Source organism: Streptomyces sp. NPDC048506, assembly GCF_040651315.1.
In the GTDB taxonomy this organism is placed as follows: Bacteria; Actinomycetota; Actinomycetes; order Streptomycetales; family Streptomycetaceae; genus Streptomyces.
Genome location: NZ_JBEZIX010000010.1, coordinates 55,687 through 113,357, shown reverse-complemented (window position 1 = coordinate 113,357; position 57,671 = coordinate 55,687). Strand labels below are relative to the sequence as shown.

The following is a 57,671-nucleotide window of genomic DNA, read 5'->3' as shown; positions in this document are numbered from 1 at the left end:
CCTCCGCCTCGGCCGCCAGCGCCGCGTCGTCCGCCGCCGGGACGTCCGCCGCCAGCGGCCGGAACGCCTGCCGCAGATCGGGTTCGGCCTGCTCACCGGCCACCCACGCCAACGGCGCGAAGTGCACCGCGATACCGGACGGGTGCTCCAGCAGCGGACGGCGCGCGGCGTCCGTCGGCCACTCCACGCCGCCGGTGGCCGTGCGCGCCGGGACCAGCCAGTGGTCGCCGGTGCGGTAGTCGCCGTCGGGCGCGAAGTACACCTCGACGCCATCCTCCAGCGGCAGCCACTCGCCCTCCCGCACCGGCAGCGCGCCGTGCTTGAGCCGCCCGGCGGTCCCACGGGCGCGCGACTCGGCTGGAGCGGGGAGGTGCCCCGATCCGCGCCGGACCGTCTTGTGGCTGCCCTGGTGGTGGTCCCAGCGGCGCAGGAACGGGTGCAGCTCGGGCCGCCGCCCGACGCCCGGCGCCGGCTCGTCGGACAGCCGCACGCGGCGGCCCGGCAGGTCCAGCTCCTCGACCCGCAGCAGCGGGGCCGGCTCTCCCCGGCTGGTGTAGGCGGTGTCCACGAACTCCACCCGGTCCCCGACGTTCAGATCCAGCTTGTCGTCGCCGCCGAGGGTCGCCAACTCCACCCAGGTACCGTCCAGTTCGTCGACCGGGAAGGTGACCGAGCCGTTCTCCCTGGACCACTTGAAGGTGGCGTCCTGCGCGCTGCCCGGGTCGTGCACCTCGATCCGGTAGAGCTGGTTCTCCGGCCCGCGGTAACGGGCGTCCGGGGCGACCAGGCAGGGCTCGTCGTCCGCGTGGTCCGGGCGCTCGCTGCGCGCCGCGAGCCGGGAGCCGGGCGCGGCCGCCTTCCGCGCCCACGCGGTGAAGGCCTTGCGGATCTCCGCGACCGGCGGGGTGTGCTCGGTCAGCCCCAGTGCGGAGGCGGGCAGCGGCAGCACCTGCCACACCACCTTGGTGCGGGCCGCGGTGTCCGGCAGCGCCGATCCGAGCGCCACCTCGCGCAGCGCCGGGTCCTCGGCCGCGGTCACCAGCCGCTCCCACACCTTCAAGTAGACCAGGTACGGAAAGGCGCTGGGCAGCCGGTCGCCGGGCCGCTCCGGGTCCCGGAACCCGTCCGGCTGGTCCCAGTACGTCCATGTGGTGGGGGTCGCGTCCGGCTCGCCCGCGCCCTCGCCACCGGCCCGGCCCGCGGCGCCCGCGGCGCCCTCCGTGCTGCCCTGTCCGTCGGTGGCGTGGTCGTCGGCCGCACCGTGCGACGGCACCGGCACGCCGGGCTGCGGACGGGTCGCCTCGCACAGGATGCCGTCCACGTAGTAGCGGCCGCCCCCGATGGTCAGGTCGTCCAGCTCACGGCCGCGGCCCTGCATGGTGATCTTGAAGCCGGTGGCGCCCTGCGGCCCGCCGTGCTGCCCGATCAGATCGGCGGCGAGGGTGCGGGCCTGGAACAGCTGGATCGCGATCTGCTCGTTGGCGTCGGCGTCCAGCTGCACCCGGCCCTGCTGGGCGACGACCGCGGAGTAGTGACGCTCCGGCCGGTGGGTGATGCGCGAGAGATCAGCGTGCATGGAAGGGGTCCCCCTCGTACGGGATGCTCGGAAGGCTCAGTGGCCCGGCGGTCGAATCACGGCGGCGGCGCGGGGTGCGCGGGCGGTTCACGTCACGAACACCACCCCCGCATCGCTCCCCGCCGGTGTGTACTCCGCCAGCCGGGCCCGCAGGCTGTCCTCGCGCTGCGGCTGGTACAGGTCGTGGTACGCGCCCATCTCGGCGCCGTCCTCCGCGCCCCGCCGGATCTCCTCCGCGCAACCCGCCGCCAACTGCCCGTACCACGGGGTGCCGTAGCGCTCGCCGCGCAGCAGCGGCCGCACCCGCGCGGCTCCCCCACTCTCGGCTCCGCTTGAGCGGGAGGTACCCCCATCGGGACCGGCCAGGTCCGGCTGGCAGCGGTAGCGGCGCGGGGTGCGCGACCCCGGCGGCACATAGCTGAACCGCAGACAGCCGATCCCGCGCCGGGCGACCTGCATCCGGCCGGTGAACAGAGAGTTCTCGGCGAGCTCCACGGCATGCGTGTGCACCTCGCCGATCACCGTCGTCCGATGGGCGTACAGCACCGCATGCGCATGCCGGCAGTCCGGCGCCGCCAGCGCCTCGCGGTCGGACCCGGTGGCGTCCAGCACGGAGTCGCGCAGGTGGATCGGCAGCGGGTCGGTGCCCACCTCGTCGCCGATCACCTCGATGGTGCCCAGGACCGTCCGGTCGATCTCCACGCACGCCGTCGTGCGGTCCAGGACCAGGCTCGGCTCCTCGGGGGAGTGCGGTGCGCACTCCGGCTCCAGGGACCAGCCCGGCACCAGGGTGCAGTGCCGCAGCACCAACGCGCCCATCGGCCCGCTGACATGGAGCCCGCGACCGGTGACCAGCAGCCCGTCCAGCACCATCCGCGGCCGCTCGCCGACCGCGCAATCGGCCTCCCGGGCCCGGATGTTGAGGGCGTCCGGCCGGTTGCTGTACCAGTCGAGCAGCCGGATGACGGGCCGGGTGCCCTCCGCGGCGCGCAGCTCCAGCCGGTCGCCGGGGTCCAGGTCGAAGTCCAGCTGCTCCTGGTAGGCGCCGCTGTGGGTGATCTCGATGACCCCCGCGGGGCCGCACCGCCCGGCCCGCCGGTCGTGCTGCCACGCCCCGTAGGCGTCCATGATCCGCTGGAAGGCCTGGCCCGGCCCGACGCGGTAGACGGCCGCGTCCGGGTCGGTCTCCCGCTCCCGCGGGTACTCGCCGCCCCCCAGCTCGTCCCCGAACCCGTAGTGGTAGTCCACCCATACGCCCTGCCGGGGCGCCGACCGCGCGCCGAACGCCATCCGGCCCAGCTCCGGGTCGACGGCGACCTGCCCGCGCCTGGGCCGGTAGCGCCAGTCGCTCAGGTCCGCGACGACGATGTCGGACAGCGACACCGGGGTGTCATGGCCGTCCCGCCGGATGACGAAGCTCTTCCCCGGCCCGTAGTAGTCCGCCAGCCGGTCGTGCAGCTGCCGGCGCCGGATCGCGGCCGGCACGTTGTCGAGGGTGGCGAGGTGCGCCGCCGACGGCTCCGGCTCCGGCCGGGTCACCAGCGCCGTGTCATTGCCCAGGATCGAGAAGGTGTACAGGTTGCGGGCCCGGTCGATGCAGTACGCGGGCGCCCGCGTCACCGTGTACGGCTTCAGCCGCCAGACGAACAACCCCACCCCGGCCGGGGTGTAGCCCCCCTGCGTCCGAGGGGAGTCGACCCGCCGCACGTCCACCGAGCGGGCCACCGTGCCGAACGGCCCGCCGGCCAGGTCCAGCGCCGCCCCGTCCCGTACGTCCACCAGCCGCCCGCGCCCGCGCCGGCGGGCGTTGACGGCCTCGGTGCCCGACCCGTACAGCCTCACCGGCTGCTGGTGCGCGACCAGCCGGGAGAACTCCACCGCCCGCGCCGGCCAGCCCGCCACCGACGCCGACAGCTCCTCCAGCAGCGCCAACGTGCCCTTGCGCCGCCGGTTGCCGACCGTCGCCGCCACGTCCCGGCGCGGTGCCAGCGCCTCGGCCAGCCGCCGGCGCGAGGAGTCCGGCAGCCCGCCGTCCCGCAGCCCGGTCGCCAGCACCCGCTCGTACCCGGGCAGCGGGCGGTAGCCCACCAGGTCCCCGAGGTACGGCAGCACCCACTCCGCCGCGGTCTCCACGAACCAGTCGTCGTACTGCTGGGCCACCCCGTCGCGCACCCGGTCCACCTGCTCGGCGAGCACCGCCAGCAGCGCACGGAGCGGCTCGCCCTGCTCGGGATCTTCCGAGTCCCGCAGCCGGTGCCATTGCGGAAGCAGCTCCGCGAGCCCGTCCGGCTCCCTGCTCGTGGTCATCGGGTCACCTCCGTGAGGATCAGGGTGTCCGCCACCTGCGGCGAGAACAGCGCGAGCTGCGCCGGGCGGACACCGCGGAACACGCAGACCGCGCGGCCCTTCGGCAGCGGCCGGGTGTCGGTGATGTCGGGGTTGAGGCGCAGCAGTTCGGCCAGCGGGATGCCGTGGTGGGCGGCGATGCCGGTGAGCGTCTCACCGCCGTCCGACACCACCTCGTGGATCTGCTCGTGGTACCGGGCGAGCCGGGCCGGTACCGACGCGGGCGGCGGTGCCTCCCCGCCTGCGGGCGGGCCGGCGAACCGGTCGGACAGCGCGGCGAGTTCGTCCGGGGTGGCGGAGGCCGGGACCCCGGTGAAGGCGTCCACGTCGACGAAGTCCACGCCCGGTACGGACTGGGCCGCGGCCAGCACCTCGGACAGCTGCGCCGGCTGCCCCAACTCCCGCCCGTCATAGCCCAGTCGGGCCAGCAGCGCCTGTCGCACCCGCGGCTCCACCAGTGGCCAGGAGTGGTCCGGCGCCACCTTCACCTTCGCCAGGCACAGCAGCAGCACCGGCTCGCGCACGTCCACCCGGACCGGCAGCCGGCTGTCGCCGTACTCGGCCAGGGCGGACCGCAGCGCCCGAAGCACCTCCGCATCCGGTGCCAGAGGGATGTCGTCGACCCCCGCCACCGTCACATGCAGCACCTTCCGCCGCCCGTCGAAGAGTTCCCGGGCCGACGCCCGGCCGATGCCGGCCCGGGAGCGCGCGAAGTCCTCGTAGTCGGTGAGCGAGACCAGCCGGTCCAGCGCGGACACGGACAGCGGGACGGTCCGCCGGGTCAGGCCCGGCCCGTCGGCGTCCGCCCCGCCGCTCGCCGGCTGCGGATTGGTCACACCGGTCACCCCGAGCGGCCGGGTGACCGCCTGGGTGATCCGGTTCGCCGCGACGTTCGCGGCCCGACCGGTGCCGAAGCGGTACCTGGCCCGTACGTTGTCGTGCCCGCTCGGCAGCCGCGCGCCGTGCACGCCGTCGCCGAACGTCACCGTCGTCCGGCCGTCGCCGCCCGTGCCCGTCACGTACACCCGCTCCCGGGGGCCGCGGCCGGCCAGGCTGTCCACCGCGTGCCACAACAGCCCGTCGACGCGGATCTCCAGCTCCGGCGTGGCGCCCAGAGGATTGTCCGCGGGCAGCCAGGTCAGCGGCGACTGCCAGAGCGCGAACGTCTGGTTGGCGCGGGCGGCGTCGCCGCTGCCGATCGGCTCGTCCCGGCTCTCGCCGTGCGTGGCCGGCACGACGTTGCCCTGAACGCGGACGGTGTCCCGCCGGTACCGGTGGGCGAGGTCCGCGGTCAGCGTGAGCACCGTGTGGACGTGGTCGCCCGGCAGGTCCGGATCCAGCCGCTGGTCGACCGAGGCGATCACCGCCAGCTCGGTGGCGCGGAGCGTGGCCGGGCCGGGGAGGTCGGTGCGCTCGCCGGAGACCATCAGGCGGCGCCCCGGCAAGAGCCCGTCGTAGAGCTCCTCCAGCTCCAGCTCGTTGCCGTGCACGTCCTCGCCCAGCGGCTCGTCCGCCATCCGCAGCACCTGGCCGCCGGCGTGCACGGTCGTGTCCCGGATGGCCGAGAGCACCACGTCGTGCTCGTCCAACCAGGGGTCGGCCAGGGTCAGTTCGGTGCCCCGCCCGGTGATGCCGAAGTCGGTGTACGCCGCGGTACGCACCCCGGTCACCCGGGTCGTCACGGACGCCAGCTTCTTGTCGCCCGGGATGCCGTCGTCGCCGCCGGCGCCCTTGCGGGGCCGTTGGACGACGACCCAGCTGCCGACCGTGATGCCGTCCTGCACCGAATCCAGCGGCAGCACAAGGCGGTTGGCCGGTGCCGGGACGGTGGCGATGCCGATCTCCACGGCGGCCGGCTCGCTCCCCGGCGTACGGCGCACGGTCACCTCGTACTCGCCGTGCCGGACCTGGTGCTGCTCGCCCGGCTTGAGGTGCCAGGTCTGGGTCCGGCCGTTGTTGAGCGCGACCTCGATCCGGTCCTCGTCGTCCGGGCGGGCCACGAACAGCGTGCGCTCGGGCAGCCCCGGCAGCAGCCGGGCGGTGATCCCGGACTCCTGCGAGTCGGTCGGCCGGCGCCCCAGCCAGCCCAGATCGTGGTCCTGCCCGGTCCGGGTGGACAGCTCCACGCGCCCGGGGCCGAGCGGGAAGGTCTCGTCCGCCGGCAGACCCACCGTGTGCTGCGCCGTCGCGCCGGTCTCGATGTGCTCGAACTCCGCCCGCACCGGAACCTTCCCGGCCGTGTCGTAGACGATCCGCATGCTGGTGAGCACACCGCCGGTCAGCGGCCAGTCGGCCTGCCGGATCACCCGGCCCCGGTCGTCCTGGACGGGCTTGAGCGGCGCGGTCGCCCCGAAGGGCGCGGCGGTCACCCGCATCGCCAGCAGCTCCCGCAGCGCGGCGGGGGCGGTCGGTGCGGTCTGCCGCCACGCCGCGTACATCCCGTCCGCGAGCCGCGGGTCCAAGGCGGACAGCAGCCGCGCGGACAGGTCGGAGCCGGGCGCGAAGGGACGGCCGGAGCCGCCCCGGGCACCGGACGGCGGGCGGACGACCCGGGTGCGCAGGGCGGGCAGCAGGGCGCCGAGGGCCCGGAGTGCCGGCGCCCCCTGACCGCCGGCGGCCGTCGGCTTCGGCGTGGCCGGCACCGCACGGGCCGGATCCAACTCCCCGGCCCGTTCCCGCAGTTCACCGACCACCGCCGCCAGCTCCTCGAACCAGGCCGCGACCTCCTCGTACGGCGCGGCCAGCGCCTGCGCCTCGACCAGCCGCTCGTGCGGTCCGGCCAGCCGCGCGGCGAACGCGGCCGGCGACTTCCCGGCCTCGCCCTCCAGGTCCTTGCGCAGCGGCGCCAGCACCTGGACGTCGAAGGTCTCGATCAGCCGGCTGACGGGCCGCGGGTTGGGGGTCTGCGGGGTGGGCGGGCCGGGCCAGTCGGGATCGTCCGGGCCGCCGCCGTCCTCCGGCTCGGTGATCCACTGCCGTACCTCGTCCACCAGCTCCTGCACCGTGGGCGGCGCGGACCGCGGCAGACCGATCGCGGTGACACCGGTGCCGCCGGCGCCGTCAGTGCCGCCGGTGCCGCCGGTGCCGTCCATGCTTCGGTCGATGCGCACCCGCGCCACCGGCAACAGCAGCTGCTGCGTCCCGCCGAAGTCGAAGAGCAGCTGGTCACCGGTCTGAAGCGAGGTGTTCGTGCCCGCCACGAACAGCTCCGACCGCTTGGCCAGGTCCTCGGGGGCCAGCAGGCCCGGGCGGCGCCGGCGCACCGCCAGCTCGTTCCACGCCCAGCGCGCCGTCAGGTCCTCGTCGGTCTCGAAGGTCTGCGACTCCTCGCCGGTCGCGGCCGGCACGCTGTGGCTGCGCGCGCCGCGCGGAACGACCACCGGCAGGTCCTCGGCGCGCGGATCCTTGTCGAGGGTGTAGGCGAGGTGGGTGTCCGCCGCGACCCCCGGCCGCGGCCGGTGCCCCACCAACCGGCCGAGGAGGGCGAGCGACCGGTGCTCGTTCGCCGTCCGCAGGTACCCCTCGTCCGCGATCCGCTCGCCGTGGAAGGTCAGCACGTCACCGAGCACCGCCCAGGCGTCCAGCAGCCCGATCGCCGGGTCGTCCGGAGCCCGCACGGTCAGGCCGCGCAGCGCCGGGTAGGCGGGCGAGGCGAGCCGGTCGAGCATCCCGGCGAGGAAGCTGCCGTAGTCTCCGACGCGGTAGTCCAGGGCCGTCCGGCCCGGCGGGTTGTAGAGGGCGTCGGGGGCGCGGCGTTCGTCGTGGCCGCCGCTTCCCCCGCTTCCGCCGTCGCAGCCACATCCGCAGCCGCCGCTCCAGGTGTTCATCGGGCGCCCCCCAGCTCAATCGCCAGCCGGCCGTTCTCCGGCCGCTCCGGGTCGTTGTCACACACGGCGATCTCCAGCGGGCCGAGCCGCAGCACACCGTCCTCCCGTTCTCCCTCGTCCTGATGGAACAGCCGTTGCAGCCGGGTCACCCGTACGCCCCGCACGCCCGGCACGGCCGCGGCCACCGCGACCAGACGGCTCAGCCGGACCGGCTCGCCGAAGGTCAGCGCGTCCGGGTGGAAGAAGCCGAGCCGGCCGCCGGACAGCCGACGACTGCCCAGCACCCGGTACAACTCGGCCAGGATCTGCCCGTGTTGGTGCCCCGGCGCGGCACACACCTCGATCGCCAGGTCCACCGGCACCGTCCGGGCCGGCTCCACGACCAGGTCGTGCCCGATCCGCCGGTAGCCCTCCAGCGCGTACGCGACCGACTCCAGCAGGCGGGGACTCGGCCGGCCGGTGCCCGCCGCATCGATCGCCACGTGCGCCTCCTGGAAGCTGCCCGTCCAGCGGATCTCCGCGGCCGCCCGCTGCACGCCCGGCAGCGCCGACGCCAGCTCCGCGTAGTCCGCCGCGGTGACGGCCCGGTGGCGGGTGCGCTTGAGGTCGAGCGGCGCGAGCTGCCGCACCTGGTCGACGGGTTCGGGCTCGGTGCCGCCGGTGGCGGGGAGCGGGTTGCGTACGCCGGCGACCGGCATCGGCTCGGCGGCCTCGGACTCCGCGCCCTCGCGGCTGAGGACGAGGTGGTTGATGGCCTCGGCCCCGACGTTCCCGGCCCGGCCGCCGCCGAGGCGGTAGTGGAGCGTGAGGCGACTGCCGGGGGTGGGCCGGGCGCCGTACCGGCCGTCCCCGAAGCGCAGCGCGATCCGCCCGTCGTCCTCCATCTCCCCCACGAAGTGCCGCTCGCGCGGGCCGCTGGACAGCAGATCGCGGCGCGGCTCCCAGGTCCGTTCCCCGCCGCCCGCGCTGCCCTCGCCGTCCTTGCCGACCTTGCGGGTAGCGCCGGCCTCGCCGGCCTCCCCGCCCTTGCTCTTCTCGCTCTTCTCGCTCTCCTCGCTCTCCTCGCTCTTCTCGCCGTTCTCGCAGTTCTCGCAGTTCTCGCCGTTCTCCGTGAGGCGTACGGCGGGCAGTGCCGCCCGCGGATCGGGCACCAGGGAGGCCGCCGGCCCGTGCAGCACCGGCTCGTCCGGATGCAGCCCCACCGCATACGCCGGGCTCCAGCTCTGCGCGATCTCCCAGGCGATCCGGCCGTCCAGCACAGCTCCGGCACGGGCCCGCGCCGTCAGGACCTCCAGCCGGCGCAGCTTGGCGTCCAGCAGCCGGTCCGCGCGGTGCAGCAGTTCGCGGAGGGCCCGTACGGGGTGCCGGCGCAGCTCCAGCCGTTCCAGGACCTTCAGGCCGAAGACCACGGCCAGTTCGGCGATCTCCTCCTCCGACAGCCCGTCGCAGTCCCGGGCGCTCCGCCACAGCTCGACCAGGCGGTCCCGCACGCGCTCCGGTATCCCCGCCAGCCGGTCGGCCTGCCCGGCAGCCACCTGCGCCGGATCCGGGAACGGCACCGTCTGGGCGACGGGGGAGCGGTGCAGCACGGGCCGGAAGCGCGGCGCGATCCCCGGGTAGACGGACTGGGCGAGCAGGGTGCGCAGCGCCCCGGCCTGCTCGTGCACCGTGCCCGGCACGACGTGTTCGCGCCGCCGGCCCGACAGCTCCAGGCCGAGCCCGGCCCGTACGGTCGCCTCCTCGCCCACGACCCGGAACAGCTCCCGGACGTCGTCCGGAGTCAGCGCCTCATGACAACTCGTCTTCCTGATGAGGTGGTTGACGGCCCGAGCGGTGGTGTTCCCGCCGCCCTGGCGGTCGCCGCAGCCGAACGCGGGCGGACCGCAGGAGTCCAGGACGGCCGGGACGGGGGGAACGGTGACTGCTTCGGGCACGTTGTCGTCGGCGTTTCCGAAGCCGATCGACCGCCCGTGATCCACCAGCACGACATTGCCGCGCGCCACACTCACGTCCGCCACCGGCGCACAGTCCGGACCGCCCCGGGTGGACAGGCACAGCCCGAAGGCCAGTGCGTCCTGTGGTGCCCAGGTCACCTCCAGCACCGGCTGCTCGTCGAGCCGATCGACGGCCGGGGTGACGGAGGTGAGCCGGACCACCTGCCGATGCGCCGGGTCCTGGTCGCCGGGCGTGCCCGTACGGGGCCCCTTGACCTCCTCGAAGAGCAGCAGATCACCGGGGGAGAGGCCGAGGACACGGGCGTCGCAGGAGTCGTCCGCCCACTCGTCCCGCAGCGTCGCGGCCGTCGCCCCCTTCGGCAGGGAGCACACCTCCCCGCCCCAGGTCCACAGTCGGATCGCATTGTGCTGGGGCCGCAGGGCGAGCGGCGCATCGGCCGCCACCGGCTCGAACACCTCGACCACGCCCCGCTCGTCCAGCACGGCCAGATCCCGGTCGTCGATGACCGTGCCGATCTCCGGCCGGTCCCGCGGCCCGTAGGTGCGGCTGTCGACGGCCGCGAAGCGGAACTCGCCGGGCAGCAGGGTGAGTTCCGCGGCCACGTCCACGGACACGAAGGCCCGCGCACTGCACCCGTCGTGCATCGGGTAGTCGATGAGCCGTACGTGCCGCCGCACCGACACCCGCCGCCGCGCGGTGTCGAGGTACGCCTCGGTCGCCACCGCGTCCTGCTGGTAGCTGATCTGGTCCGCCGTGTAGGCGAGCAGCTCGACCAGCGTCACCCCCAGGTCCGCCGGATTGCGTTCGACCCAGTCGGGGGTGGTCAGCCGCAGCCGGTCCAGGGCGAGTTGGCGCAGGGTCTCGTAGTCGCGGGCGGTGTAGTCGATGACCGGGGCCGGCCCGAGGGTGTCCGGACTGTCGCCCTCGCCGGTGTCCTCGGCGCAGTCGAAGGGGCTCGGGCAATCGGGCCGGAAGGAGAACTCCCGGCTGAAGTACCGCTGGTCGAAGCCCTCGTACGGTTCGGTGCCGGGCCGCCCGTAAGGGTCGGTCCCGACCAGGGACAGCCGATACCGCGAGGTGTCACCGGCCCGGTCCAACGTCACGAACAACCGGTCGTCGAGCTCGGGATCCTCCTCCCGCTCGACGGAGACCTCCAGGGCCGCCAGCCCCGTGATCCGGCGCCCGCCGTCAATACGGACGTTCTCCGGACACAGCCCGTGCGGCGCCTTCCCCAGAAAGGTGACCGTCAACGTCACCCCGTCGTCGGCGACCTCCACCGCATCGATGCCGTTGAGGCGCGCGGCCCTGACCCGCCCGCGACGCCCGTCCGCAGGGCATGTCGACGTATCCGTCGTGCCGCCCCGTCGCTGCCGGCTCATCCCTCGCCCCGCCCCTCGCCCCAGCCCGCGCCCCGGCCTTCGAACACCTCGTCACGCCGGCTCGCGGTGGAGCGCACCACGTACCGCAGATACACCCGCACCACGTTCTCCTCGCTCACCACGTCCAGCGCTTCGACCTCGATCAGATCCCCCAGCCACCGCTGTAACGAGGCCTGGACGGACAACTCCACGGCCGACGCCAACTCCGGACTGTTCGGGGTGAAGACGAGGTCCAGCAGACCGCATCCGAAGTCCGGCCGCATCACCCGCTCACCGGGACTGGTGAACAACAACTGCTCGATCAGATCCCGCACATGCGCGTCGTGGTCCGCGTGCGCGGTCCGCCCCCGCCGGTCGATCCGAAAGGGAAACGCAATCTCCGTACGCACCGGCTGTCGTATCGCCCGTATCGCCCGCATCGCGCTCATCGACTGAAAACCCCCTGCCGCGCCCCGCTTACCTGGTTGTCGGCGACCACGACCGGTGGCCCCTGCGGCACCAGCCCGGCGCTGAAACACATCGCCGCCGTGGTGTCCAGCAGCACCGGCACCCCGTCGACGCACACGTCCTGACCACCGCTGCCCGGCGTCCACCGCACGCTCGTACACGGCTGGGGACGCCCCGCCTCGGTATGGGTGCACCCGCTGACGGCGAACAGATCCGCCGCGGTCGCCACCGGCGCACCGTCGATCCGCACCGTCGCCGCACCGCCGTGCGTGGTCGACACCACCCGCCCGCCGTGCGGACAAGCGATGGCCGACCCACCATGGACGACATTCCCACTCGCCATCTGCCCTGCCTCCCCCGTCTCCCGTCAGCGCTTCTTGGGCACCGTCAACCGGCCGTCATTCATGACGACGTGATCACCCGTCAAGGAAATCGACGCCCCGAGTCCATTACTGAAATGAACCCCCGTGGCATCGATCCGCACATACGCCCCGCCCGGTGCCTCCAGCAGAATCCCCTCGGTGGGCACATCACTCATCACGATCTTGTGCTTTCCCGGCGTCTGGATCACCACCGGATGTGAGATCGCCGGATCCCGCTGCGCGTCCTCCGGCAATTCGTCCCGCCGCCCGTACCAACACCCCGTCCACACCGGGAAACTGGGATCCCCCTGCTCGAATTCGACCCACACCCCGGCCCCGACCGACGGCACCACCACCTGGCCGGCCTTCTCGCCCGTGAACGGAAAACACGGCAGGGCCCAGGTCGACACCTCGTCCCCCAGCACGTCCGGGACCTGCACCTTGAGCCGCCCGATTCCCGACGGGTCGTCATTCGCCGCCACCCGCCCCCGGAACTTCCCGAGAAAGCGGTTGTTCGCTGCGCCGGCCATCCCTATCCCTCTGTCTCCCGGTCATCCCGATCGTCCTGGTCGCGCTGATCGTCCTGGTCTTCCCGGTCTTCCCGGTCTTCCTGGTCGTGCTGGTCTTCCCGGTCTTCCCGGTCTGCCGAGTGGTGTTACGGACGCACGGTGTCGCTGCGCGCAATGAGCCCCTCGCGCGACAGCGTGAAGTTCTGCTGGTAGGAACCGGGCCGAATATTCGTCGTCACGCTCTTCACGTAGTAGTCACCGTCATAGGTCACCCCGGCGCCACGCACCCCGACCAGCTCCCGCGGCAGCAGCACATATCCGTGCCTGTTCACGTCCAACTGCCCGGACCCCGAAATCGCATCGGCAGACATGGCGGCCCGCCCCAAGGCCTCCGCCTTCGCCAACGCCTCATCCATCTTCGCCGTCCCGGCGAGCGTCTTCCGCTTCAGCGCCGGCGACGCCCGCAGCCCCAACGGCGGCCGCAACGGACTGATATCCGGCTGCGCGAGCAACGGCGCCCGCCGCGTCACAGGATCCTGCACCCGGGCCTGCGGCTCCTCGCGAGCGGTCCCGTCGTAGGCGAACGTCAACTGATCCACAGTCGAGTTCACATCCATATTCACGTTCAACGCGTGCTGCCGCTGCCCCAGCCGCTGCTCGGGTCCCCAGAACGCCGTCGACCGCCCCGGGACGGGCCCAGGGTCGAGGTAGAACGTATAGCCGTTCGCCCTGGCCAGCTCATTCACATACTGGAGATCCGTCCCCACCTGGAAATCCACCCGGACCTGCTCCCGCGGCGACTGCGGCACCTGCTCCCTGATGATCCGCGCATCGATGCCGTAATCCGCGTACTTCCCGAGAATCCGCTCCACCCGCTGCGACGGCGCGAGATTCGGATACCGGTCCGCCCGCTCCTCCAGGTCCATCAGCAGCGTCAGGTCCTCCCCGGTCACGGTCAGGGTCGTCTGCCCGGGCTGATTACTGGCCCCCACCTCCTGCCGCACGATCAACCCGTCCAGCAGCACGAACGGCGTCCCTTTCACCGAAACCGCCACAATCACCCGCGTCTTCGGGTCGAAGAACCCTTCGGGCAGCAACCGCTCGGTGAGGGCGCCCTTCTTGGTCAGGTCAAAGGCAATCTGAAACCCCGACCGCTCACCCGCCGTACTCGTCACCTGCACCGACAGCAGCGCCTCCATCACCTCGGCCGGCACCGGCCGCGCCAACTTCGGCCCCATATACAGCGACACATGAATGGGCCCCTGCCCAACGGGCTGGTCATCCCCCATCCCGCACCCCCGGCCCGCCCAGCCTGCCCATCCCACCCGGGAATCCCCCGGGCAACGGCACGGCTATCTCCACCCCCGGCTCATCGGTCAACTCCCGTGGATCCAGCACCGGATTGGCATCGGCAATCCGCCACCACTGCCCCGGATCCCCGAAGTACCGCTGCCCGAGCTGATCCGCCCGCTCCCCGGCGCTGACCGTATGCGGCACGCTCTCCTCCGCCGCCTCGCCCAGCGGCGGCAGCAGCCTCCGCTTGACGTACCTCACCTCGGTCCCGTCCTCGGCCCGGTACACCCCGATCTCGGCCCCGTGATACCGACTGCTCCGTGGATACGGATGCGCCCCGGGAACGTCGTCCAACGCCCTCTCATACGGCTCAATCACCCTCAGATCCCCCTCCCGCCAAGCCCGAGCCGCGCAAAACTCCCACCCTGCGCCGCCCGCGCCAACTGCTCCTTCTGCGCCAGATGCGCGAGGTACAGCTCCGCTCCCCGATGCCCCGCCGGCAGATCGCTCACCGTCAGCACCTTCATGCCGATGCTCAGCGACGCCCGAATCGGATTGAGATACACGTCGAACGCCGACTCGTTCACCGACAACTCGGTCAACCGAACCGGCATGACCCGCTTACTGCCCCATGTGAAGAGCGTCAACGGCGTCTCGATCGGGCTGATCTCAATCGTGCCCTTCTTGGTGAGATGCGAGGCCGCCCGGAGTTGCGCGGTCGTGGGCTGCACCAGCATCTCCAGCACGGCGAGTTGGGGGTGAATCCCATCGGGCGCCGCCACATCCAGCTGGTCCGTGGCATCGATCTCCGCCGTGAACTTCCACGACTCCTGCGCCGGCCCTTTCAGCCGCAGCGCCTCGTTCCGATCTCCGCCTCCGCTCCCACCTCCACCTCCGTCCCCCTCACCTCCGGCAGCCTGCGGCTGAACCGAACGTTCCAAGGTGTCGGGGTTGAACTGGAGCACGATGATGCGCTGGGGCGTACCGCGCTCGGGGTCGACGATGACTAATCCGGAGCGGATGGGTTTGGGGATGTCTGCATAGGTGGTCACAGGAAGTCACCTCGGTTGGCCGGGTCAGTGGTCGTCGGTTTTCGGCTGCTTCCGCAGATAGATCGGTGGGGCGGCAAATTCCACTCCATGTTGCAGCATTAGATCGATCACCTTGCCGCGGAAGATGAGCGTCGACAGGACGGGAAACGTTTCGGATTCAAACCGATACTTGTCCGACCAGGCGGCGCCTGATGTGCGGATTATTTCAATGTTTCGGTCGGTCAGGAATTCTTGGCCATCATGCCCGATGAGCCATATTCCAGTTTTCCCTTGGTCTTTACTGAAGACGTCTGCCAGCTCAACCGGGTCGGGGAGTAACGGTGCATGCTCCAGTTCCCGCAATCCGTCCTTGCGCTCGGGCCCCCATATGAGGTCGGGAGTGACGGCGGAGATCAATGCTATGAGTTCGCTATTCGCCAGCACCGACAGTCCCTCCATCGGTTCGAGAATAATCGGAACGTTGTCGGTGGGATTTGCTTCGCTTTCGGACTTCAGGCAGAGGTACGCAGCCGCGGTCTCTGTCTCGAAACCTTCTCCTTTCGGGATGTTGTAGAGGAGGCGGAAGTCGATTTTCCGGCGCTCAAGGATGCCTATGGCGGAATCGAGGGAGTGGTCGGGAACCCTCCAATTTCCGGTGTGCTCGGAAGGTTGGGCGCCCACGCCTGCGAGTAGATCCCGAATGCCATTGTCGATGTCCTCGGGAACTGAAATGCTGTGTTGTATTCTCACCGTGAACCTCATATGAGCTTTTGGAATCGCCCGCGGATCGTTTCGTCCGTCACTAGTGTCAGTCCGAACTCCTCGATGCACCTGAGCCCCCATTTGTACTGGAGCTCATGGCTGGCTTGGATCTCATCGAGGTATTTTCGTACCGACTTTCCCCTGGTGCCCGGAAGTCTGATCGAAGTAACTGTCGGATCGCTCTTTTCGTGCTTCTGGGCAAACCATCCGTTGAACTTGTTGTTGAGGTGTGCAGTGGTCAGCGTCAGGTTCTTCGTGTCGTTGGGGTGATCTGGAACACGCTGCTCGATAATGTGATGCCAGTTTGAAAAACCTCCCATGTAGTTGGGGTTCAGGAATTGGTTGTGATATCGGTAGTTCAAGGTCTGTCGGGCGTCCGGGTCGTAAACCTCCCAGGAATTATTTGTTCTTATCGTTTCGAAGTCTTCACCGTATTTGAAGTTCAAGGCCTCGGCGGGCTGTATCCTCTTCCAGTTCTCCTTTTCCTTGGTCTCCACGTCAAATCTTTCGAGGCCGGAGACTCCGTGGCCGACGAAGGAGAATTGGTCATCCGTTACCATGCCGACCTTTCCGACGGGCCATTTGCCTAGTTTGTTCTTGGCCCGCACTTTGAGGCCGGGGTACGGCTTCGGGTTCTCGTCCAACTTCTCCTTCGTCTTCCGGATCACCGGCTGCTGCTTAGGTTTCTTGTTTCGGTATCCTTTCCCAACCTTCTTGGGCGGGTTGAGTATGGCTTCGAAGTCGACCACCGGGTCGCCGGTGGCGTTGAGGCTGGTAAGCCGGTAGTGGTGGCGCAGAAGTGCCAGTAGTGGCTGTAGGGAACGTTCCGGGATTCCCCGTTCCAGTCGGTCGTTGAGATTGCGGCGGAGTCGCTCGACGATCCGGTCCAGCCGCTCCTTCTTCGAGTCTTTCGAATTCTCCTTCTTCTTTTGATTGCCCTTGATCTTCTTCCCGTGGTCATGTTTGCGCTTCTTGTGATCGCGCAGATGGTCGCGCTTCTTCTTGAAGAAGTCGCGGGTCTTCTTCGCCGTGTTCTTCAGGGCCTTGCCGAGCTTGGACTTGCGTAGCTTCTTGCCGAGGGTCTTGCCGGCGTTGCGGACCTTCTTGAGGGCGGACTTGACCTTGCCCTTGATCTTCTTCAGGGCGCGGCCCAAGGGGGAGGTGGGCTTGCGCGGCTTGGTGCGCTTGGGGGCCTCGATTTCTTTCTTCTTGGACGGTTTGTCGGGAGTCTTGTCCTTCTTGGCGTTCGGACCGCCCCCATCGGGGGACTCGTCCTTTTTGGCGTCCGGTGTGTCCTTGTGCGGAGACTCTTCCTTGGGCTTCTCCGGGCCGTCCTCGTTTGGATGTTTGTCGGGTGAACTCGCCTCGTCCCTGCTCTTCTTGGCCTCTGCCTCGTCCTCGTGGCGCTTCTTCGCCGGGTCCGGGGTCTTGCTGGTGGGGCGGCCCGTCGGGTGGGTGTCCGGCTGGTGTTTGGGGTGGGCGCCGCCTGGGGTGCGGTCGGTTGAGGTGCCGGGGCGGGAGGGGACGCGGGGGCCCTTGGGCTTCGCCGGGCCGGTTGGTTTGCGGAGGGCCTGGGCGGCCTTGCGGGTTGCGGCTCGGGCGGAGTTGACGGCTTTGGCGGCTGCCTTGCGGGCGCCCTTGCCGGCCTTCTTCAGGCCGGCGGCGATCTTCTGGGCCATGGCCTTGAGGCGGTTGCCGACGCCCTTGGCGGCGCGGCCGAGGCGGGCCAGCAGGAGGTTGGTGATGAGTTCGAGGAGGGCGACGACGCCGGCCGCCACCGCTTCGGCGAAGAGGCAGGCGGCGGGGCCGGCCTTGACGGCCTTGAGGAAGGCGAAGAACTTGCCGAAGGCGGCGAGGATGGCGCTGACGGACTGCCAGGCGGCCATCAGGCCCTGGATGATCGTGAGGATCGCGCCGGCCGCCGGGATGATCATCGAGACGACCTTCTCGATGACCAGGGCGGCGATCATCATGGGGAGCGAGGCGATGATCGCGTCCCAGGCCATCTTGCCGATTTGCTTGAGCGACATGCAGCCCTTGATCAGGACGTTGATCACCGTCTTGCCGAGGCCGAGGATGCCCTCGACCTTGGTGTCGAACCACTGCTTGACGGCGGTCTTGATCGCGCCCCAGAGGTGTTCCTGGATTCCCGTTTTGGCCGCGCTGCCGGCCTTCTTCAGCCAGCCGCCCGGGTCGGGGGCGATGTCGGCGACGAGGGCGGCGAATTTGCCGAGTGCCTCGATGGCCGCCTGGGCGAACTTCAGGGCGCCGACGATGGCGTCGCGGAAGATCTTGATGGCCGCCTTGAGGCCCGCTTCGAGGACGTCGAGGAGGGCGTTGAGGCCGGCGGCGAGCGCGTCGAGGAGGGTGTTGACGGCCTTCTTCAGGCCGTCGGCGAGCTTGTTGACGGTGGCGATGGCCGCGTCGCGCAGGCCCTCGATGGCCTTGCGGAACTTGTCGCGGAGGGCGGGGAAGGCGGCGAGGAGGACATCGCCGATGGCGATGAGGGCGTCGGCGACGGCGTTGATGGCCTTGATGGCGAAGTCGCGGACCGCGTCGATCGCCTTGTTGGCGAAGTCCTTGAAGGCGTCGATCACGCCGTTGATCGCCTTGCGGGCCTCGTCGAAGACCTTGGTGACGGCGTCCAGCAGGTCCTTGAAGAAGTCCCCGACCGCGTCGACGATCTTGCCGAAGAGGGAGTCGGAGCCCTTCTTCTTCTCCTCCTTCTTCTTCTTGGCGTCCTTTTCGGCCTGGTCGGCCTTGCCGTCGATGTCCTTGTTGTCGGTGTTCTTGCGGTCCTCGACCTTCTTGTCCCGGTCGTCGCGCTCCTTGGTTATCTTGTCGTTGCCGTCCTTGTGCTCCTTCTCGGTCTTCTGGTCGGACTCGTCGATCTTCTTGTCCTGCTCGTCACGCCAGTTCTGACGCTCCGAGGTGACCTGTTCGGCGGCCCGGCCGCGTTCCGCCGTCTGCTGCTCGGCGTTGCGGGAGACCTCGTTGTCGATCTCCTGCTGTTTCTGCTGCTTGGCCTTCTGCTCGCCCTGCTGCTGTTCCTTCTCCTTGGCGGCCATCTCGTTCTGGGACTGGGCCGTCGCGCCCTTGATCTCGCCGCCGCGCTCCTGCTTCGCGACGGTGCCGACGCCCGGTTTGGGCGTGCCGCCGGGTGCCTCGCCCGCACCGGCACCGGCCCGGCCGCCGCCCGTGCGCCCGCTCGGTGCCTTGCCGCGCAGCTCCTCCTTGGGCGCGTTGGGGAAGATCTTGTCCTCGCCCATGGGCTTGGAGGCGTCCGCCCGGCCGGTGTCCTGGATCTTGCCCTGCTTCTCCTTGAGCTTCTCCGCCTGCTTGTCCGTACGCTGCGGATCGCTCTCGCCCTCCAGCTTGATCTTGGGGGCGGGGCCGACCGTCTTGTTGCGGAGTTCGGGGTCCGTGGTGGGTACCTGGTCCGCGGCCGCCTCGACGCTCTTGGCGTCGTCGGCCGTCAACGTGCCGTCCTTGCTCGGCGGGACCGTCGGCGTCGGGATGTTGTCGGTGGGCTTGGCGCCCTGGGCCTTGTCGCTGCCCTTGGCGCGTTGCTTCTCGCCCTGGTCCTCCGGGCCGACCCTCTCCAGCGTCCCGCTGACCGCGGTCTCCGGCGCCTCCGCCTGCGGGGGAGCGGACTGGGTCTGCGGCGCGCCCGAAGGGCGTTCCCGTTTGGGCGGGTTGGCGGCCAGTCGCTGCTGTTCCTGGCCGACCTTCTTGTCCGCCGCGCTGTCCACGCCCGGCAGTACGGCCTGCGCCTGGTCGGGCGCGAGCGAACCGGCCGTCCGGAGCGCCGACTTGGGATCCTGTCCGGAGACGTCCGGCGGCTCTTCCTGCTTCTCCTTGGTGTCCTGTCCACCACCGCCGCCCCCACCGCAGGAGCCGCCGCCCTCCTCCTTCTCGGCGGCCGGCGCGGGCGGTGCACACCCGCCGCCGTCCTTCTCCAGTGAGGCGTCCGGCTGCGCCTTGGCGCCTTCGGGCGCCGGCGCGCCCATCTTCCCGGGATCCTCGGCCTGTTCGGCCGCCGGGCTCACCGCGGCCTGCGCGACGGACGGCGCGCCTCCGGGGCCGGCGGCCGCGGAAGGCGCCGCTGCCGGTTCGGTCGCACCGACCGTGCCACTGGGTGCCGCTCCGGGACCGCTCTCCTTCGGCACCGCGCTCTTCGGCGCCGCCGCCTCCCGCTCACCCCGGACGGGCTCCGCGCCCCGCCGGGCGGCGGGGGAGGGGTGCCGGTCCTGGGCCGGCGTCCGTTCCGTGTGCGCGCCGGCCGGCGGGGCCAGGGACGCGGCCGCCGAGCCGGCACCGCCACCGGCCGGTCCGGCGGAGGCGGCGCTGCTGGGCTTGTCGGCCGCCGCGCCCTGCGGATGCCCCTTGGCCTCCTGCTTCTCCGCCTGCTCGTCCTGGTCCTTCTTCTCCTGCTGAGCGTCCTGGGTCTCCTTGGCGTCCGGCGCCTCCTCGCCGTCTCCCGCCCGCTCGTCCCGCTCCGCGTCCCGGTCCGCCGCGTCCTGCTTGGCGGCCCTGGCCCCGTCCTCGTCCTGGTCCTGCTGCTGTGCGGGGTCCTTCTTCTCCTCGGCCTCCTGCTCCGGATCCGGCTTCTCCTCGCTCTCCGGATCCGGGCCGACCTCCTGCTCGACGGGCTTGTCCGGCTGGAGGTCCCGCTCGCTGCGGTCGGGCGCCTCGGACGCCGGGCCGTGCTCGGGCTGCGGCGCCTCGCCCTCCACGGGACCCCGCTCCTCGCCCGGCGCCTTGGCCTCGGCCTCCGGCGCCTCCTCGTCCTCTTCCTCGTCGGCGTCGTTCTCCCGCTCCTTCTGGATCCGCTCGGCCCTGGTGGGCGGCGGGGTGGGGAAGCCGGGCACCGCCGGCGGGGCGTCGCCCGGCCGCACGCTGTCCGCGGTCGGTACGGACGACAGGTCCGGGTCGGTGTCCGGAACGTAGTCCTCGGGCTTCAGCTCCGCCTCGCCCGGCCCCGCACCGCCGCCCCCCTGCTCCTCCTGCCCGCCGTCGACCTCCCTGTCGGCGCCCGCCTCCAACCCGATCGGCCGCTCCTCCTCGCGCGGCTCGCCCTCGTCCTCGTCCTGCTCGTTCAGCCCGTGCGCGGACAGCGCGCTGTCACGCTGCTCGGCCCGTTCGTCGACCTTCTCCGGACGGACCGGCCCCGGCTGCTCCCGCTTCTTCTTGTCGAGCTCTTCCTGCTTCGATCCGTCCGCCGGCTTCGTCGCTGCGTCGTTGCGCCGGCGCTTGTCCGCCCCCGGCGCATTCGCCTGCTCGGGGTCCTGTTCCTCGCGCTCCCGCTGCTCCTTGCGCTCCTCCTTGGTGCGCTCGGCGCCGTCCTTGCCCTTCTCGGCCTTCTCCGCGTCGGCCCGGTCCGCCTGTTCGCGCTCCTGGCCCTGCTTCTCCTCGTCCTGCTGCTGTTCCTGCTCGGAGTCGGCGAGCTGCTCGGCCCGCTCGTCCTCCTTCGCCTTGCGCTCGCCGGCCTCTTTCTGCTCGGCGGACGCGTCCCGCTGGGCCCGGGTCCGTTCCTGCTCGCGCCTGCCGTCCCGTCCCTTGGCGTCCTTCTTCTCCTCGGCGGCGTCCTCGTCGCGCTGCCGCTCGGACTTCTGCTCGCCCTCGGTACGGTCGGCCTGCCCCGCCCGCTCGTCCAGCAGCAGGTCGACGGCGTCCGGGACCGCCTCGGGGACGTTCAACGGCTGGAGGCCGAGAGGCGCGGTCTCCGCCTCGGCCGTCAGGTCCAGCACCCGGTCGAACTCGGAACTCAGCAGTCGCACTTCGAGCCGGTCGAGGACGGAGTCCTGGAGCTCGGGGCCCATCCGGGCCAACTGCATGCGCACCCGCCCCGAGAGGTCCTCCGGGTCGCCGCGCAGCGACCGCAGCACCCCGTTGGCCAGCCGGTCCACCAGTGTGGCGGGGTCCAGTTGCTCGAAACGGCGCCGGTCCGCGTCGACCGTCGCATAGCGGAGCCAGCCGGGGGTGGCCTGCCCCGGCTCGACCTCGGCCGCGGCCGGTTCCTCCTGGCGGGCGGACGCGCGTAAGGCGTCCAGAACGGAGGTCCGTGCCGCCGACTCCGCCTCCCGCTCCACCGTCTCCTGCGGGAGGCTGACCGCGCCCAGGTCGCGGCCGGCCCGCAACGCGCCCGAGCCGTGCGGGTTCTGGACGGTGTGCAGGAGCTCGTGGGCGAGCAGGCGCCGGCCGTCGGCCGTGCCGGGGCGGTAGGCGCCCTCGCGGAAGAAGATGTCCTGGCCGACGGCGAAGGCGTCCGCGCCCATCATCTCGGCCAGCTGCCCCGCGTCGCGGTCGGTGTGCAGGCGGACCCGGCCGAAGTCGTGGCCCAGCTGCTCCTCCAGCTCGCGGCGGACGCCCAGGTCCAGGGGCTGGCCGGCGCCGCTGACGATGTTCTTCGGCTCCGGCGCCCGCGACGCGGCGGCGCGTTCCCTGCGCTTGCGGCGCCTGTCCTCGGCGGCCGACCGGGTGTCCTGCGTCGAGGACTGTGCCGTACTCATTGCGGATCCCCCCGTCCCGCCAGCCCCGCATGCACCGCCCGTGCCAGCGCCTCACCCAGTCGTACGGCGGAGGTGGTGGCCGGCAGCGGCGGCAGCCCGGCGAGGCCGTCCAGCGCCACGCCCGTACCGTCCGCCGCGAGCGGCACCCCGCGTTCCCGTACGAGTCGGGTCAACTCGGTCTGGAACGCGGCCGATACGCGGTGTGCGTCGACCCGGGCGTCGAAACCGTCGAGGACCAGTTCGCCGATGTCGATACGGAAGTCCGTGGCGGGCGGCGGCACGGCACCGGCCTCCCGCGCGAAGCTCCCGGCCTCGTGATTCAGACCCATCCGTGGACCTCCGACGGCGTCAGAGAACGTTCCAGCTTCAGGTACTCGGTACGGGCCGCGGCCAGCATGTGGCGCATCTGGAGGCGGTCGCCCTCCTCCGCGGCGAGGAAGGCGCCGGAGAGCGCGATATTGCGGATCGAGCCGCCGGCGACCGTCAACTGTGCCAACAGGGACGGCTCGATGTTCTTCGTCGGGGCCTGGGCGGGCAGCACCCGGCGCCAGATCTCGGCGCGCTCCCGCTCGCCCGGGAAGGGGAAGTCGACGACGAAGCGGATGCGGCGCATGAAGGCGGAGTCCAGGGCCTTCTTCATGTTGGTGGTGAGGACGGCGAGGCCCCGGTAGGCCTCCATCCGCATCAGCAGATAGCTGACCTCCAGGTTGGCGTAGCGGTCGTGGCTGTCCTTGACCTCGCTGCGCTTGCCGAACAGCGCGTCCGCCTCGTCGAAGAGCAGCAGCGCGCCGCCGCGTTCGGCCGCGTCGAAGACCCGGCTGAGGTTCTTCTCGGTCTCGCCGATGTACTTGCTGACGACCTGGGAGAGGTCGACGATGAAGAGGTCCAGGCCCAGTTCCTTGGCCATGACCTCGGCGGCCAGGGTCTTGCCGGTGCCGGAGCCGCCCGCGAAGAGGGCCGTGACGCCCAGGCCGCTGCGCAGTGACTTCGCAAAGCCCCAGTCCTGGTAGACGGTGCTGCGCTGGCGTACGTGCGCGACGATCTCCTGGAGGATGCGCAACTGGCGGTCGGCGAGCACCAGGTCCGCCCAGCCGGCGCGCGGCTCGATGCGGCGCCCCAGCTCGTCCAGGCCCATCCGGGCCTCGGTGAGACCGGCCTGCCAGGCCAGCTCGGCGGCGTCGAGCACGTCCGTGTGCGGCAGGTCGCGGCGTACGGAGGCGGCGGCGGACCGGACGACGTGCGGCGGGAGCTGGAACTGGGCGACGAAGGACTGGAGGTGACGGTCCGTCACCTCGGGTAGGTCGGCGAAGGCGTCCGCCCAGAGGCCGAGTTGCTCCTCGTCGGCGAGCTTGGGCACGGTGACGCGCTGACCGCGCGGCTGGCCGGTCCGTCGCGGGTCCGGGCTGGAGACGACCAGCGGGACGGCGGCGCCGGCGATGAAGGCGTCGGCCGCGGCGTGCTGGTCGCGGTCCAGCTCGCCGACCTCGATCAACAACGCCGCCGGCAGCAGGATCGCCTCGCGCTGCCACAGGCGGGCCAGGCGGTCGCGTGCGGCGGGGTCGGTGGGGATGTCGTCGGCGGCCATGGAGTACAGGCCGAGGCCCGAGCGGTGGGCGGCGACGGCCGCGATGTCGGCGCGGGAGCGGAGGTCGGCGCCGACCAGTTCCACGCGGAGCGGGGAGTCCGGGCCGGAGCCCGCCCAGCCTGCGGCGACCCGGTCGGCGGCGGCGTCGTAGGACGGCGGCAGGGACGCGGGCGGGGGCGTACGCCGCAGCAGGCCGTGCAGTTTGGCGTCCAGGTACGGCGTGCCCACCAGGAAGTGCAGGATGCGCTCGTCGAGGCGGAGGCGGCTGGTGGTCAGGCGGGTCTCGTCGTCCAGCTCGATCAGCCGCCAGCGGCGCAGCGGGGCGACGGGGGTGAGGGCGCTCCAGTGGGGGTCGGTGAGCGCGGCCAGGGCGAGGGAGAAGGTGGGGTGGGTGTGGCCGGGGTCGGCGCTCGCGGCGGCACAGCGGGCGCCGGTCGTCGGGTCCAGTTCGGCCGCGGCGGCCAGCAGCACGATCTCCTGCTCGAAGGGGCTGAGGCCGAAACAGGCGGTCAGCGCGTCGAGGGCGGGGAGCGGTGGGCGTGCGGGGGCGGGGGCGGGGGAGGGGAGACCGCCCGGTGCGGGGGTGGGCCCCTCGGCCCCATGGGCGTCTTCCGCCGCGCCGACACCCTCGGCCGCGCCCTCCGCCGCGCCGGCCCCCTCGGCCCCGCGGCCTGTCCGCGCCACGTGGGCGTCCAGGCGTGCCAGTACGGACCGGAGGGCGGCGGCCAGCGCGGCCCCGTCCGATGCGGTGGGCGCGCCGCCGGCGGTTTCCCGCGTCCCGTTGCCGTCGCCGCTGCCCATGTCCTCGACTCCCCCCGTCACGCGCACCCCGCTCAGCTCTCCTTGCCGTCGTCGTGTGCGGTGGACCCGCCGCCGGTCGCCTTCCGGGTGCGGGAGGGGCGGGGGGAGTGGGAAGAGTGGGAGGTGCGAGTGGTACGAGAAGTGCGTGAACGGGCGGGTGCCTTGGCTGGCGATGCGTCACCTGCCGTCCCTTTTGCGGCCCGTGGGCTGCGGTCGGCCTTCTCCGCAGGAGTCTTGGCCGTCGCCCCGGGCGCCTCGGGCGCCGCGGGCGCCTCCGATGCCTTCGACGCATCCGACGCCCCGGACGCATCCGAGGCACCCGCACCTCCCGGAGCCTGCGGAGCCCCCGCGCTCTCGGGAGGCTGCGGCGCGCCCGGCGCCCCGAACGGCAGCACCGTCACCTCCGGGTGCTGCACCGGCCGCGCCGGCTTCGGCTTCTGGTGGCCGTCGAGGAGGACCAGCGACGCCTGGTACGCCACCGAGAGGGTGTACGGCGTGTTGTTGAGCATCCCCCAGAGCTTGGAGGTCTCGTCGACGTCCATCTGGGTCGGCGTGAAGCGCACCTTCTGCGGCGACTCGGCGAGATCGCTCCCCGCCAGGTACGGCCGCTCGGCCGCCTCCTCGATCAACTCCTTGGGCAGCACCGGGATTTCGTGCAGGGTGCGGACCACGCTTCCGATCAGCCGCTGTCCGACCAGCTCCTGCTCCTCCCCGTATGCGCTGATCAGGAAGTGCAGGTCGATCGCGGCGGCCGGCCGCTTCAACAGCGTCCCGTCGGAGGCGCGGGTGACCAGGTCGTTGTTGCGCATCGACGGGTTGTGGGTCACCTGGTAGAGGAAGACCGTGATCGTCGGGTCGGTCGGCGGATCGGACGGTGGCTTACGCGTCTCCACCGACACGGCCATGTCGATCTCGGGGTGCAGATTGTGTTCGATCAGCAGCGCAAGGGCCTGGGTGACCGTCGCGAGGGCAAGTGCGTTGCTCATGAAGTCCGTCCCCCCGGTGCCGTGCTCCGTATCGCCGACTTCGCCGGCACCACCGACTTTGTTGACATCACCGATATCGCTCGCATCGCCGGTATTGCCTGCGCTTCTCGTCCTGCGCGCAGCGCCGCTGGTGCCTTCTGAGGTGTCACCGTCAGCTGGTCCTCTCCCCGCGCGCCAAGTAGTCCGCGAGGCTCAGCGACGGCCCCCGCCGCTCCGTCCGCGCCGGCCGGCCGCCCGCCGCGGGGCGCTCCGTACCGGCCGCGCTGACCTCCAGGCGGCCGATCTGTACGTGCACCACCCGCTCGCCGGACCGCTGCCCACGCCGCCCGGCCGCCGCCGCGGCGCGCGCCTCGGGCCGGGCCGCGGGTACCGCGTCCGCACGGGGCCTCAGCGCAGCGGTGGCGACGGGGAGTGGGGTGGCGGCCGATGCCAGGGCGGCGGAGGGGGTCGGGCGTGCGGGGAGGTCCTCGCCGCCGGACCGGCCGGTTCGCCGCTGCCGACGCACGTCGTCGGGCAGCGCGGTGCGCGGCCCCGGGTTCACATGGGCGGCGGGCCGCAGCAGTGGCTCCGCGGGCTGCGGGGCCGGCCACGTCCGGTCCGGGGCGTCACCGTGCGGCACCTCGGACCGGATCACCGTCTCCCGGTCGGTGGTCCTGACCTCCCGTTCGTGGCGGACCCGTTCACCTGCCGGCAGGGCGGGGCGCGGCGACGCCCGCGGGAAGAGCGGTGCCGGTGCGTCCGCTTCCGCCGACGCACCGCCCAGCGCCTCGACGCGCTCGAAGGGGCCGGGCAGCCGCGGCCGTACGCGCGTGCGCCGGGCCCCGCCGGCGCGCCCGGCGGGGCCGTCCGGACGGCCGCCGGACGCCGCCGCGAAGGGGTCCGCGAGCGGGTCCGCGGGCCCCGTCGGCGCATACCGCGCCAGCAACCGGCCGAAGTAGTCGTCAGCCATCCGCGCACAGCTCCAGGTAGTAGCGGCGCCGCAGTGGGCTCAGCGCCAGGATCTGGGGCTCGCTCCAGCCGTAGGCCGAGGCGAGCAGATGGACGTCCAGGAGCACGTCGCGCGCCCAGGCGTCCAGTTCGGTCCACAGGTACGCGGCGATGTCCAGCTCCGCCGGGGTGGTCGCGCCGCACTCCGGACAGGCGATGTGCAGCGTCAACTCGGCGGCCGGATCGGCCTCTTCGGCCGCCTCGGCGAACCGCTTCAGCACCGGTTCGGGCAGCAGCCGCCCGAGTTCCTCGTCGACCGTCACCACCTCGCCGACCACCTCGCCGACCACCTCACGCCCGTCCCGTACGGCCGACAGGACGCAGCGGGCGGCCAGCAGCCGCCGTGCCTCCTCCGCCGCCACGTCCTCCGCCGCCGCGCCGGCCGCTGCCACGCCCCCATGCGCCGCGCCGGCCTGCGCCGCGCCGGCCTGCGCCGCGCCGGCCTGCGCCGCGACCGCCGCGAGGTCCGCCGGTCCGGGCAGCCGGAACCGCACCACCCACCCGCCGTCCGCCACCCGCAGGCCCTCCTCGGACAGCCGCGGCCGGGCGGCGCCCAGCGCGGCCGCGTCCAGCTCGAACTCCATCGCGGCGCCGCACTCCGTCCCGGCACAGTCGAGCGTGACCTGCATCCGCTCCCCGAACAGCGCCCGGCGCAGCGCGAAGAGGTCGGCCGTCCGCTCCCCGAGCGGAACCGACTCCAGGTCGTCGGTGCCGGCCCCGGGGCGGGCAGCGCGATGCAGCAGCAGGGCGCGGCCGCTGTCCTGCTGGGCCAGCCCGGACTCCCAGAGGGCCAGCAGCTCAGTGGGCCCGGTGACCGCCATTCCTCACCTCGTCCGGTGCCGGTGCACCTCGACGGAGGTGCAGTGGTGCGGGTACCCGGGGATCCGCCTCACGCCGGATGCGTGAACGACGGCTCCTCCGGCTCCGGGACCTCGTAGTCGCGTTCCCAGCCCTCGCACTCCAGCTTCAGGCTCTGGATGGCGACGGCGTTGGCGTTGGCGTCCATCTCGCCCAGGACCTGGTACTCGCTCGGCCAGGAGCGGTAGATCTTGTGCGAGACGGCGACCTGGCCGGCCTCGTTGAGGACCTGGATCACGATGTCCTTGCGGAAGTCGGCGAGCGAGACCTCGGAGCCGAGGCCCGCACCGACCTGCCAGACCTTGTTGGCCCAGCGGTCGAACTCCGGGTCGTGGGTGACCCCGCGCTCCAGGGTGATCCCCTCGAACTCGGAGCGGCCCGGCGACTTGCGCGGCGAGCTGGGGTCGCCGCCGTGCCGGTGCTTGACGACCTCGGTGGTGCGCTTCAGCGGGCTGATCTTGCTGACGCCCGCGACCGTACGGCCGTCCCACAGGACCAGGAACTTGAAGTTCTTGTACGGGTCGAAGCGATGGGCGTTGATCTGGAACTCAGCCATCGGATTCCTTCACGTCTGTTTTCCCTGCACTGCACGTCGCACTGCACGTCGCACCGCGCGGCCCCGGCCGGCGACCGCCGGGCGCTCGTCCGCCCCCGACAGCACCGGTGGGACCGCACCGCCTAGACCTCGAACTGCCCCGCCATCTGCTGGATCTTGACGATCACGAACTCGGCGGGCCGGACGGGCGCGATGCCGACCACCACGTTCACGATCCCGTTCGCGATGTCGGCGTCGGTCGTGGTGTCCTTGTCGCACTTGACGAAGTACGCCTGGCGCGGGGTGCTGCCCTTGAAGGCGCCCTTCTCGAAGAGGGAGTGCAGGTAGGCCGAGGCGTTCAGGCGGATCTGCTGCCAGAGCTGTTCGTTGTTGGGCTCGAAGACCACCCACTGGAGGCCGCGCAGCAGGCTCTCCTCGATGTGCAGGGCCAGCCGCCGGACCGGCACGTACTTCCACTCGCTGTCGAGGGCGTCCGCACCCTGGAGCGTACGGGCGCCCCACACCAGCGGGCCGACCATCGGGAACGTCCGCAGGCAGTTGATGCCCAGCGGGTTGAGCAGGCCGTTCTCCCGGTCCGTCAGCTTGACGGTGAGGGAGTGCACCCCCGCCAGGCGCGCCTCAGTGCCCGCCGGGGCCTTCCACACCCCGCGCTCGCCGTCGACCCGGGCGATCACGCCGGCGACCGCGCCGGACGGGGGGAAGGAGCGCAGCCGCCCGGAGAGCGGATCGGTCAGCTTCAGGTGCGGGAAGTAGAGGGCGGAGTGGTTGCCGCGGACCGGGTCGAAGGCGGCGATGCCGGCGCGGGCCGCGTCCACGCTGCCCCAGGCGGCGGGGGCGTCGACGAGGAGGAAGATCCGCCGCTCCTGGCACAGCCGCTCGGCCGCGGAGAGCACGGTCACGATGTCGTCGGTGTTCTCGTACCCGGCCAGCTCGGGCAGGGACAGCAGATTGACGTCCGGCACGTCGCGCAGCGCCTGGAGGCCGCTCTTGCGGGCCTCGCTGCCGATGAGGTCCTGCGGGCCGGGCGGGGCGCCGTCCGCACCGCCGCACAGTGGGAACACCGGAGGGTTGACGGAGGCCTCCAGGCCCAGGTCGTTGGCGCACTCGCCGAGGAAGCGGACGACGTCGGCGGGGTCGGTCGAGCCGGCCACGACCTGGATGCGGCGGCCGAACGCGGTGACTTCGGCGCCGGCGAAGGCGTGCTTGCCGGGGGCGTCCGGCAGGGCCCGCAGCTTGTGCTCCAGGAGGAGGGCGAGCTCGGTGACGGTGCAGGGCGGCTCGCCGTCACAGTCCGGGTCGTAGAGGGTGAACTCGCGCTCCACCTCGCCGATCTTGACGGTCAGGTCGACGTTCAGGTCCGGAAGGTCGTGGTGGAACGCCTTGGAGACGGTGCCGGAGGGGTCCGGGCGGCCCTCGCCGACGACCTCGACGCGGATCAGCGCGGACCCCGCGTTGATCACCGTTTCGGCGTAACGGCCGTGGTCGGCGTCCATGGACAGGCCGGTGAAGGACTCCCGGGCGGTGCCGTGCGCGTCCAGGACCGCGAGGTTGAAGGTCTGCTCCGGGCACGCGGAGTCGTGGTCGACGGCGACCCGGAGGCCGTCGCCCCAGAGGCCCGGCTCCTTGGCGTGCACCTGAAGCACCGGGCACCGGCTGTGCCCCTCGGTGGACTCCAGGGTGACGTGCGCCGCGGTGCCGCTGCCGGCCTTGGCGACCCGGACGATCACGGCGACCGTGCCGCCGTTGCCGAAGAACTGGTGGACGGCGTACGCGACCGGACTCCGTGCGGTCAGGCCGCCGAACCGGCGCTCGAACTCGGCGAAGCTGGTGATCCGTACCGGCTGGTTGAGCGGGCCGCGCCGGGTGTGGCCGACGAATGCGGTCACGGACGTGGTGACGGTGGTGATGCTGCGGACGCTGCTGGGAAGCTCTTCGACATAGACGCCGGGATAGGTCGTATGTGTCGGCATTCCCCCTCCAATCCCTTCAGGCACCGGGTGTGAGGGCACCAAGAAATCGAGAAAGCCGGGAGGGGTGGCGGGAAGAGGGGGAGGAGCGGGGTGTGGAAGAGCTCACGGCCGCCCCCTGCCCGCGGTCGTGCGTCCCCCCCATACCCATCAAGTTCCCCCGTCTGCACCCGGTGCGGAGCGATCTGACGACCGACCTGCACAGGACCAAGCCCGAAGCTTGTGACTCCTGATGCGTAAGTTTGTGAAAGTGCTCAACGCAGTCTCTTTCGGGGGCAGTTGACGGGTCAAGAGACCTTTCCGGACACCGCCCGTGGAGGCCTTGTGACGGTTTTCCGTGCGATCTTCCCAAGCGGATCGCCGCACCGGCGGAAGCGGAATCGCGTGAGATCGGTCGCGCCGGGAGGTACCGGGAGGAGCGCGCGCACGACCCCCGAAGCGGAGGTGCGCGCTGCGTCACAGCGGAACCCCGGGCCGCCCCGGACGCCACCGAAAAGCAGCCGAGAAGATGCGGAAATCACGCGGAGGCGTAACTTGGCCAAAAGATCTGTGACCGTAATCACCGCCGGAGTGTGATCTGTGATTTAGGGCCGCACGTCCAGCGGCGATAACCTGCGAGACGGACATGCCGCGTATCCGGACACCGTGTACGCCTCCCCTGTGACAGCGCCGTCACGTTGCCCTTCGCGGCACGCCCATCGCAGTCAACGAACCGCGATCACTACGGCGATTCTGAGAAGACAAGGGACGGACGCGCGTGGACCTGTTCGAGTACCAGGCGAGGGACCTCTTCGCCAAGCACGGTGTACCGGTGCTGGCCGGTGAAGTCATCGACACGCCTGAGGCGGCGCGCGAGGCGACGGAGCGACTGGGCGGCAAGTCGGTCGTCAAGGCGCAGGTCAAGGTCGGCGGCCGTGGCAAGGCCGGTGGCGTCAAGCTCGCCGCCACCCCGGACGAGGCCGTCGCCCGCGCGACGGACATCCTCGGCATGGACATCAAGGGCCACACGGTCCACAAGGTGATGATCGCCGAGACCGCGCCGGAGATCGCCGAGGAGTACTACGTCTCGTACCTCCTCGACCGCACCAACCGCACCTTCCTGGCCATGGCCTCGGTGGCGGGCGGCATGGACATCGAGGAGGTCGCCGCGACGACCCCCGAGAAGCTCGCCAAGGTCCCGGTCGACGCCAACGAGGGCGTCTCCATCGAGAAGGCCCGCGAGATCGTCGCCCAGGCGCAGTTCCCGGCCGACGTCGCCGAGCAGGTCGCCGAGGTCCTCGTGACCCTCTGGGAGACCTTCATCAAGGAGGACGCCCTCCTCGTCGAGGTCAACCCGCTCGCCAAGGTCGCCAGCGGCGAGGTCCTCGCCCTCGACGGCAAGGTGTCCCTGGACGCCAACGCCGAGTTCCGCCAGCCGGAGCACGAGGCCCTGGAGGACAAGGACGCGGCCAACCCGCTCGAAGCCGCGGCCAAGGCCAAGGGCCTGAACTACGTCAAGCTCGACGGCCAGGTCGGCATCATCGGCAACGGTGCCGGTCTCGTCATGAGCACGCTGGACGTCGTCGCCTACGCCGGCGAGCAGCACAACAACGTCAAGCCCGCCAACTTCCTCGACATCGGCGGCGGCGCCTCCGCCGAGGTCATGGCGAACGGCCTGGAGATCATCCTCGGCGACCCGGACGTCAAGTCCGTCTTCGTCAACGTCTTCGGCGGCATCACCGCCTGTGACGAGGTCGCCAAGGGCATCGTCCAGGCCCTGGAGCTGCTGAAGTCCAAGGGCGAAGAGGTCACCAAGCCCCTGGTCGTGCGCCTCGACGGCAACAACGCGGAGCTGGGTCGCCAGATCCTGTCGGACGCCAACCACCCGCTGGTCCAGCGCGTGGACACCATGGACGGCGCGGCCGACAAGGCCGCTGAGCTGGCTGCGAAGTAAGGGACGAGGACACTAACAACCATGGCTATCTTCCTCACCAAGGAAAGCAAGGTCATCGTCCAGGGCATGACCGGTGCCACTGGCATGAAGCACACCAAGCTGATGCTCGGTGACGGCACCAACATCGTGGGTGGCGTCAACCCGCGCAAGGCCGGCACCTCCGTCGACTTCGACGGCACCGAGGTCCCGGTCTTCGGCTCCGTCAAGGAGGCGATGGAGAAGACGGGCGCCGACGTCTCCGTCCTCTTCGTGCCGCCGGCCTTCGCCAAGGCCGCCGTCGTCGAGGCGATCGACGCCGAGATCCCGCTCGCCGTCGTGATCACCGAGGGCATCGCCGTCCACGACTCGGCCGCCTTCTGGGCGTACGCCAAGTCCAAGGGCAACAAGACCCGCATCATCGGTCCCAACTGCCCCGGTCTGATCACCCCCGGTCAGTCCAACGCCGGCATCATCCCGGGCGACATCACCAAGCCCGGCCGCATCGGACTGGTCTCCAAGTCCGGCACGCTGACCTACCAGATGATGTACGAGCTGCGTGACATCGGCTTCTCCTCGGCCGTCGGCATCGGTGGCGACCCGGTCATCGGCACCACCCACATCGACGCCCTCGCGGCGTTCCAGGCCGACCCCGACACCGACCTGATCGTGATGATCGGCGAGATCGGCGGCGACGCCGAGGAGCGCGCGGCCGACTTCATCAAGGCGAACGTCACCAAGCCGGTCGTCGGCTACGTCGCGGGCTTCACCGCGCCCGAGGGCAAGACCATGGGCCACGCCGGCGCCATCGTCTCCGGCTCCTCCGGCACCGCCCAGGCGAAGAAGGAGGCCCTGGAGGCCGCCGGCGTCAAGGTCGGCAAGACCCCGTCGGAGACCGCCCTCCTGGCCCGCGAGATCCTCAACGGCTGAGCGATCTCCCGACGCCGCCGGCCCCGTCCTGCGGCGCAGGGTCGGGGAGGCACTCCCCGAGCCACCAGGACCCGGGCCCGTACCCCACCGTGGGTACGGGCCCGGGCCCGTTTCCGGGGCGCCCGGTCAGCGGAGCTCGGGGCTGAGCCGGGCCTGCTCGGGCCGGGCCGGCGGGTACGTCACCGGCAGCCCGTCCCGCGGCGCGGCGTCGTGGTCCGGCGAGACGACCACCGCCAGCAGGGTGACCAGCGCGAACACCCCGGTCAGACCGAGCGCCGCGCGGGTGGTCCGGCGGGCGCTGAGCTCTCCGCCGGCCCGCGTCTCCGGCCCCGCCGACGGCTCCGCCTCCTCGGCGGCGCACAACCGGTCCGCCACGGCCAACAGCTCCCCGAGCCGGTCCCGCAGGACCTCGCCCTGCACCTCCGGCGGCTGCCCGTCGAGGCCCAGCCTCGGCAGCCGTGCGGCGATCCGCTTCCGGGCGCGGGCCAGCCGCCCGGCCGCCGCCGCCGTGCTCGCCTCGATCTCCGCCGCGGTGTCGGCCAGCCCGAGCCCGACCCCGTCGTGCAGCACCAGCGCCCGCCGGTGGGGGGCGGGCAGGGCCAGCACCGCCTCCAGCAGCGCCCGGTCGGCGGACCCCAGGGACCTCGGGCGCTGCGGGCTCCGGGCGGTCCGCAGCCCGGGGCACAGCCGGTGCCAGGGCGACAGCGCGTACTCGTACGCCGCCGCCCGCACCCACCCCACCGGATCGGGGTCCACCGCGACCTCCGGCCATCGCTGCCAGGCCAGCCGGAACCCCCGCTCCACCGCCCGTCGCGCGAGCCGGGGCCGCCCGGTGAGCAGGAACGCCTGCTGGATCAGCGCGCCGGCGTGCCGGGCGCAGAGGTCGTCGAAGGCGGTGGCGGCCGGTGCCTGCTCGCGCTGGGTCATGGACAGCAGTGTGGAAACCCGGATCGGCCCGGACACCTCGACACACGCGGCATCCACGACACGTCGATCATTTGCCCAGTACGGGGATGAAAAGGATGTTGTTGGCAGCATGACCGCGTGAGTCAGATGATCGACCGCAGCACCACGTTCTCCTCGCGCGGCCGGACCGCCGCCCGACACTCCTCCGCGGCCGGCGCGGCCTTCCTCGGCGGGGTGACGGCCGCCGGCCTCGGCCTCGGCGCGCTGACGGTCGCCGTACTGCTGCTCTGGGTCGCCTCCCCCTACCCCGACAGCGGCCCGTCCCGCGCCCTGCATCTCGCGGCCGATCTGTGGCTCCTGGCGCACGGTGGCGACCTCGTCCGCAGCACCGCGCAGGCCGGCCCCCCGGTCCCGGTCGCGGTGACCCCGCTGCTGCTCGCCGTACTCCCGGTCTGCCTGCTGCACCGCGCCGCCCGGCACACCCTGGCCACGGCCGCCGGCGGCCCGGTGGCGATCACCGTCCGCCCGGCGGCCGCCGACCCCGCCTCGGGCACCGATCCCACGGCCGATCCTGCGGCCGATGCCGATGCCGATGCCGATGCCGATGCCGATGCCGATGCGGATGCCGCCGATGCCGATGGCGCCGACCCGGCCGCGGGCACCGATCCTCCCGCCGACCCCGCCGACCCAGCCGCGGGCACCGACCCTCCCGCCGATCCCGCCGACCCCGTCGATTCCCCCGATCCGTCCGCCCAGGGGGCCGGCCCGTCGCCGCGCGCCCCGGCACCGCCGGTGCGCCTGACCGCCGACACGCCCACCGCACGCACCCTGCTCGGCGCGCTGCTCACCGGCTATCTGCTGGTCGCGGGCGGCGCGCTGCTCTACGCCTCGACCGGAGGGCTGGCCGCCGAACCGCTCAGCGTGCTGCTGTACGTACCGGCCACCGCGGTCGCCACCCTGGCCGCCACGGCCTGCTACATCCTCGGTCCCGCCGGGGCCGCCCTGCTGCCCGCCCGGGTACGGCGGTCCTGGGCCCGGGTGCCCCTCGGGCTGCGGGTCCGCCTCGGCGGCACCCGCCTCGTCGCCGCCCAACGGGCCGCCGGGGCCGCCCTGCTCGCCCTGCTCGCCTGCGGCACCCTGCTCACCCTCCTCGGGCTCGGCCTGCACGCCGGCCGGGTCCGTGACGACCTCCTGCACCTCGCACCGGACTGGGCGAGCCGCGCCACGGTGCTGCTGCTGTGCCTGCTGCTGCTCCCGAACGCGGCCGTCTGGGGCGCCGCGTACGGCCTGGGCCCGGGCTTCACCCTCGGCGCGGGCAGCGCGATCGGGCCGCTCGGCGCCTCGGCGCACCCCGCGATGCCGCAGTTGCCGCTGCTGGGCGGCCTGCCCGATCCCGGCCCGGGGAACCCGTTGACCTGGGCGGCGGCGGTGGTGCCGGTGGTCGCGGGGGCGGTGCTCGCCCGTGAGCTGGGGCGCGCGGCGGCGCCGGGGGTTCCGGGGGTGCCAGGGGCGCCGGGGAGCCCGCGCGGGTCCTGGTCGTGGTGGACGACGGCCGGTGCGGCGGTGCTGGCGGCCGGGGTCTGCGGTGTGCTCATGGCGTTGCTCGCCGTGCTGTCGGGCGGCGCGCTGGGCACCGGTGCGCTCGCCGCCTTCGGCCCGAGCTGGTGGCGCACCGGCCTGGCGGCGGCCGGCTGGGCGGTCCTGACCGGCCTCCCGGGCGCCCTCGGCGTGCGGGCCTGGCGGCTCCGGACGGAGCGCGGGACGGGCGGCAGCAGTACGCCCCGCGCGGCGGATCCGGCGAGCGGGGCGGATCCGGCGGGCGGGGCGGACGGTGCGAGCGGGGCGAGCGCCGTGGACGTCGTGGACGTCGTGGACGGCGCGGACGGTGTGGACGGCACGGAACGGGTGGCCGCGGCGGGGCGGGCCGAGGAGCCGGCGGGGGTGGGCGGCGAGGCGGGGAGCGGCGCCGCGGGCGCGGAGCGGTCCCGCGGGCCGGCTACTCCTGCACGCTCAGCAGGGGGCGCAGTTCCTTCGGGAGCAGGTTCTCGCAGGACTTGCTGGCGGACTGGGTCAGGGCGTCGTCCACGCAGGTGAAGTAGTCGCGGTAGACGATCTGCACGGTGAAGGTCGCGGCCACCATCATCAGCGCCAGCGAGGCGGTCACCAGGCCCCCGATCGCCGCCGTGACCTGGGGCCGGGTGGCGCCCGGTGCGGACCCGGCGCCGCCCGGGGCCGGGCGGCCCGCCACCGTGGCGGTCGCCGTGGCGGCGGCCTTCGCGGGGTCCTGCTTGGTGCGCAGCGAGCTGATGCCCCAGTAGATCGCCAGCGCGCCCAGCAGCAGGGCGACCTCCGGCAGGCTGAAGAGCACGAAGAAGAACGCCCACATGCCGGCCAGCAGCGCGTAGCGGGCCCGGCGCTGGGACGGGTCGGTGGGGTCCCAGCGCAGGTTGCCGGGGCCGCCGGGGCCGTTCGGCTGGCCGTTGCGACCGCCCGGCCGGGCGCCGAAGCCACCGTTCTGCCGCCCCGGCTGCCGGGAGCTCCACTGGCTGCCCCAGGCCGACGTCGGCTCGTCCGGCCGCTGGTCCTCGCCGCTGCCGTCGCGGCCCTGGTCCTGGCCGTGGGCGTCCGAGTTCGGTCGGCGCGGGCGCCACTCCTGGTCGGGGGCGTCGGCCGGCGGCGGGGCGAACGGGTTGTCGTCCCGGTCGGAGCCCGGAGTGGCCGGGGAGGACGGCCCGGACGACGGCGACTTGCGCTCCCGCGGCAGCAGCACCGCCCCCGGGGCGGTGGCGGGCGGAAGCAGGAGGGCCGCGCGGCGGCGTCGGTCCGTCATCTGGTGTGCGTCTTCCCCTTGTCTCGTCCGGGCGCGGCCCATCGCGGCCGGACCCCGGTTCCCACGAACTGCATGCGGTCTTACGCCCGACGCTACCTCCCGTCCCCGCCCCCGTCCCGCGGGGGCCGCTCGGTGTGCCGGTATCGTTGCTGACGGTCGGCGCCTTCGTAGGGTTCCCTGGATTTGCGGTACCCGCAGCCTTGTACGACCACACAAAGCACACGACATCGGAAAAGAGCCCCGCCGTGGCTTCGTCGCCAGCACCCGTCCAGCCCGCGCACCCCGGCCGTCCGGCCCGCGTCGTCGTCCTCGTCTCCGGTTCGGGTACGAACCTTCAGGCGCTGCTGGACGCCATCGCCGAGCAGGGCTCGGAGGCGTACGGCGTCGAGATCGTCGCGGTCGGCGCCGACCGCGGTGCCATCGCGGGTCTGGAGCGCGCCGAGTCCGCGGGGCTGCCGACGTTCGTCTGTCGGGTGAAGGACTACGACAGCCGTGCCGACTGGGATGCGGCGCTGACCGAGGCGACCGCCGCGTACCAGCCCGACCTGGTGGTCTCGGCCGGCTTCATGAAGATCCTCGGCAAGGAGTTCCTGGCCCGCTTCGGCGGCCGGATCGTCAACACCCACCCGGCGCTGCTGCCGAGCTTTCCCGGTGCCCATGGCGTGCGCGACGCGCTCGCGTACGGCGCGAAGGTCACCGGATGCACCGTCCACTTCGTCGACGACGGGGTCGACACCGGCCCGATCATCGCCCAGCGCGTGGTCGAGGTCCGGGACGAGGACGATGAATCCGCGCTGCATGAGCGCATCAAGGACGTCGAGCGATCGCTGCTCGTCGAGGTCGTGGGGCGTCTGGCCCGGCACGGCTACCGCATTGAGGGACGAAAGGTACGTATCTCGTGACCGCCACCGCCGAAGGTACGAAGCGGCCCATCCGCCGCGCGCTGGTCAGCGTCTACGACAAGTCGGGGCTGGAGGAGCTGGCGCAGGGGCTGCACGCGGCCGGCGTCCAGCTGGTCTCGACCGGATCGACGGCCGCGAAGATCGCCGCGGCCGGGGTGCCGGTCACCAAGGTCGAGGAGCTCACCGGCTTCCCGGAGTGCCTGGACGGCCGGGTCAAGACCCTGCACCCGAAGGTGCACGCCGGCATCCTGGCCGACCTGCGCCTGGAGGACCACGCGCGGCAGCTGACCGAGCTCGGTGTGGAGCCGTTCGACCTGGTCGTGGTGAACCTCTACCCGTTCCGCCAGACCGTGCAGTCGGGGGCCACCCCCGACGAGTGCGTCGAGCAGATCGACATCGGCGGCCCGTCGATGGTGCGCGCCGCCGCCAAGAACCACCCCTCCGTCGCCGTCGTCACCAGCCCGAAGCGGTACGCGGACGTGCTCGCCGCGGTCCGGGACGGCGGCTTCGAGCTGGCCGCCCGCAAGCGACTGGCGGCCGAGGCGTTCCAGCACACGGCCGCGTACGACACCGCCGTGGCGTCCTGGTTCACCGACGTCTACGCCCCGGAGGAGGACGCCGCGTCCGAGAGCGGCTCCGCCACGGGCGGCCTGCCCGAGTTCATCGGTGAGACCCTGGAGCGCAAGTCCGCGCTGCGCTACGGCGAGAACCCGCACCAGGGCGCCGCGCTCTACGTCAACGGACAGCCGGGCGGGCTCGCCAACGCCGAGCAGCTGCACGGCAAGGAGATGTCCTTCAACAACTACGTGGACATCGAGGCCGCGCGCCGTGCCGCCTTCGACCACGACCGGCCGTGCGTCGCCATCATCAAGCACGCCAACCCGTGCGGCATCGCGGTCGGCGCGGACGTCGCCGAGGCGCACCGCAAGGCGCACGACTGCGACCCGCTCTCCGCGTACGGCGGCGTGATCGCGGTCAACCGCCCGGTCTCCGTGGCGATGGCCGAGCAGGTCGCCGAGATCTTCACCGAGGTCATCGCGGCCCCGGCCTACGAGGACGGCGCGGTCGAGATCCTCGCCAAGAAGAAGAACATCCGCGTGCTGAAGGTCGAGGGCTCCCCGACCCAGCCGGGCGATGTGAAGTTCATCTCCGGCGGCGCGGTCGTCCAGCACACCGACGTCTTCCAGGCCGAGGGCGACGACCCGGCGAACTGGACGCTGGCCACCGGAGAGGCGCTGCCCGCCGAGGAGTTGGCGGAGCTGGCCTTCGCCTGGAAGGCCTGCCGCGCGGTCAAGTCCAACGCGATCCTGCTCGCCAAGAACGGCGCCTCTGTCGGCGTCGGCATGGGCCAGGTCAACCGCGTCGACTCCGCGAAGCTCGCCGTCGAGCGCGCCGGTGAGGAGCGGGCCCAGGGCTCCTACGCCGCCTCCGACGCGTTCTTCCCCTTCCCGGACGGCCTGGAGATCCTGACCGCCGCGGGAGTAAAGGCCGTGGTGCAGCCGGGCGGTTCGGTCCGTGACGAGCTCGTCGTCGCGGCCGCCGAGAAGGCCGGCGTGACGATGTACTTCACCGGCACCCGGCACTTCTTCCACTGAGCCGCCGGACGCACGACGGGCCGCACCCCGCGGGGGTGCGGCCCGTCGCCGTGTCGGCCGGGTGGGCGGGTCGGCTCAGTAACGCGGCCGGTTGAACCAGGCGTTGCCGTCGTCCTTCGAGACGAAGACCAGCACCAGGATGCCCAGGACGGTGTGGACCAGACCGATCGGGAAGCTGAAGAAGCTCACGATGATGGTGGCCACGCCGAAGATGATGCTGCCGATGCGGACGCCGTTGCCGCCGTTGGCGAACTGTGCCGCCAGGGTGATCGCCAACGCGGTGAAGACCACGATGACCACGATCACCGCGATCAGCAGGCCCTTGCCGATGTTCATCGCCATGATGTCGTCCTGGGCCGCGTACGGCGAGGCGTTGTGCGACGCCTTGCTGACGCCGCCCAGCCCCATCACGGCGAGGACCAGGCCGATGACGTTCAGGCCGGCGAGCACGAACATCATGATCCGCGCGGCCTTGACCCCGCCGGGCATCACCGTCGGGTACTGCGGCTGCATCCCGGGCATCCCGGGCATCCCGGCGCCGCCCGGGTACGGGCCGTACGGCGACGGCGGCTGCTGCTGGGGGTAGCCGTAACCGGGCTGCTGACCCGGCGGCGGACCGTAGGGGTTCTGGTTGGGATAGCTCACGAGCAGTGTCCTTCAAGCGACTTGTACGGAGCCGCGAAGGCCCCGATCGCGCGGTTGCGAGGGGGCCTTCGAGGAGGGGTGCACATCGGGCCGGGGCGGTTCCCCGTCCGGCTCACTGGACCTTGACGACCACCGTGCCGACGATCTTGTCCGCGAACGTCTGGGACTTCTCGTCCCACAGCGGCCACAGGTAACCGATGTCACAGGCGAGCGAGTCGAGGGCGTGGCAGATCTTGCGCACGAAGGCCATGCCGAAGCCGATCGGCTGGCCGGTCGACTCCTTGACCAGCTTGATGCCCAGGGCCTTCTTGCCCGGGGTCTGGCCCGTGCTGCCTTCCTTGACGAGGATGAAGATCCCCGCGGCCAGGCCGATCAGAATGGCGAGGATGATCATGATGATCGAGCCGACCGGCGTACTGCTCGACACGGCGCTGTTGGCCGCGTCGTGGTAGCAGTTGTAGTCGCCGGGCGTGCAGTTGGAGTAGTCCGGGGTGACCGAGGTGGCCGAGCTGGCGGCCATGACCATGGCGATGACGTAGAGGATGCCCGGAATCGCCCCCACGATGAGCCCGTCGAGGAGGTAGGCGCCCACCCGGGCACCCCAGCTCGCGTAACCCATCGGCATACCCGGCATGCCGTAGGGGGCGGCACCGCCCTGCTGCGGGTAGCCGCCGTAGGGCTGGCCCTGCGGCGGGACGCCCTGCTGCGGGTAGCCGTACGGCTGCTGCGGCTGCGCCGGCTGCTGCGGGTAGCCGTAGCCCGGCTGGCCCTGCGGCGGGACCGGCGGCTGCTGGCCGTACGGGGCCTGCGGCTGCTGGCCGTACGGGTTGTTCGGGTCACCGAAACTCATCTGCTGTTTTCCTCCGTTGGTCAGTGGGGGACGACGCGGCGTGACGCGGAGGAAAAACAGGATTCACTGGCCACCCCCCGACGAAGCCTGCGGCACTGCGCGTCAATCCTTCTAGTTGCGCATTCACTCTGTCCAGTCAAGGGCCACAGCCGTTGTCCAAGTGCAATGATCAATTCCGGCCACGCGGGTCCCGCGCGCCCTGATTGGAACGTGGCCGCCCTCATCCGGGAGGATGGGGGCATGACTGCCCAGATTCTGGATGGCAAGGCCACCGCAGCCGCTATCAAGTCCGAGCTCGCCGCGCGCGTCGAGGCGCTCAAGGCCAAGGGCGTGCAGCCCGGCCTCGGCACCCTCCTGGTCGGCGACGACCCGGGCAGCCGCTGGTACGTCAACGGCAAGCACCGCGACTGCGCCCAGGTCGGCATCGCCTCGATCCAGCGCGAGCTGCCGGAGACCGCCACCCAGGAGGAGATCGAGGCGGTCGTCCGGGAGCTGAACGAGGACCCGGCCTGCACCGGCTACATCGTCCAACTCCCGCTCCCCAAGGGCATCGACGCCAACCGCGTCCTGGAACTGATGGATCCGGCCAAGGACGCCGACGGGCTGCACCCGGTGAGCCTGGGCCGGCTGGTGCTGGGCATCGAGGGCCCGCTGCCGTGCACCCCGTACGGCATCGTCCAGCTGCTGCGGCGGCACGGCGTCGAGATCAAGGGCGCGCACGTGGTGGTCGTCGGGCGCGGGATCACCATCGGCCGGCCGATGCCGCTGGTGCTGACCCGGAAGTCGGAGAACGCCACGGTCACCCAGTGCCACACCGGCACCCGGGACCTGTCCGCGCACCTGAAGCAGGCCGACATCATCGTCGCCGCCGCCGGTGTGCCGCACATCATCAAGCCGGAGGACGTCAAGCCCGGCGCGGCCGTCCTGGACGTCGGCGTCAGCCGTGACGAGGCCGGCAAGATCGTCGGCGATGTGCACCCCGGCGTCGCCGAGGTGGCCGGCTGGGTGGCCCCCAACCCGGGCGGTGTCGGCCCGATGACCCGCGCCCAGCTGCTGGTCAACGTGGTCGAGGCGGCCGAACGCGCGGCCGGCTGAGACCTGGGATCCTGTCCTTGACAGAGACCGACGAACAACGCCACCGGAAGGGACTGCCCGCCATGGCTGCCGAAGCGCATTCGGACGGCGCCTCCGAGCCGCAGCGCTCCTCGCGCCGTTTTCCGACCCTGACCCGCGACACCGCCCGGCCGGAGGGCGGTGGTCGGGCCGCCTCGGGCGACTACCCCGCGCCGGCCCGCCAGTGGCCGCTGCTCGCCGTGATGGGCGGGGTCGCGGTCGGGCTGCTGCTCGTCGCGCTGGACGCGTTCCGCATCGGCGCGATCGTGATCGGGCTGGCGCTGCTGGGCGGGGCGGTGCTGCGATGGGCGGTGCCGTCGGTGGGCATGCTGGCCGTGCGGTCCCGCTTCACGGACATGGCGACCTACGGGGTGCTCGGCTTCGTGATCGTGATGCTGGCGCTGATGGTCCAGCCCAAGCCGTGGATCCACATCCCGTTCCTGGACGACATCGTGCACTTCACCGTGCGCTAGCCGGTACCCGGCAGCCCAGCGATACGACCGACCGCACAACCGCACAACCGCACAACCGCTCGACCGCATGACGGCGGCCCGTCCCCTCCCCCGTGGGAGGACGGGCCGCCGTCGTGCGGGTCAGGGCCTCAGCACCACTTGTTCGAGTAGATGGTCATGAGGTTGCCGCCGATGAACTTCCAACCGGTGCCCCGGTTCAGCTTCGCGCTGTTGCCGCCGTGGTGCGGCTTCTCCCAGACGGTCACACTGCACCGGGTGCCGTTGTTGTAGGCCGACAGCGGGAGGTTGAAGGCGCCGCCGTAGTGACGGAGGTCGTCGTTGTTCCTCTGGACCTTCTTCGGCGTCCCCTTGTAGTTGGCCTCCGGGTAGACGCACAGGTAGCCGCGCGGGCAGTTGCTCGGCGCCCGCAGGGTGCTGGCCGAGGCCTGCTTGGCCTGTGTGGGGGCGGCGACGGCGCCGGCCGCCGGGGCCAGGGCCAGGCCTCCGGACACGGCCGCGGCGGCCGCGGTGAGGGCGATGCGCTGACGGGTGTTCATGGTGTGGGTTCCTCCCCGTTGATGGTGGAGGCGGCGCGGGGGTGGACCGCGCCGCCCGGTGGTGCGTCACCGACTCTGCGCCGACCGGGCGGCAACCCGCCAGCAGGCCAGGACCGGTGGGGAACCTGTGGGACGTCCCAGGTCCTGACCTGCGGGGATGCCGGCGCGCCGGACGTCGCGCTGGGACGGGGAGGGGCTCGGTACGGATGTCCGGATACCGTGCGGAAAGTGTAAAAACGGGAACCGGAGGGTGTGTCCGGGCCATTATCTGCGCCATAGGGGGTCTTGTGCCTCGGGGGACAACGAACGCGTATGGGGTGGAACATGTCGCGTTGGAAAGGGCTGCCCGAAACGCTCGACCATCGGGTGCGGCAGCTCGTCGTACAGCTTCGGAGACTGAAGGACCACAGCGGGCTGAGCCTGGCCTCGCTCGCGGCGAAGACCGCGTACAGCAAATCGTCGTGGGAGCGCTACCTCAACGGCAAGAAGTTGCCGCCGCGCGACGCGGTGGAGGCGCTGGCGCGGGTCTGCGGCGCGGATGCGACCCGGCTGCTGGTGCTGCACGAAGTCGCGGCGCAGGCCTGGGAGTCCGGCCGGAAGGAGCCGGAGGCCCGCGAGGCGCCGGAGGCGGCGGGCGGGCCGGACGCGGTCGGTGTGGATGTTGGTAAGGGCGCCGGCGAGAACGCTGGTGAGGACGTAGGTCAGGACGTTGGTAGGGACGCCGGTGAGGGCGATGGTACGGAGGCCGGCACGGACGCCGTCGCCGTGGGGGCTGCGGCGCGGGTCGTGGGGGAGGGGGCGGGTACCGCCGGGGGCTCCCGGCCGCGGTTCGGGCCGCTGATTGCCCTCGGGGCGCTGGCCGTGCTCGTGGTGGCCGGTGTGGTGCTGCTGGTCGTCCGGCCCTGGCAGCACGACGCCGGGGTCGGGGCCGGGTCCGGACACGGTACGGGCATCACGGCGGCCGGCCGGTCCGTCGCCCCGGCATCGACGTTCGCGCACCGGGTGGGGGAGACCTTCCCCTGCCGGGTGTGGCGGACGGGCGGTGTGCTGACTGCCGGGCGCAGCCGGACCGCCACGGCGATCCTCGGCAGCGGCACCACCGGTTGGGAGGTCGTCGAGGCGCAGTGTCTGCTGAACCACCAGGGGTTCGACCCGGGCCCGGTGGACGGCATCGTCGGCGAGCACACCATGCGTGCCGTCAAGCGCCTCCAGACCCGGGCCGGGCTGCCGGCGGACGGGATCGTGGGGCCCGACACCTGGAAGGCGCTGCGCCGGTGAGCGGCAACGGTAGCGAGCTGTGCGAAGGGGTGGAGAGCGTCCGGCTGGCCTCCGGCATGCGGGAGTTGAGGGGGCGAACCGGGCTGAGCCTGGCCGCGCTGGCCGAGCGGACGCCGTACAGCAAGTCTTCCTGGGAGCGCTACCTCAACGGGAAGAAGCTGCCGCCCCGGGGCGCGGTGGAGGCGCTGTGCCGGCTGGCGGGCGAGCCGGACGGACGGCTGCTGGCCCTGTGGGAGCTGGCGGACGCGGCCTGGAGCGGCCGGGCCGCCGCACCCCGCGAGGCCGCCGCACCCCGCGAGGCCACCGCCGGTGCGGGCCTCGCCGGTACGGCCGTCGGCGGTACGGCCGTCGGCGGTACCGGCGGGGTGCGGCCGGACGCCGGTGGCGACCCGGGCGACCCGGGCGACCCGGGAGTCCTGGGCGTCCCGGGGCGCGAGGCCCCCGACCGGGGAGCCGGCTCCGGGGACGGGCGGCGGTCCCGGCGCCTCCCGCGCCGGGCCGGGCCGTTGGCGGCCGGGGTCGGTGTCGGCGGGCTGGCGGTCGCCGCGGCGTTGTTCCTCTGGTCCGGGGAGGGGCAGCGGCCGAGCGGGGTCACGGCCGGCGCCGCGCCCACGTCCTCCGTGGTGACCGGCTGCCGCGGGGCGTCCTGCGACGGCAAGGACCCGAATTCGATGTTCTGTAGCGGTGAGGGCCTGGTGGAGACGCTCCTGGAGCGAACCGCCGCCGGGGGACGGCATGTTCAGATCCGCTACGCCACGGCGTGCGGCGCGGCGTGGGGGCGGCTCCGCGGCGGGCGGATCGGCGACCGCATGGAGGTCGAGGCGCCGAGGGTGGTGCCGCGGTCGGTGACGGTGAAGGACCGCTTCGACGCCGAGGGGTATCTGGTGACCCCGATGGCGGTGGCCCGGGGATCGCAGGGTGTCCGGCTCTGCCTCTACCCGGCGGGCGGCCTGCCCCGGGAGTGCTTCGGGCAGTAGCGCCTGTGCGGCGTGCCGCGGCGGGGCCGGGGCACGCCGTACTCCCTCTGTGCGTGTGCATGGCCGGTTCTTGTCGGAATGCGTACACAAGTCGTAGGCGCCCGGCAGGGAATGGAACACTGCGGGGGGCCACCGGGGCGCGCACGGGTGTGCGAAATATGCCCCGAATGCTCCTGTGCGCCCGGAGAGCGGGAACTGCCGTCCGGGCCGGGGGCATCCCTGTGGGTAGTCAATGAGGGCGGGCACTCTGGGGGGAGTTGCGCGTCCGCGCGTACATGGGGGGATTGGGGGAGGCCATGCCTCGCTGGAAACCGCTGCCGGAGGAACTCGACCCGCAGGTGGGGGAGTTCGCCGGGCAACTGCGCAGGCTCGTGGACCGCAGTGGGCTGAGTGTGGCGGCCGTCGCGGACCGTACGGGCTTCAGCAAGACGTCGTGGGAGCGCTATCTCAACGGGCGGCTGCTGCCGCCGCAGCGCGCCGTGGTCGCACTCGCCGAGGCGACCGACACCCACGCCGGGCACCTCATCACGCTGTGGGAGCTGGCCGAACGGGCCTGGAGCCGGGCGGAGATGCGGCACGACGTCACGATGGAGGCGATCCGGGTCGCGCAGGCGCGGGCCGCGCTGGGGGAGTTCGAGGCGCGGCCGGCGGAGGGGAAGTCGCCGGTGAGGGCCGGGAAGGCGGCCAAGGGGGCGAAAGCGGCCGAGGCCGGAACCGCCCGGGGCGTGGCGGTCGCCGAGGGGCCCGAGACGGCACCGCGGTCCGGGCAGCCTCCGGTTCCGCACCAGCGCACCGACGACGCTCCGTCCCCGGCCGACTTCCCCGCGGGGGCGGTGGCGGTTGCCGGGGCGCCGGCTCCATCGGCCGTATCCGCCCCGGAGGGCGGGGGCGGGCGCGTCCGGCGACACCGGACGGCGATGGTCGCCGTCGGCGCGGTGGGCGCACTGCTGGTCGCCGTCGGCGCCGTACTGCTGCTGCATCCGGCCACCGGCCGCGCCCAGAAGGCGGCACCGGCTTCCGGCGCGGAGTCGCCGACGGCCCGGCCGAGCCGACCGCCGGTGCTGCCCGCCGGGGTGCGGTGCAGCGGGGCCGGCTGCGCCGGCAAGGACCCGGAGGCGATGGGGTGCGGCGGGGCGCGGGCGACCAGCCCGTCCCGCGGGCCGGCCGGCGGTGCGCTGATAGAGGTCCGCTACAGCGCCGTCTGTCGGGCGGCCTGGGCGCGGATCAGCGGCGCCGCGGTGGGCGACCGGGCCACCATCAGCGCGGGCGGCCACCGCCTCACCGCACGGGTCGAGCGGAACGGCGACGCGTACACCGCGATGGTCGACGTGCCGGGCGACCCGGCGCAGGTGACGGCCTGCGGTACGACGGTGGCGGGCGCCCAGGGCTGCGCCCAGCCGGTGCCGGCCGCCCCCGCGGCCGCCGGCGACACCCGCTGAGCCGCCGGGGACACCCTTTCAAGGGTTGTCCCCCAGCCAGGACGGCGCTGGCCGGGAATCGTCGCTCGCGGCGGCCCGCCGAAAATCCGGGTGCATGCCCGTCGGGATCCCGGGCATGCGCACCAATACCCCCCACGGGTGTGGCACCACGCGGCGGCCGCCCGCCTCCCCCCTCCTTGAGCGGGCGGCCGCCACACCTCCCTCGGCGGTCGGGGCCGAGCGCGCGCCGGCCGTCCGTACGGCCGGCCGTACGGACGCCCGACGCACCCGGTGAGGTGTTCCACACCGGCCCGTCACTTGTCGGGGGCAGGGGTCCGATAGCCTGACGGCCGGGTCTCTCGATACCAAGAGACCTCGAAGCAGGGCAGGGACACCCACCGCCACCCATGGTGGTCCAGGGGCTTGCCCCCGGAAAACACCGCGCAGGAGATCGCCATGACCCGCACTCCCGTCAACGTCACCGTCACCGGCGCCGCCGGCCAGATCGGTTACGCACTCCTCTTCCGCATCGCTTCCGGTCATCTGCTCGGCGCCGACGTGCCGGTCAAGCTGCGCCTCCTGGAGATCCCGCAGGGGCTGAAGGCCGCCGAGGGCACCGCGATGGAGCTCGACGACTGCGCCTTCCCGCTGCTTCAGGGCATCGACATCACGGACGACCCGAACGTCGCCTTCGACGGCACCAACGTCGCCCTGCTGGTCGGCGCCCGCCCCCGCACCAAGGGCATGGAGCGCGGCGACCTCCTGGAGGCCAACGGCGGCATCTTCAAGCCCCAGGGCAAGGCCATCAACGACCACGCCGCGGACGACATCAAGGTCCTGGTCGTCGGCAACCCGGCCAACACCAACGCGCTGATCGCCCAGGCCGCCGCGCCGGACGTACCGCGCGAGCGCTTCACCGCGATGACCCGCCTGGACCACAACCGCGCCATGTCCCAGCTGGCGCAGAAGACCGCCACCCCGGTCTCCGAGATCAAGAAGCTGACGATCTGGGGCAACCACTCCGCCACCCAGTACCCGGACATCTTCCACGCCGAGGTCGCGGGCAAGAACGCCGCCGAGGTCGTGGCCGACCAGCAGTGGCTGGCCGACACCTTCATCCCGACCGTCGCCAAGCGCGGTGCGGCGATCATCGAGGCCCGTGGCGCGTCCTCGGCCGCCTCCGCCGCCAACGCCGCCATCGACCACGTCCACACCTGGGTCAACGGCACCGCTGACGGCGACTGGACCTCCATGGGCATCCCGTCGGACGGCTCCTACGGCGTCCCGGAGGGCCTGATCTCCTCGTTCCCCGTCACCACCAAGGACGGCGCGTACGAGATCGTCCAGGGCCTGGAGATCAACGACTTCTCCCGCGAGCGCATCAACGCGTCGGTCAAGGAGCTGGAGGAGGAGCGCGACGCGGTCCGCGCCCTCGGCCTGATCTGACGCCACCCGTCTCCACCCCGTCTCCACCCCGAGCCCGCACGGTCCGCAACGGCCGTGCGGGCTCGGTCGTTTCACCGGCGCCGCGGAGCCCGCGCGACCACCTTGTGTTATCGCGCTGACACGGAGCGGTCCGCTCGCCTATGCTGCGGCTTCCGCACCCTGCGGCCGGTCGCCGGCGCCTCGTCCGCCCAACTCGACCGCTGCGGCAGCTCGTTGGCGTTTGGGGGAGGCCGATGACTCGGACGGAAGTGCCCGCGCAGCCAGGGGGTCCCGACGACCTCCCGCAACTGATCAAAGAGCCGCCACCGCCCGGTCCCGCCGCCCCGCCGCCGCTCCCCGCCATCCCGCCGGGCGCCAGCGAGGCCACCCGGCTGCTGTGCGCCGGCACGTACCTGGACGAGACGTTCCGGGACGCGGTCATCGACGAGCTGTACGTCCACGAGGAGCGGTTCGCCGCGCCCTCCCTGGGCATCGACGCCGCCCGGGTGCTCGCCCACGCGCTGCGCGCCCGCCGTCTGGAGCTCGGCTGGGCCGCCGCGATCCTGGGCGTGTGGATTCTGGCCATCCCCCTGTCGTCCGGGCTGGTGGTGCTCTACCTCTTCCCGGTCGTCTTCATGGCGCTCTCCCGCGTCGTCCGCCGGGCCCCCGTCCCGCAGTGGCTGGCGCGCGGACTCTCCTTCGTGCTGCGGTGGTACGGGCGGCTCACGCTGTTCTTCTTCATCGTGGCGCTGGCGGTGTCGGCCGTCATCGGGGCCGCGCTGGGCGCCTCCTGGTGGTTGCTGCCCACCAGGCTGCTGCCGGGCCTCCTACAGTTCGGCTCGTCCCAGTACGGCGAAGGGGACTACGGCTACGGGGACGGCGGCTACTCGGGCGCCGGGGCGTTCACCACCTCCGTGGACTCCGCCGTGGCCGCCGGCCCGGGCTCCGGCACCCTCCAGGTCTGGATCGCCCTGCTGCTGCCGCTGGTGCTGGCCACGCTGGTCGCCTTGCAGCGCGGGCAGTTCGCCCGTGCGCTGGCCCACGAACTGTCCCGGGAACGCTTCCCCGACGCGATGTCCGATCCCGCGGAGCGCGCCGAGGGCCTGCGGTTCCGGCGGCTGCGGGAGCGGGTGCGGGTCGAGCAGCACGGGCCGCTGGTGATGTACCGCGAAGCCAATCCGTTCTGCGGCGCCGGCGACCCGTACCGGACCTGGTCGCTGTCGGTGGAGCTGAACCCGCGGGCGGACCGGGAGGTCGAGCCGCTGGACAACCGCGCCATCCTGGACCGCATCGTTCCCCTGGTGGCGGCGCTGCGGGTGCCGTCCCCGCACGGTTCGCCGAAGGCGGCGGCCGCGGTCCGCGACCGGCTCCGCGCACTGGAGATCGACGAGTGCGTCTTCCTGCCGGCCGAGGGGCTGCCGACCCGCGAGGCGGCGCCGTACGCACCGGCGGCGTTCGAGGAGCACCGGGCCGCCGCGGTGGAGGAGGGCGGCGAGACCCGCCGGCACTTCCTGCGCATCCGGGTCGGCGGCTGGAACGAGGGCGTGGTCACCACGCTGTTCGTGCGGGTGCACACCCAGGGCGGGATGCTGATGCTGGAGGTCGCGCCGCATGTGCTGTGGCCGCTGCGGCAGCTCTTCCAGGACGCCGACCGGCTCGCCCACCAGTACCGGCACCACCACCACTTCGGCAAGGGCGTCTGGTCGTTGACCCGCACGCCCCGCTCCGCGGGCGCCGCCGCGCTCACGCTGGGGCGCGGGCTGTTGTCGACCTGGCGGCTGGCCACCGCCGGCCACGGTGCGGCGCTCCCCGAGGGCCCCGGCACCTCGGTGCGCGAGCTGGGCTCGTACGGAGAGTCCTCACTGTTCCAGGACATGGACGTGGCCCGCTATCTGAAGACCATCCAGCAGCGGGTGGCGGCCGGGGTGACCACCGCGCTGCGCGAGGCCGGCTACCAGACCGAGGAGTTCGAGCAGCGGATCGTGCACGTCGCCGAGGGCGGTACGTACGTCGAGTCCGCACACGGCGCGATCGGCATCGGCGACCACAACACGATCACCAACAACACCACCACTCCGCCCGGTTCCACGGGGAAGGGAAGGAACAAGCGTGGCAACGGCTGACGAACGCGGCAAGGGCATCCACATCGGCAGCGTCCGGGGGGCCTTCGCCATCGGCGACCACAACACGGTGACCCACAACGAGGGCTCCGGTGTCGCGCCGGCGGACCCGGCGCAGGAGGAGTTGCTGCGCGCCGTCCGCGCACTGCGCGAGGACCTGTCCCGGGCGGTGGAGACCCCGCAGATCACGGCCCTGAGGGGGGAACTCGCCGACGCCGAGACGGAGATCGCGGACCGCGGGGCGGCCGGGCCCGGCCGGCTGGCCCGGCTCCGTACCGCGCTCGCCGACGCCGGCGCGGTCGTCGGGCTGCTGGCTTCCGGTGCCGCGGTCGGTCAGGCCGTCGCCGCCCTGGTGGGAGGCTGAGCGTGCGGCGCGGCGGCCAGCCCCGCTGGAACAACGAGACCCAGAGATGGGAGGACGGCACCCCGCCGCCCGCCCCTTACACGGGGCCGATGCCGCCCCGGCCGGCGCTCCCCCCGCCCGGGGTCCCCGGCCCCTTTCCCGAACCCGAACTCCACCCCGGACCCCAACCCCAGCCCTACCCCCAACCCCACCCCGAAGCCCGCCCGGCGCCCGGCCGCCGCACCATCGCCCTGGTCGCCGGCGCCGCGGTGGCGGTGATCGCGGCGGCCGCGGGCGGTGGCTACCTGCTGTGGGGGCGCGGCGACGACCCGGCCGCTGCCCGCCCACCGGCCCGCGGCACGGCCTCCGCGCCGGTCGCCTCGCACACCGGCGACACCACGGAGCCCACCGGCGCCTCCCCGTCCGTCCCGCCCACCGACTCCTCCTCCGCCACCGGTGTCCCGGCCGGCTACCGCATCGTCCACGACACCAAGGGCTTCACCACCGCGGTGCCGGAGGGCTGGCAGCGCAGCGAGCGCAGCACCGGCGTGTTCTACACCGCGCCGGACGACCGCGGACTGGTGCAGATCTTCCAGATCACGGAGCCGGACACCAGCCCGCGCGAGGCGTTGCAGCAGGCCTCGCGGGGTCTGTCCGGCAACCCCGGCTACGAGGAGATCAGCCTCGGGCCGCTGTCCGGCGAGGAGTCTCCCGGGATGGACGCCGCCCAACTGGTCTACGCCTATGACAGCGAGCGGATCGGCACCCGCGTCAAGGTCGTGGACTGCGCGTTCACCGTCGCCGACGGCCGCCAGTTCGCGGTACTCGTCCTGGGGACCGAGGCCGACTGGCCGGAACAGGAACGGACCCAGCAGATCGCCCTGCGGGCCTTCGCCCCCACGCGGTGAGTCGGGCCTCCATGCACCGAGCCGGGCGACCACGCACCGAGCCGGGCGGCGACCGGCCACCGCCGCCCGACTACCCGGGCAACTCGGTGCGCTCCCACCACTCATAGACGGGGAGCGCCCCCTCGGGGGTGTCCTGCCGTCGCTTGGTGGCCCTGAAGTGCTCATAGCCGTTACGGAACGGAATCTTCAGATCCTCCCCGGGAGGGCCGACCGGCACGACCCTCTCGGGCAGCTCCTCCGGCCCGCCCACCAGCACTGCCTTCGCCGCTGTCTCAGCCATGCCTGCATTGTCGCCCGCGGGATGTCACATCGGCCGGTACCGGTACGTCAATGGAGTGAGAGCCCGTTCCGGGGCCGTGGAGCATCCGGTGCACGTTCACTCGGGCACCGGCGAGGAGGCACTGACATGGCACGCATCTCCCTCACCCCGCGCCGTACGCTCACCGTGCGCTTCGCCGAGTGGTACTCCCGCCGCGCGTACGGGGAGGTGATGCAGCCCGCGCTGGCGCTCGGCCACCACCCGAAGCTGCTGCGCCACTACTTCTCCTTCGAGAGCAAGCTCGCCCGCTGGAAGGCGCTGGACCCGGCGCTGAAGCACCTGGCGGAGCTGGTGTCGGCGGCGGCGATCGGCTGTTCGTGGTGCGTGGACTTCGGCTACTGGCACGCCGACAAGCTCGGCCTGCCGCTGGAGAAGATCAGCAAGGTGCCGGACTGGCGGTCGCACCAGGACTCCTTCACGGAGCTGGAGCGGCAGGTCATGGAGTACACGGAGGCGATGACCGCGACCCCGCCGACGGTGACCGACGAGCTGGCCGAGAGCCTGCGCGGCCGCCTGGGCGACGCCGCGTTCGTCGAGCTCACCGCCATGGTGGCGGTGGAGAACCTGCGGTCCCGCATCAACAGCGCCATGGGCCTGCGCAGCCAGGGCTTCTCGGACAACTGCGCGATCCCGCTGGCGGGGCCGTCCCGGGACTAGTCCCGCGGGAAGTCGGCAGTGGGGATGGTGAGGCCCGGGAACGTGGGCGTGAGATCGATCGGCAGGCCGTAGGCGAGCGTGGTCTCGATCCTGTACTCGCCGTCCCGCGGCTGGGTGAAGACGCGGCAGCGGCCGGTGTGCGGGTCTGCGATGACGTAGACCGGGATGCCGGCCTCCGCGTAGATCGCCTTCTTCGGGCCGTAGTCGTTGTGCGCGGTGCCCTTGGAGATGACCTCGGCGATGAATTCGATGTCCTGGTAGCGCCAGCGGCCCCGGTCCTTCTTGGCTCCGTCGGCCAGCTTGAAGACGTCCGGGCACAAGCCGTTCTCGCCGGGGAAGTCGATCCGCACGTCCGACATCACGAGGACGTGCATCCCAAAGCGGTCTTCGAGCGCCCGCACGATCCAGCGGATGGTCGTCCAATGCACGTCCCGCTGCGGCGTCATGAAGATGGCCCCCTCGACGATCTCGACCCTGTAGCCCTCGGGGAAGGCCTGCTCCAGCCGCTCGAACAGTTCGTCCAAGACCTGCTCGTCGTGGTGCTCAGTGGGCTCCGCCATCTCCATCCCGTCGGTCGCGATCGATACGGTCCGCTCAAGGCTGATGGTCATCGTGCCGCTCCTCCCCGCTGCCACGTGGTACGGGCAGCCGCACGGTTCAACGAGACGTATGTGCGAACGGTTACGGGCTGTAGCGGCATATGCCGCTACACGCGTTGCCCGCGGACCGCTCACGTGCTCTGCGTCCCCTGGAGCAGCTCCTCCAGCGTCGATATGTCGACGGTATCGCCCGGGGCGGGGGTTTTGGTGGGAACGGGGGTGCCGTAGTTGCTCAGCAGGATGGTGCCGGTCTCGTGGTCGGCCTCGGCGGTGAGCTTGAGGGGGTAGTGCTTGCCCTTGATGGCGACGTAGAGGGTCTGGACGACGCCGTCGACCTTCTTCACGACGGGGAGCACGGGGGTGCCTTCGTGGACCGTGGGTTTGCCCTTGGAGAGGGTGGGCTTGGGGGCGGACGGGGTCGGGGTGCCGGAGGAGGGCTCCTCGGGGCCGGCGGCCGACTTCTGGAAGGCGGTGAGGTCGCAGGCCTCGGACAGGCTCTGGAGGAAGTCGTCACGGGTGGTGCCGTGCAGGAAGGTGTCCCGGTACTTCGCGGCCGCCTCGGCGCCCGCGGGGCCGGGCAGCTGGCTCTTCCAGAAGGCCGCGTCGGGCTTCATCCAGACCTGGTCGCCGTGCTTGATGATCTCCACGCGGCCGAGTTGGCCCTTGCTGACGGCGCCGGCGCAGTTGCCGGCCCGGTCGAGGGTGAGGTCGAGCCTGGTGGGGTCGGTGGAGGTCTGGGTGCGCAGGCGCAGGGACTTCGCGGCGACGAGTTCGTGGAGTGCGGCGTCGGAGATCTGCTGGGCCGACTTGCCCGCGAGATCGCCCTCGCCGTCGGGGTCGTCGGCCGCCGCCGCGAGGCCCGTGCAGGCGGCCCCGGCGATCAGGGCGGCACAGCCGAGGACGGCGGTGGCGGTGACGGCGCGGCGTCTGCTGGTCATCTCGGCACCTCCGATGCGGAGGGGGTGTACGAGGGGCGGGACGCGGGGGCACACAGCATCGTTTGCCGGTGCCACATGGGCATAAGGCTATTCAGGGTACGTTCTGGGACATTCGTCTGCACATTGAGTGAGTCGGCTCACTTTCCCTGAATGTTTGGGCATAGGTAAGGCGCTTCCGGGGAGGGGTCCCCGTTGCTGGTGACGCCAGTGGTTGCACCAGTCGGAACACCTCGGTAAGCGGAAGGCAGAAGAATCGTGTCGGCAAGCGAGACCATTCACGTAGACGGGACGTGGCGCGCCGCCGCGTCCGGCGCCACACGGCAGGTGCTCGACCCCGCCGACGCGACGACGCTCCAGGTGGTGGCCGAGGGCGGTGCCGAGGACGCCGACGCGGCGGTCGAGGCGGCCCGCCGGGCCTTCGACAACGGTGCCGGCGCCTGGCCCCGGACGCCCGTCGCCGAGCGCTCCGCGCTGCTGCGCCGGGTCGCCGACCTGCTCCAGCGCGACCGCGAGGAGATCGCGCTCATCGAGAGCCGGGACACTGGCAAGACGCTGGAGGAGGGCCGGGTCGACGTCGACGACGTCACCAACGCCTTCCGGTACTTCGCCGACGTGGTGATGAACGAGAGCGGGGGACGGGTCGTCGACGCCGGCTCGCCGGACGTGCACAGCGTCGTCGTGCACGAGCCGGTCGGCGTCTGTGCGCTGATCACGCCGTGGAACTACCCGCTGCTCCAGGCCAGTTGGAAGATCGCGCCGGCCCTCGCGGCCGGCAACACCTTTGTGATCAAGCCCAGCGAGGTCACCCCGCTGTCGACCGTGCACCTGATCAAGCTGCTGGTCGAGGCGGGCCTGCCGGCCGGGGTCGGCAACATCGTCACCGGCGCCGGCGTCCCGGTGGGCCAGCGGCTGGCCGAGCACCCCGACGTGGACCTCTTCTCCTTCACGGGCGGTCTGGTCAGCGGCACCAAGGCGGGCGCCGCGGCCGTCGCCGGTGCCAAGAAGATCGCGCTGGAGCTGGGCGGGAAGAACCCCAACGTGGTGTTCGCCGACGCCTGCGTCACCGACGAGGGCTTCGACACCGCCGTCGACCAGGCGCTGAACGCGGCGTTCATCCACAGCGGGCAGGTCTGCTCGGCCGGCGCCCGACTGATCGTCGAGGAGTCGGTGCGCGACCGCTTCGTCGCCGAACTCGCCCGCCGCGCCGAGAAGATCAAGCTCGGCCGGGGCACCGAGAAGGGCGTCGAGTGCGGGCCGCTGGTCTCCCAGCAGCAGTTGGAGAAGGTCGAGGCGTATGTGGCCTCCGCGCTGGCGGAGGGGGCGCAGCTGCGGGCCGGCGGCAAGCGGCCCGAGCCGAACGAGGTGCGTCCCGCCGGCGGCTACTTCTACGCGCCGACCGTGCTCGACGGCTGCCACCGCGAGATGACGGTGGTGCGGGAGGAGACCTTCGGGCCGATCCTGACCGTGGAGACCTTCCGCACCGAGGACGAGGCCGTCGCGCTCGCCAACGACACCGAGTACGGCCTGGCCGGGGCGGTCTTCTCCGCCGACACCGCGCGCGCCCGCCGGGTCGCCGCGCGGCTGCGGCACGGCACCGTATGGATCAACGACTACCACCCCTACCTGCCGCAGGCGGAGTGGGGCGGCTTCGGCAAGTCCGGCATCGGCCGGGAACTGGGCCCCTCGGGCCTGGACGAGTACCGCGAGAGCAAGCACGTCTACGAGAACCTCCGGCCGGAGCCGGTGCGCTGGTTCGCGGGCTGACCGCCCGGGACGAAGCAACACCCTCAGGACCACGCGCACTTCGCAGTAAGGAGTACCCCCAATGCCCGTGTACGACTACGTCATCGTCGGTGGTGGCACCGCCGGATCGGTCATCGCCTCGCGCCTCGTCGAGGACCCGGACACCACGGTCGCCGTCATCGAGGGCGGCCCCTCCGACATCGACCGCGAGGACGTGCTCACGCTGCGCAAGTGGCTCGGCCTGCTCGGCGGCGAACTGGACTACGAGTACACGACCACCGAGCAGCCGCGCGGCAACTCGCACATCCTGCACAGCCGCGCCAAGGTCCTCGGCGGCTGCTCCTCCCACAACACCCTGATCTCCTTCAAGCCGCTGCCGTCCGACTGGGACGAGTGGGAGGCGGCGGGCGCGACCGGCTGGGGCGCGAAGGAGATGGACCCCTACTTCGGCAAGCTGCGCAACAACATCGTGCGGGTGGCCAGGAAGGACCAGAACCAGATCGCGACCGACTGGATCGAGGCGACCAGGACCGCCCTCGGCGTGCCCGAGGTCGTCGGCTTCAACGACCGGCCGTTCGAGGAGGGCGTCGGCTTCTTCGACCTCTCCTACCACCCGGAGAACAACAAGCGGTCCTCGGCCTCGGTCGCCTATCTGCACCCGCACATCGAGGCCGGTGACCGCCCCAACCTCACGCTGATGCTGGAGACCTGGGCCCACAAGCTGGAGCTGGACGGCAGCCGGGCGCGCGGTGTGCACGTCCGCACCAAGGACGGCGAGGAGATCCTCGTCGAGGCGGCCCGCGAAGTGCTGGTCTGCGCCGGTGCGGTCGACACCCCGCGGCTGCTGATGCACTCCGGCATCGGCCCGAAGGCGGACCTGGAGGCGCTGGGCATCCCCGTCGTGCACGACCTGCCGGGCGTCGGCGAGAACCTCATCGACCACCCGGAGTCGGTCATCGTCTGGGAGACCAACGGGCCGATCCCGGGCAACTCCGCGATGGACTCCGACGCGGGCCTGTTCGTCAAGCGGGACCCGGAGCACAAGGGCCCCGACCTGATGTTCCACTTCTACCAGATCCCGTTCACCGACAACCCGGAGCGCCTGGGCTACCAGCGCCCCGAGCACGGCGTGTCGATGACCCCGAACATCCCCAAGTCCCGCTCCCGCGGCCGGCTCTACCTCACCTCCGCCGACCCCGAGGTCAAGCCCGCCCTGGACTTCAAGTACTTCGCGTACGACGAGAACGGGGTCGACTACGACGGCGACACCCTCGTCGACGGCATCAAGCTGGCCCGCAGGGTCGCCCAGGCCGAGCCGTTCAAGAAGTGGCTCAAGCGCGAGGTCTTCCCCGGCCCGGACGTCACCGACGACGCCGAGATCGGCGAGCTGGTGCGCAAGGCCGCGCACACCGTCTACCACCCGGCCGGCACCTGCAAGATGGGTGCCGCCACCGACCGACTCGCCGTCGTGGACCCGGAGTTGAAGATCCGGGGACTGGACGGCATCCGTATCGCCGACGCCTCCGTCTTCCCGACGATGCCGGCGGTCAACCCCATGCTGGGCGTGCTGATGGTGGGGGAGAAGTGCGCCGAACTGCTCCAGAAGACCCCTATCGAGGGAGGTGATGCGTGATGGCTACCACCTCCGCCGCCGCATCCGAGATACCCAACCCGCGCAACACCACCGACGCGTCGGACGACGGCCGCGAGGTCGTCTTCTCCGTCCGCCACCTCTGGAAGGTCTTCGGCCCCAAGGCCGACAAGATCCCCGACGACACCTCGGTCGCCGAGCTGAGCGCCCAGGAGCTGCGGGAGCGGACCGGCTGCACCGCCGCCGTCCGCGACGTCTCCTTCGACGTCCACAAGGGCGAGGTCTTCGTCGTGATGGGCCTGTCCGGCTCCGGCAAGTCCACCCTCGTCCGGTGCCTGACCCGGCTGATCGAACCGACCAGCGGGGACCTGGAGATGGACGGCGAGGACGTGCGCGCCATGGACAAGGCCACCCTGCGCGAACTGCGCCGCCGCCGCGCCGCCATGGTCTTCCAGCACTTCGGCCTGCTGCCGCACCGCACCGTAGTCGACAACGTCGCCTACGGCCTGGAGATCCAGGGCGTCGGCAAGACGGAGCGCCGCGAGAAGGCCACCGAGATGGTCGACAAGGTGGGCCTGGCCGGGCTGGAGAAGCGCCGCCCCGGGCAGCTCTCCGGCGGTCAGCAGCAGCGCGTGGGCCTGGCCCGGGCGCTCGCCGTGGACCCCGAGGTCCTGCTGTTCGACGAGCCGTTCAGCGCGCTCGACCCGCTGATCCGCCGCGACATGCAGGAGGAGGTCGTCCGCCTGCATCGCGAGGAGGGCCGGACGATGGTCTTCATCACCCATGACCTCGCCGAGGCGCTCCGGGTCGGCGACCGGATCGCGCTGATGCGCGACGGCGAGATCGTCCAGCTCGGCACCCCGGAGGAGATCGTCGGGTCCCCCGCCGACGACTACGTCCGCGACTTCGTCCGTGACGTACCGCGC

Annotated in this window: 44 protein-coding genes and 1 pseudogene (2 of these 45 only partly in view); 18 read left to right on the top strand and 27 right to left on the bottom strand. The window is 72.1% G+C overall.

All coding sequences use genetic code 11. The features are described 5' to 3' along the window. The 19 genes from AB0C96_RS10580 to AB0C96_RS10490 form a co-directional block, all read right to left on the bottom strand. A protein-coding gene (locus tag AB0C96_RS10580; protein ID WP_362915768.1) for a DUF6519 domain-containing protein crosses the window boundary here: on the bottom strand, window positions 1-1,576 show its 5' portion. Its footprint begins 158 nt before the window's first position; the window shows 1,576 of its 1,734 coding nt (coding positions 1-1,576); its start codon is at window positions 1,574-1,576; the stop codon falls past the left edge of the window. Between the two features lie 87 nt (window positions 1,577-1,663). Continuing rightward, window positions 1,664-3,883 (bottom strand): hypothetical protein, encoded by a 2,220-nt coding sequence (locus tag AB0C96_RS10575; protein WP_362915766.1) that lies wholly within the window; start codon window positions 3,881-3,883, stop codon window positions 1,664-1,666. Continuing rightward, window positions 3,880-7,749 carry a putative baseplate assembly protein gene (locus AB0C96_RS10570; RefSeq protein WP_362915764.1) on the bottom strand — a complete coding sequence of 1,290 codons (3,870 nt, stop codon included), beginning with the start codon at window positions 7,747-7,749 and terminating at the stop codon, window positions 3,880-3,882. The genes AB0C96_RS10575 and AB0C96_RS10570 overlap by 4 nt, the downstream gene beginning before the upstream one ends. Continuing rightward, window positions 7,746-11,084 carry a putative baseplate assembly protein gene (locus AB0C96_RS10565; protein WP_362915763.1) on the bottom strand — a complete coding sequence of 1,113 codons (3,339 nt, stop codon included), beginning with the start codon at window positions 11,082-11,084 and terminating at the stop codon, window positions 7,746-7,748. The genes AB0C96_RS10570 and AB0C96_RS10565 overlap by 4 nt, the downstream gene beginning before the upstream one ends. Next, window positions 11,081-11,503, bottom strand: coding sequence for a GPW/gp25 family protein (locus AB0C96_RS10560; protein WP_362915903.1), 423 nt, complete (start codon window positions 11,501-11,503; stop codon window positions 11,081-11,083). The genes AB0C96_RS10565 and AB0C96_RS10560 overlap by 4 nt, the downstream gene beginning before the upstream one ends. Before the next feature lie 5 nt (window positions 11,504-11,508). Continuing rightward, a complete protein-coding gene (locus AB0C96_RS10555) occupies window positions 11,509-11,874 on the bottom strand; it encodes a hypothetical protein (RefSeq protein ID WP_362915761.1) in 366 nt (121 codons plus the stop codon). Between the two features lie 24 nt (window positions 11,875-11,898). After that, a complete protein-coding gene (locus AB0C96_RS10550; protein WP_362915759.1) occupies window positions 11,899-12,423 on the bottom strand; it encodes a phage baseplate assembly protein V in 525 nt (174 codons plus the stop codon). 125 nt (window positions 12,424-12,548) lie between these two features. Further along, window positions 12,549-13,691 carry a hypothetical protein gene (locus tag AB0C96_RS10545; RefSeq protein WP_362915757.1) on the bottom strand — a complete coding sequence of 381 codons (1,143 nt, stop codon included), beginning with the start codon at window positions 13,689-13,691 and terminating at the stop codon, window positions 12,549-12,551. Next, window positions 13,681-14,079 (bottom strand): hypothetical protein, encoded by a 399-nt coding sequence (locus tag AB0C96_RS10540; RefSeq protein WP_362915901.1) that lies wholly within the window; start codon window positions 14,077-14,079, stop codon window positions 13,681-13,683. Before AB0C96_RS10540 ends, AB0C96_RS10545 begins: the two co-directional genes overlap by 11 nt. Further along, entirely contained in the window at window positions 14,076-14,747 is a 672-nt protein-coding gene (locus tag AB0C96_RS10535; protein WP_362915755.1) for a hypothetical protein, read from the bottom strand. Before AB0C96_RS10535 ends, AB0C96_RS10540 begins: the two co-directional genes overlap by 4 nt. 24 nt (window positions 14,748-14,771) lie before the next feature. Further along, window positions 14,772-15,476, bottom strand: coding sequence for a hypothetical protein (locus AB0C96_RS10530; RefSeq protein WP_362915753.1), 705 nt, complete (start codon window positions 15,474-15,476; stop codon window positions 14,772-14,774). Between the two features lie 8 nt (window positions 15,477-15,484). Continuing rightward, window positions 15,485-22,000 carry a DUF4157 domain-containing protein gene (locus AB0C96_RS10525; RefSeq protein WP_362915751.1) on the bottom strand — a complete coding sequence of 2,172 codons (6,516 nt, stop codon included), beginning with the start codon at window positions 21,998-22,000 and terminating at the stop codon, window positions 15,485-15,487. Continuing rightward, complete coding sequence (locus AB0C96_RS10520; RefSeq protein WP_362915749.1) at window positions 21,997-22,329, bottom strand: hypothetical protein; 333 nt, start codon at window positions 22,327-22,329, stop codon at window positions 21,997-21,999. The genes AB0C96_RS10525 and AB0C96_RS10520 overlap by 4 nt, the downstream gene beginning before the upstream one ends. Continuing rightward, window positions 22,320-24,386 (bottom strand): ATP-binding protein, encoded by a 2,067-nt coding sequence (locus tag AB0C96_RS10515; protein WP_362915899.1) that lies wholly within the window; start codon window positions 24,384-24,386, stop codon window positions 22,320-22,322. Before AB0C96_RS10515 ends, AB0C96_RS10520 begins: the two co-directional genes overlap by 10 nt. Window positions 24,387-24,418: 32 nt before the next feature. After that, a complete protein-coding gene (locus AB0C96_RS10510) occupies window positions 24,419-25,372 on the bottom strand; it encodes a Pvc16 family protein (RefSeq protein ID WP_362915747.1) in 954 nt (317 codons plus the stop codon). Window positions 25,373-25,523: 151 nt separating this feature from the next. Further along, entirely contained in the window at window positions 25,524-26,321 is a 798-nt protein-coding gene (locus AB0C96_RS10505) for a hypothetical protein (RefSeq protein ID WP_362915745.1), read from the bottom strand. Then, window positions 26,314-27,180 (bottom strand): hypothetical protein, encoded by an 867-nt coding sequence (locus tag AB0C96_RS10500; RefSeq protein WP_362915743.1) that lies wholly within the window; start codon window positions 27,178-27,180, stop codon window positions 26,314-26,316. The genes AB0C96_RS10505 and AB0C96_RS10500 overlap by 8 nt, the downstream gene beginning before the upstream one ends. A 68-nt stretch (window positions 27,181-27,248) precedes the next feature. After that, window positions 27,249-27,773 carry a phage tail protein gene (locus AB0C96_RS10495; RefSeq protein WP_136741012.1) on the bottom strand — a complete coding sequence of 175 codons (525 nt, stop codon included), beginning with the start codon at window positions 27,771-27,773 and terminating at the stop codon, window positions 27,249-27,251. Window positions 27,774-27,895: 122 nt separating this feature from the next. Then, window positions 27,896-29,743: a phage tail sheath C-terminal domain-containing protein gene (locus AB0C96_RS10490; protein WP_362915741.1), complete on the bottom strand. Its 1,848-nt coding sequence runs from the start codon at window positions 29,741-29,743 to the stop codon at window positions 27,896-27,898. Between the two features lie 754 nt (window positions 29,744-30,497). Between AB0C96_RS10490 and sucC the strand changes: the two genes are divergently transcribed. Continuing rightward, window positions 30,498-31,673 (top strand): ADP-forming succinate--CoA ligase subunit beta, encoded by a 1,176-nt coding sequence (gene sucC, locus AB0C96_RS10485; RefSeq protein WP_362915739.1) that lies wholly within the window; start codon window positions 30,498-30,500, stop codon window positions 31,671-31,673. 21 nt (window positions 31,674-31,694) lie between these two features. After that, the gene (sucD, locus tag AB0C96_RS10480; protein WP_362915737.1) at window positions 31,695-32,579 is read left to right on the top strand and encodes a succinate--CoA ligase subunit alpha; all 885 of its coding nucleotides are present in this window, start codon (window positions 31,695-31,697) and stop codon (window positions 32,577-32,579) included. A 354-nt stretch (window positions 32,580-32,933) separates the two neighbouring features. On the opposite strand, the pseudogene AB0C96_RS10475 reads toward sucD, so the two are convergent. Next, window positions 32,934-33,485 (bottom strand): annotated as a pseudogene (locus tag AB0C96_RS10475) (sigma factor-like helix-turn-helix DNA-binding protein); the annotation flags it as partial. Between the two features lie 147 nt (window positions 33,486-33,632). On the opposite strand from AB0C96_RS10475, the gene AB0C96_RS10470 reads away from it, so the two are divergent. Next, window positions 33,633-35,579: a DUF6350 family protein gene (locus AB0C96_RS10470; RefSeq protein ID WP_362915897.1), complete on the top strand. Its 1,947-nt coding sequence runs from the start codon at window positions 33,633-33,635 to the stop codon at window positions 35,577-35,579. Here AB0C96_RS10470 and AB0C96_RS10465 read toward each other — a convergent pair. Beyond that, on the bottom strand, window positions 35,482-36,315 hold the full coding sequence (locus AB0C96_RS10465; protein WP_362915736.1) for a hypothetical protein: 834 nt from the start codon (window positions 36,313-36,315) through the stop codon (window positions 35,482-35,484). The genes AB0C96_RS10470 and AB0C96_RS10465 overlap by 98 nt on opposite strands. 245 nt (window positions 36,316-36,560) lie before the next feature. On the opposite strand from AB0C96_RS10465, the gene purN reads away from it, so the two are divergent. After that, window positions 36,561-37,217, top strand: a complete 657-nt coding sequence (gene purN, locus AB0C96_RS10460; protein WP_362915734.1) for a phosphoribosylglycinamide formyltransferase — start codon at window positions 36,561-36,563, stop codon at window positions 37,215-37,217. After that, on the top strand, window positions 37,214-38,812 hold the full coding sequence (purH, locus tag AB0C96_RS10455) for a bifunctional phosphoribosylaminoimidazolecarboxamide formyltransferase/IMP cyclohydrolase (RefSeq protein ID WP_362915733.1): 1,599 nt from the start codon (window positions 37,214-37,216) through the stop codon (window positions 38,810-38,812). The genes purN and purH overlap by 4 nt, the downstream gene beginning before the upstream one ends. 75 nt (window positions 38,813-38,887) lie before the next feature. Here purH and AB0C96_RS10450 read toward each other — a convergent pair whose 3' ends face one another. Then, window positions 38,888-39,457, bottom strand: coding sequence for a hypothetical protein (locus AB0C96_RS10450; protein WP_362915731.1), 570 nt, complete (start codon window positions 39,455-39,457; stop codon window positions 38,888-38,890). Between the two features lie 112 nt (window positions 39,458-39,569). Beyond that, on the bottom strand, window positions 39,570-40,307 hold the full coding sequence (locus tag AB0C96_RS10445; RefSeq protein WP_362915729.1) for an RDD family protein: 738 nt from the start codon (window positions 40,305-40,307) through the stop codon (window positions 39,570-39,572). Between the two features lie 240 nt (window positions 40,308-40,547). Here AB0C96_RS10445 and AB0C96_RS10440 point away from each other — a divergent pair, with 240 nt between their 5' ends. Both AB0C96_RS10440 and AB0C96_RS10435 read left to right on the top strand, forming a co-directional pair. Beyond that, a complete protein-coding gene (locus AB0C96_RS10440; RefSeq protein ID WP_362915727.1) occupies window positions 40,548-41,402 on the top strand; it encodes a bifunctional methylenetetrahydrofolate dehydrogenase/methenyltetrahydrofolate cyclohydrolase in 855 nt (284 codons plus the stop codon). A gap of 62 nt (window positions 41,403-41,464) precedes the next feature. Then, entirely contained in the window at window positions 41,465-41,893 is a 429-nt protein-coding gene (locus tag AB0C96_RS10435) for a DUF3017 domain-containing protein (RefSeq protein ID WP_362915725.1), read from the top strand. A 128-nt stretch (window positions 41,894-42,021) separates the two neighbouring features. Here the strand turns inward: AB0C96_RS10435 and AB0C96_RS10430 are convergent, their stop codons facing one another. After that, window positions 42,022-42,429 carry a peptidase inhibitor family I36 protein gene (locus tag AB0C96_RS10430; protein WP_362915723.1) on the bottom strand — a complete coding sequence of 136 codons (408 nt, stop codon included), beginning with the start codon at window positions 42,427-42,429 and terminating at the stop codon, window positions 42,022-42,024. 324 nt (window positions 42,430-42,753) lie between these two features. Here AB0C96_RS10430 and AB0C96_RS10425 point away from each other — a divergent pair, with 324 nt between their 5' ends. From AB0C96_RS10425 to AB0C96_RS10395, 7 genes are all read left to right on the top strand, one after another. Continuing rightward, window positions 42,754-43,707: a peptidoglycan-binding protein gene (locus AB0C96_RS10425; protein WP_362915721.1), complete on the top strand. Its 954-nt coding sequence runs from the start codon at window positions 42,754-42,756 to the stop codon at window positions 43,705-43,707. Further along, window positions 43,704-44,684: a helix-turn-helix domain-containing protein gene (locus AB0C96_RS10420; protein WP_362915719.1), complete on the top strand. Its 981-nt coding sequence runs from the start codon at window positions 43,704-43,706 to the stop codon at window positions 44,682-44,684. The genes AB0C96_RS10425 and AB0C96_RS10420 overlap by 4 nt, the downstream gene beginning before the upstream one ends. A gap of 296 nt (window positions 44,685-44,980) precedes the next feature. Further along, complete coding sequence (locus AB0C96_RS10415) at window positions 44,981-46,123, top strand: DUF2690 domain-containing protein (RefSeq protein WP_362915717.1); 1,143 nt, start codon at window positions 44,981-44,983, stop codon at window positions 46,121-46,123. A 435-nt stretch (window positions 46,124-46,558) separates the two neighbouring features. Next, complete coding sequence (locus AB0C96_RS10410; protein WP_362915716.1) at window positions 46,559-47,548, top strand: malate dehydrogenase; 990 nt, start codon at window positions 46,559-46,561, stop codon at window positions 47,546-47,548. A 233-nt stretch (window positions 47,549-47,781) separates the two neighbouring features. Beyond that, window positions 47,782-49,650 (top strand): hypothetical protein, encoded by a 1,869-nt coding sequence (locus AB0C96_RS10405; protein WP_362915715.1) that lies wholly within the window; start codon window positions 47,782-47,784, stop codon window positions 49,648-49,650. After that, a complete protein-coding gene (locus AB0C96_RS10400; RefSeq protein ID WP_362915714.1) occupies window positions 49,637-50,011 on the top strand; it encodes a hypothetical protein in 375 nt (124 codons plus the stop codon). Before AB0C96_RS10405 ends, AB0C96_RS10400 begins: the two co-directional genes overlap by 14 nt. A 2-nt stretch (window positions 50,012-50,013) precedes the next feature. Next, window positions 50,014-50,898 carry a hypothetical protein gene (locus AB0C96_RS10395; protein ID WP_362915713.1) on the top strand — a complete coding sequence of 295 codons (885 nt, stop codon included), beginning with the start codon at window positions 50,014-50,016 and terminating at the stop codon, window positions 50,896-50,898. A gap of 70 nt (window positions 50,899-50,968) precedes the next feature. On the opposite strand, the gene AB0C96_RS10390 is transcribed toward AB0C96_RS10395, so the two are convergent. After that, window positions 50,969-51,178 (bottom strand): DUF5988 family protein, encoded by a 210-nt coding sequence (locus tag AB0C96_RS10390; protein ID WP_362915712.1) that lies wholly within the window; start codon window positions 51,176-51,178, stop codon window positions 50,969-50,971. Window positions 51,179-51,304: 126 nt separating this feature from the next. On the opposite strand from AB0C96_RS10390, the gene AB0C96_RS10385 reads away from it, so the two are divergent. Further along, window positions 51,305-51,874 (top strand): carboxymuconolactone decarboxylase family protein, encoded by a 570-nt coding sequence (locus AB0C96_RS10385; protein WP_362915711.1) that lies wholly within the window; start codon window positions 51,305-51,307, stop codon window positions 51,872-51,874. On the opposite strand, the gene AB0C96_RS10380 is transcribed toward AB0C96_RS10385, so the two are convergent. Then, entirely contained in the window at window positions 51,871-52,485 is a 615-nt protein-coding gene (locus tag AB0C96_RS10380) for a Uma2 family endonuclease (protein WP_362915709.1), read from the bottom strand. The two genes, AB0C96_RS10385 and AB0C96_RS10380, sit on opposite strands and share 4 nt — an antisense overlap. Window positions 52,486-52,604: 119 nt before the next feature. Further along, a complete protein-coding gene (locus AB0C96_RS10375) occupies window positions 52,605-53,411 on the bottom strand; it encodes a hypothetical protein (protein ID WP_362915707.1) in 807 nt (268 codons plus the stop codon). Between the two features lie 255 nt (window positions 53,412-53,666). Here AB0C96_RS10375 and AB0C96_RS10370 point away from each other — a divergent pair, with 255 nt between their 5' ends. The 3 genes from AB0C96_RS10370 to AB0C96_RS10360 form a co-directional block, all read left to right on the top strand. Next, complete coding sequence (locus AB0C96_RS10370; RefSeq protein WP_362915705.1) at window positions 53,667-55,175, top strand: aldehyde dehydrogenase family protein; 1,509 nt, start codon at window positions 53,667-53,669, stop codon at window positions 55,173-55,175. Between the two features lie 61 nt (window positions 55,176-55,236). Then, a complete protein-coding gene (locus AB0C96_RS10365) occupies window positions 55,237-56,787 on the top strand; it encodes a GMC oxidoreductase (RefSeq protein WP_362915703.1) in 1,551 nt (516 codons plus the stop codon). Beyond that, a protein-coding gene (locus AB0C96_RS10360) for a glycine betaine/L-proline ABC transporter ATP-binding protein (protein WP_362915702.1) crosses the window boundary here: on the top strand, window positions 56,787-57,671 show its 5' portion. Its footprint extends 237 nt past the window's final position; the window shows 885 of its 1,122 coding nt (coding positions 1-885); it begins with the start codon at window positions 56,787-56,789; its stop codon lies off the right edge, out of view. The genes AB0C96_RS10365 and AB0C96_RS10360 overlap by 1 nt, the downstream gene beginning before the upstream one ends.

Bases quoted from the DNA above. Each gene is read 5' to 3' on its own strand.
- AB0C96_RS10575 (WP_362915766.1), bottom strand. From the start codon at position 3,883: ATGACCACGAGCAGGGAGCCGGACGGGCTCGCGGAGCTGCTTCCGCAA.
- AB0C96_RS10570 (WP_362915764.1), bottom strand. From the start codon at position 7,749: ATGAACACCTGGAGCGGCGGCTGCGGATGTGGCTGCGACGGCGGAAGC.
- AB0C96_RS10565 (WP_362915763.1), bottom strand. From the start codon at position 11,084: ATGAGCCGGCAGCGACGGGGCGGCACGACGGATACGTCGACATGCCCT.
- AB0C96_RS10560 (WP_362915903.1), bottom strand. From the start codon at position 11,503: ATGCGGGCGATACGGGCGATACGACAGCCGGTGCGTACGGAGATTGCG.
- AB0C96_RS10555 (WP_362915761.1), bottom strand. From the start codon at position 11,874: ATGGCGAGTGGGAATGTCGTCCATGGTGGGTCGGCCATCGCTTGTCCG.
- AB0C96_RS10550 (WP_362915759.1), bottom strand. From the start codon at position 12,423: ATGGCCGGCGCAGCGAACAACCGCTTTCTCGGGAAGTTCCGGGGGCGG.
- AB0C96_RS10545 (WP_362915757.1), bottom strand. From the start codon at position 13,691: ATGGGGGATGACCAGCCCGTTGGGCAGGGGCCCATTCATGTGTCGCTG.
- AB0C96_RS10525 (WP_362915751.1), bottom strand. From the start codon at position 22,000: ATGAGTACGGCACAGTCCTCGACGCAGGACACCCGGTCGGCCGCCGAG.
- AB0C96_RS10520 (WP_362915749.1), bottom strand. From the start codon at position 22,329: ATGGGTCTGAATCACGAGGCCGGGAGCTTCGCGCGGGAGGCCGGTGCC.
- AB0C96_RS10515 (WP_362915899.1), bottom strand. From the start codon at position 24,386: ATGGGCAGCGGCGACGGCAACGGGACGCGGGAAACCGCCGGCGGCGCG.
- AB0C96_RS10510 (WP_362915747.1), bottom strand. From the start codon at position 25,372: ATGAGCAACGCACTTGCCCTCGCGACGGTCACCCAGGCCCTTGCGCTG.
- AB0C96_RS10505 (WP_362915745.1), bottom strand. From the start codon at position 26,321: ATGGCTGACGACTACTTCGGCCGGTTGCTGGCGCGGTATGCGCCGACG.
- AB0C96_RS10500 (WP_362915743.1), bottom strand. From the start codon at position 27,180: ATGGCGGTCACCGGGCCCACTGAGCTGCTGGCCCTCTGGGAGTCCGGG.
- AB0C96_RS10495 (WP_136741012.1), bottom strand. From the start codon at position 27,773: ATGGCTGAGTTCCAGATCAACGCCCATCGCTTCGACCCGTACAAGAAC.
- AB0C96_RS10490 (WP_362915741.1), bottom strand. From the start codon at position 29,743: ATGCCGACACATACGACCTATCCCGGCGTCTATGTCGAAGAGCTTCCC.
- sucD (WP_362915737.1), top strand. From the start codon at position 31,695: ATGGCTATCTTCCTCACCAAGGAAAGCAAGGTCATCGTCCAGGGCATG.
- AB0C96_RS10470 (WP_362915897.1), top strand. From the start codon at position 33,633: ATGATCGACCGCAGCACCACGTTCTCCTCGCGCGGCCGGACCGCCGCC.
- AB0C96_RS10465 (WP_362915736.1), bottom strand. From the start codon at position 36,315: ATGACGGACCGACGCCGCCGCGCGGCCCTCCTGCTTCCGCCCGCCACC.
- AB0C96_RS10445 (WP_362915729.1), bottom strand. From the start codon at position 40,307: ATGAGTTTCGGTGACCCGAACAACCCGTACGGCCAGCAGCCGCAGGCC.
- AB0C96_RS10440 (WP_362915727.1), top strand. From the start codon at position 40,548: ATGACTGCCCAGATTCTGGATGGCAAGGCCACCGCAGCCGCTATCAAG.
- AB0C96_RS10435 (WP_362915725.1), top strand. From the start codon at position 41,465: ATGGCTGCCGAAGCGCATTCGGACGGCGCCTCCGAGCCGCAGCGCTCC.
- AB0C96_RS10430 (WP_362915723.1), bottom strand. From the start codon at position 42,429: ATGAACACCCGTCAGCGCATCGCCCTCACCGCGGCCGCCGCGGCCGTG.
- AB0C96_RS10425 (WP_362915721.1), top strand. From the start codon at position 42,754: ATGTCGCGTTGGAAAGGGCTGCCCGAAACGCTCGACCATCGGGTGCGG.
- AB0C96_RS10415 (WP_362915717.1), top strand. From the start codon at position 44,981: ATGCCTCGCTGGAAACCGCTGCCGGAGGAACTCGACCCGCAGGTGGGG.
- AB0C96_RS10410 (WP_362915716.1), top strand. From the start codon at position 46,559: ATGACCCGCACTCCCGTCAACGTCACCGTCACCGGCGCCGCCGGCCAG.
- AB0C96_RS10405 (WP_362915715.1), top strand. From the start codon at position 47,782: ATGACTCGGACGGAAGTGCCCGCGCAGCCAGGGGGTCCCGACGACCTC.
- AB0C96_RS10390 (WP_362915712.1), bottom strand. From the start codon at position 51,178: ATGGCTGAGACAGCGGCGAAGGCAGTGCTGGTGGGCGGGCCGGAGGAG.
- AB0C96_RS10385 (WP_362915711.1), top strand. From the start codon at position 51,305: ATGGCACGCATCTCCCTCACCCCGCGCCGTACGCTCACCGTGCGCTTC.
- AB0C96_RS10380 (WP_362915709.1), bottom strand. From the start codon at position 52,485: ATGACCATCAGCCTTGAGCGGACCGTATCGATCGCGACCGACGGGATG.
- AB0C96_RS10375 (WP_362915707.1), bottom strand. From the start codon at position 53,411: ATGACCAGCAGACGCCGCGCCGTCACCGCCACCGCCGTCCTCGGCTGT.
- AB0C96_RS10365 (WP_362915703.1), top strand. From the start codon at position 55,237: ATGCCCGTGTACGACTACGTCATCGTCGGTGGTGGCACCGCCGGATCG.